The following is a 57,671-nucleotide window of genomic DNA, read 5'->3' as shown; positions in this document are numbered from 1 at the left end:
GCTATTTGGTAACTGGTATGTTAGTGCCATTGATTGTGCCAATTGACATTCCTTGGTGGATGTTAATCGTGGCTGTAGCTTTTGGTGTTGTTATCGGGAAAGAAGTGTTTGGTGGTACGGGAATGAATATACTCAACCCTGCATTGACCATTAGAGCATTTTTATTCTTCGCTTATCCAACATGGATGAGTGGGGATAAAGTTTGGGTACAAGGTGCAGTTGAAAGAACAAAGGAGATCGCAAATGGGTCTACAGCCGATGCCATCTCAGGAGAAACCATATTGGGGAGTTTGGCGCAATCGCATCCAGTAGATTATTCCGTAATGGATATGTTTTTTGGTTTTATTCCGGGTTCTGTTGGCGAGACATCCACACTTTTAATTCTCTTGGGCGGATTGTTCCTTATTTTTACCAAGGTGGGAAGCTGGAGAATTATGCTTAGCGCCACTCTTGGGGCATTAGTTATGGGCTATATATTTAATGTGGTTGTAGATGCCGGTTGGATAACCGAAACAAGTAAATTCTATGGATTGATGAGCACTGAATTCTGGCATCATTTGATCATAGGTGGAATGGCCTTCGGTATTGTATATATGGCCACAGATCCGGTAACTGGGTCACAAACCAACAAAGGAAAGTGGATTTACGGTTTCTTAATTGGATTTATCTCCATTATGATCCGTGTATTTAACCCAGCGTACCCAGAGGGCGTCATGCTGGCTATATTGTTAATGAATGTATTTGCGCCAACTATTGATCACTATGTAGTTCAGGGCAATGTGAAGAAGAGATTAAAACGAGGAAAATTAAAAACAGCTTAAGTTATGGCGATCGATACAGATAAAAATAGTTATACCGTTATTTTTGCCATTGTTATGGTTATTGTGGTTGGTTCTATCCTTGCAGGACTGGCACAAGGCTTAAAACCTTTGGTAAAAGCGAATGAGCGATTTGAAATTCAGCAAAATATTTTGTACGCCATGGGCATCAATGCCAATGAAGGCCCAAGTGATGTTGAGTTCATACCTGCAGATAAAGTAGAGGACGTGTTTAATAGCACCATTACAAAACAGTATGTCATTGAAGGTGATAAGGTAACTGAAGATCCTCAAGCCTATATGATAGATATCAAAAAGGAGGAAGCTAAGGCCAAAGATCCAAATTACACACGAAAACTACCGTTGTTTGAAGGTGAAAGGGATGGGAATCCAATATATGTTATTCCAATTAGAGGAAAAGGTCTATGGGATGCCATTTGGGGGTTTGTGGCGGTGAACAATGAGATGGTTGTTCAAGGTGTCTTTTTTGATCACGCTGGAGAAACGCCAGGTTTAGGTAGTGAAATTAAACAACGCTATTTTATGGATGATTTTGAAGGGGAGCACCTTCTCAATGAATCTGGAGTTTTTAAAGGAATAACGGTGGCCAAAGGCAACGCCGATCCTAGAAATGATAGGAAGACCGATAATGCCGTAGATGCTATTGCAGGAGCCACCATAACAGGGGACGGAGTTACCGCGATGATTAAAAAGGATTTAAGAATGTATGTGCCTTATTTCAAGTCATTAAAATAAAATTGTATGAGACTTTTATCAAAAAAAGATAGTAAACTAATAATGGATCCATTGGCGGATAACAACCCTATTACCATTCAGGTTCTAGGAATTTGTTCTGCCTTGGCAATTACTGCACAGTTAAAACCATCAATTGTAATGGCTATTTCTGTGATATTTGTATTAGGAGCTGGTAACGTGGTCATTTCGTTAATGCGAAATATCATTCCTTCAAAAATCAGGATTATAGTTCAGCTCGTCGTCGTAGCAACCTTGGTAATTATTGTTGATCAGGTGTTGAAAGCTTATGCTTATAGTTTGAGTAAGGAACTTTCTGTTTTCATCGGACTCATTATTACCAACTGTATCATCATGGGACGTTTTGAAGCCTTTGCTTTGGCAAACGGACCTTGGAGATCCTTTTTGGATGGGGTTGGGAACGCCTTAGGTTACGGTGTCATCCTTGTTATTGTTGGTTTCTTTAGAGAACTCTTGGGTTCAGGAACCTTGTTGGGGTATAAAGTTCTGGGTGACTCGGTTGAGAAAACAGGCCTGTACGCCATTGGTTATGAAAACAACGGCTTTATGGTATTGCCTCCAATGGCATTGATTGTTATTGGAATCATTATTTGGGTGCAACGTAGTAAAAACAAAGAATTAATAGAAGATTAATTTAAATAGTCTGCAGTAAGTAGTTATCAGTAAGCATTCAAGCGCTACTGAAGGCTGTGGACTGAAGACTGAAGACTATAAAAAATGGAACATATAGAATTATTTTTCAAATCGATATTTGTAGACAACATGATTTTCGCATACTTCTTGGGTATGTGTTCTTACTTGGCGGTGTCTAAAAAAGTAGCCACTGCTGTTGGTCTTGGTGCGGCAGTAATCTTTGTTTTGGCAATTACAGTACCTTTAAACTGGTTGTTGGATCAATATTTATTGCAAGAAGGTGCCTTGATTTGGTTAGGACCAGAATATGCGGATTTTGATCTCAGCTTTTTATCCTTCATTATGTTTATTGCTACCATTGCAACAATGGTACAACTGGTTGAAATTGTGGTCGAGAAATTTTCACCGGGATTGTATAATTCATTGGGGATATTTTTACCATTGATTGCCGTAAACTGTGCTATTTTGGGAGGTTCATTGTTCATGCAATCTCGTGAGATAGAAACTTTAGGTTTAGCACTTAATTATGGTATAGGCTCTGGAATAGGTTGGTTTTTAGCCATTGTTGCCATTGCTGCCATTAGAGAGAAAATCAGATATAGTAATGTACCGGCACCATTAAGAGGATTAGGAATAACCTTTATCATTACAGGTCTTATGGCCATCGGATTTATGAGTTTTGGTGGTATGTTGACCGGAGGTGATGACGAAGGCGCACAGGATGAAATGGAAACTGTAGATGGAATGGTTACTGTTCAGAAAGATCATAAAGCATCTGATCTTGTGATAGAATCAAAAAACGATACAGATAATAAATATTAAAGATTATGATATTAGCAGCAAGCACATTAGGGACAGTCATTGTTACGGTTATCGCATTTTTGGTGGTTACCTTATTACTGGTAACGCTATTACTTGTAGTGAAACAGAAACTGTCTCCATCAGGTCCAGTAACAATCACTATAAATGGAGAACGTAAATTGGAAGTAAGTTCTGGAGGTACCTTATTGAACACTTTATCGGCCCAGAAGATATTCTTGCCGTCCGCTTGTGGTGGTGGAGGAACGTGTATTCAGTGTGAGTGTCACGTACTTTCTGGTGGAGGAGAAGCTTTGCCTACAGAAACTCCTCACTTTAGCAGAAGGGAAATTCAAGAAGGTATTCGATTATCTTGTCAAGTAAGAGTAAAACAGGATATGGAAATTACCATTCCTGAAGAAATATTTGGGGTTAAAAAATGGGAAGCAACTGTTGTTAGAAACTATAATGTGGCGTCCTTTATTAAGGAATTTGTTGTTGAAATTCCTGAAGATATGGGCTATAAGGCCGGTGGATATATTCAAATCGAAATTCCGGAGTGCGAAATTAAATTTTCGGATATGGATATCACTGCACATCCTGAAGAGCATGATACTCCAGACAAGTTCCAGGAGGAATGGGACAAATTTAAACTATGGCCTTTGGTGATGAAAAACGACGAAATCGTAGAACGTGCGTATTCAATGGCATCCTATCCTGCCGAAGGACGTGAAATTATGCTGAACGTACGTATCGCAACACCTCCTTTTGACCGAGCTAAGAACACTTGGATGGATGTCAATCCAGGTATTGCATCTTCATATATATTTGCCCAAAAACCGGGAGATAAGGTCACAATATCGGGACCTTTCGGGGAGTTTTTTATTAACGAATCAGATAGCGAAATGCTATATGTAGGTGGTGGAGCAGGAATGGCACCTATGCGTTCTCATTTATATCAGCTCTTTAAAACCCTAAAAACAGGTCGTAAAGTGACTTATTGGTATGGTGGTCGTTCTAAACGTGAGCTGTTCTATATAGAACATTTCCGTGAATTGGAGCGTGAGTTCCCTAACTTTAAGTTCTATATGGCATTATCTGAACCATTGGAAGAAGATAATTGGAAAGTAAAAGAAAATATTGATGCTCCAGGTGATGGTTTTGTAGGGTTTATCCACAATTGTGTCATCGATCACTACTTAAATCATCATGAAGCACCAGAAGATATAGAGCTATATTTCTGTGGTCCACCACTGATGAACCAAGCGGTTCAGAAGATGGGAGAGGATTTCGGAATCCCTGATGAAAACATCAGATTTGACGACTTTGGAGGATAACCATTTCCTGCGCAAGCAGGAATCCTTTAAGTGCATCGAAAGTTAATCTTAAAACATAAAATAAGTTTATACTTCGGTAGAAAACTAAAACCCAATACTTATGTGTTGGGTTTTTTATTGATCTGAAACGATCAAAATGAAATAGGTTTTGATCCAATACATTCAGTACTGTCGAGGTCAATTCTTGATTCCTGAATCTAAAAGCGAAGCGGTCCTGGTTCCTGTTTTTGGACCGTCTTGATTCCTAATTTATAAATCTATTTATTTTCATTCCAATAATAGCTATCCGGATGCTCACGTTTTCCAAAAATAGCCGTTCCAACCCTGACTATGGTTGCGCCTTCTTCAATGGCAATTTCCAAATCTCCGCTCATTCCCATTGACAATTCATTGACCGGAATGCCTTTGCCTAGCAGTTGCTGTTGGATGCTTTTTAATAATTTAAAACATTTCCGAACTTTTTCATGTTCTCCTGAAAATAAACCGATGGTCATTAGCCCTTTGATGCGGATTCGATCAAACTGCTGGACCTCTAAGGCAAATTTTACGGCATGGTCAGGATGCATCCCAAATTTGCTTTCTTCAAAAGAGGTATTAAATTGCAGATAGGCATCCATGGTCCTATCTTCATATTCGAGTCGATGTTGTAATTTCTCCGCCAATCTGAGCCGGTCTAAAGACTGAATACAATCCACATCATATCTTATCAGTTCCTTCACTTTATTGGTTTGGAGATGACCTATAAAGTGTTTTTGATGAGGGAAGGGTTTCAAGCTCTCGTATTTTGCTTTGACCTCCTGAATCTTATTTTCGCCAATTAAGGTTTGATGATGGTTAAAGGCAATCTTTATGTTTTCTGCTGATACGGTTTTAGTGGCTAATAACAGCTTAACTTCCGAAGGATTTCGATTGACTTTCCTGCAAGCGCTTTCAATTCTCCCAAGAATTTTTGCGATATTTTCCTGAATCATATGTTCCTTCATTATTGAATTAATTTGCAATATAAACCCAAACTTCTACTCCTGAGTCGGTGGTTGCCAGAACTCTTTTGGAATTCGGGTCTGACAGTTGATCCGTCCGTACAAGTTCTTCTCCTGTAACTTCATACACCATTCCTGTGATTTTATCACTGGATTCTTTCGATTTTATAGCCATATAACTCATGGTGCTTTCACCGTTTTCAGTCATTGAGAAGCCATTAATCATGGAATTGTTCAGTGCATATCCCGACAAAGTATCTTGAGTCCCCGAGAGCTTTCTGCCATAATGTTGAAGTTGTAGACCAGGTGATTTAAAACGGTCATAAAAAAATATTAAATGTTTTTTACGTTTTTCAAAATCTATGACATTAGCTTTAATTTGTTGATGAATACTGTCTTTAGCTTCCGCATAAGATATACCATAGCTTCTTTTTATTATGTTGAGGTGTTTTGGAAATCCTGACAAAATACTATCGTAATAGTTATTGAGATCTTCCTCGGTTGGTAATGTATACCCCAGTCTGATCTGAAATCTTCTCAATAGCGCCGAGTCAATAATCCCTAAATGGTTCGTAGCACAAATCAACAAAGTGTTATCAGGTAAATTATCTATGAGCTGTAGCAAAGTATTCACCAATCGCTTCATTTCACCGGAATCTTTTTCATCATAATCTCTTAATTTACCAATAAAGTCAAATTCATCAATAAATAAAATGGCGTCATCGTTTATGGCTTTTTTGAATAGATCAGATAGGTTCTTCGCCGTCTCTCCTAATTTTGAGGATACAAATCCGCTCAAATTAATGGCAATGACCTTCTTGTTTAAGGCGTGTCCGATGGCGTAAGCAGTGGCTGTTTTTCCACATCCTGTATGGCCATGTAGTAATATTTTATTATCAACTGGAATATTGAGGTTGTTTAGTGCATTGATATAGACAAACTCTTCCAACAATTGATTGATGCGCTCCCTGATATCATCATTGAGGTGAAGTTGATCAAGTGGGATGACCTTGTGTTTTGGGTTCAAATAGGTGCTGTGATGTGCCATGGGTTAAATCTTCTGAAGATTATATTTTCTGTTTTATATTGATTTTATGCCATCCTATAATAATATAAATGCCAATTGATAAACCAATGCCAACAGTTTTATTAAGGAGTCCAAATTTACTAAAATAGCACCACTTTCCATGTTGAAAACTCTTGCATTTTAGATCTGTTCAGTCGGACGTAATAAGATATGGATGTAGGGAGGCGTCTAAAATAATGTTATTCAACAGGCCTTCTTGGAACAGCACATCTTTTCAAATCTATAGGCCTACCAAGATTTCTTGTTTTATATGAACGACAAGGAATTTGACAAAATACACTAAACTTTTCCAAATAGGGGGTAACAATTTTGAAGCCATCTTTATATAAGGGTGAGTAACATAATTTAAAACACTTTTTACGATGAAGAATTTAATGAAATTATTGGGAATTTTAGTTGTGTTTGCGAGCACATTCTCAGCTATGGCACAAGACGAGCCTTTAGATCGAAACTATCTCCAACTCACCCCAAGAGTTGGTTATGATTTTCCTACTTATAACAACAATACGCCTTATATAGATTATAAGGGCGGACTTGACTTAGGTCTTTCTTTAGATTATTACTGGAATTGGTTTGGAGTAGGTGTAGATGTGGACTACATAAAAAACAAACCAAAAAGTACCTATCCTACTGCAGATCTTTATGAAGCCGATTGGATGACACCAATCACTTCATTTAATTTAAGCGAGGATAAGATTACACGATTTTTCTACGGAATTGGTCCAAATTTCCAGTATAGAAACAGAATGGGAACGTTTACGGCCGAGCTCAATACACGCTTTGGACTCGCTTCTATAAAAGGAGGCCGGACCTATTTGGAAGGCAGTTCAGCCACTCCCAATACCTATCCATTAAACTTCCATGCGGGCTATGACGATTCACAAGTGCTCACCGCTAAGGGACAATTGCGCTTTACCTATCTCTTGAATAAGAACTGGGGCATCAATGCCGGCGCTTATTATATGAGACATTTCAATGTTGAAGAATTGAATGAATCTGGAGTATCTGCAATGTATCAGCCTTTTACTTCATATACCGAAAATATTGATAGACCAATGACCTTATTGGATAGAGAACCTATGTTCCGTGAAGAGCCTTGCGATTGTGATATATCTTCAGTGGGTTTATTTGCTGGTATCACCTATAAGTTCACAAAAAGCAAAAAAGAAAATACCTGTCCTGTTTGTCAAGAAGATCATTTCCCACATTGTTGTGCAACTTGTGGTTGTGGCGTAACCGTGACCGCGAGAGATAAATTTACAGGAGAGACACTGCCTAATACTGATGTTGTCCTAACCGATCTTAACGGAAACATCGTACAAAGTGGGACTACAAACTCCTATGGAGTGGTAGTTTTTAATGAGGTGGTTGAAGGAGACTATATCATAAAAGGAAAACTCTATAATGTCAGTTTAGAAGAAGAGAGCATAACCAAAGCTGAGTTTAAAAACTGCCAAAAGGAAAGTTCAGGAATACAAAAAGTTATTGTCTATGGCGATAAAAACTTTATACTAAAAGGAAATGTCGTAGAGTGTAATAGTGCTGAAGGGATACAAAGCGTCGATATTTTGCTTAAAGACAATATCAATCCAGGACAGAAACATACCCTGTCTGATGCTAAAGGCGACTTTATGTTCCATCTCAAGCAGGCTTCCAATTACACCTTAAACGGTAAGAAGGAGGGGTACTATTCTAATGACGTAGAGATTTCTACAAGTTCATATAATAGAGACAATACTTTGTTTATAGATTTTGAAATGTGTGTGGACCCTTGCGGAAAGGCCATAAAATTGGACAATATTAATTTTGATTTGGACAAGGCTGACATTTTGCCGGAGGCCATTGCCGATCTCGAGCGTATTGTGAAGTTAATGAGAGATAATCCGAATATCCAAGTGGAAATGTCATCTCATACAGATAGTCAAGGTTCGGATGAATATAACAGAAAATTATCTCAACGTCGTGCAGATGCAACAGTCGAATATATTGCGAGCCAAGGGATATCCAAAAGTCGTTTGATTGCTAGAGGAGCAGGAGAAACTGAACTTAAGAATACGAAGTGTGCCAATAATGTGCCCTGTACCGATGATGAACACCGCATCAACCGTAGAACAGAGTTTAAAGTTGTCTGCTTTTAACACCATTTGATTTAGTTTGCTATTAATCAATTTTCAAATCAGGGCAGTCGTTAGTTGCTGCCTTGATTTATTCCCCACCAGTGGGTTTAATACTCCGAGGCTTACCTCGATCAAAAAGACAATTTCTTATTCATACCTCATGGGCTTTTTTGAAGGTTCTTGATTTTAAAATGAAAAACATGAAAACAAAATATATATTAAACCAAAACCAAACACATAAGATGAGTTCCAACCTTTTAAAGTTGCTGTGCTTAGTCTTCGTTTTGCTGCAATTTTCTTGTAGTGATGATGATCTATGTGAATACAACCAAATTCTGGATTGCCAAGACCTACAACTTAACATTGGCGATGCCTGCGATTCTAATGGCGATGGTGATGCTGATGGCACTGTAAATGACGCGTGTGAGTGTGTCCCAAAATTTCCAATCATTACTTCCTGTCCTGGATTTATACAAAATGGCGATTTTGAAATAATAACCGGAGACCCAAATGCTTCAATTGATCAGGATATTGACTTAGCGACACATTGGAAACCGTTATGGCAGTCTGGTAGTCTTGCCGATTTGTTCAACGATACAACGACCAATTATGGAGCGGGTTGTTTTGTTGGCCCTACACCAACATCTGGCGTTTTTGCCGGCATGTGGATTGAAAATACAACCAATCCTGCAGGTAATGCCACCTATAGAGAGGGTATGTTCAATGAACTGACAACTTCCATACATCAAAATACAGGGATCTATAATTTGTCTTTTGATTATGCCAATATGAGCCAAAATTGCGCAAGTTCCCGAGATGTGAAAATTGGGATTTATGGCGTTTACCATCCAGGGTCAGATCCGTTGCCAGCAAACCCCACAGGAATCGCCACGCCAACCAATATCGACTTGTTTGGTGCTGCCAATACCGTGTTTTTGGGAGAGATCATTGTGACGTCAAGTACGTCAAATACATGGATTACCACAAGTATCTCTATTGATACAAGCACATTGACATTTCCTGCCAATGGCATCAATCACATTATGGTAACAAACTCCCATCTGCCATTTGCCGATTATGGCAAAATGTTTTTAGGCTTTGACAATTTTTGCTTAATTAATTGATTGATCACTAAACCTTTCAGTCCCGATGGCCATCGGGACTGAAAGGTTTTAATAATCTATAATTCCCAACTTCCAATCAAATTATGGTTGCGTTCAGTTGGTAACGTGGCTGATCGTTTTCAAATTCAAAAAGTCTTGAATAATCCATCACATTATCCACACCATCCAGTGCGCATAAAAAAGCCACGGTTTCACATAGACCGTTGAAAAGTACGTTCTTATCTTCTGGGTTTTTAGGTTTTTTTCCGTTGTGATTTAAAGGTAAGGAATAGCCACATCCTTTAAGAAATCTGGCTTCTATTTGTAATAATTCGAGTGGGGAATAGCCGCTAAACTTTCTGCCTAAATTCTGATGGACCAATCCCACATAATTCAACTGTAAAGAGCCATGACTATCGGAAAGGTGTTTCCAAGCATCGGTGTTGTCTAAAATATTTCCGACGGCACATTGCTGACAGCATTCTGGATGAAGTTCATTATTATGAAATGCTGAATATAATTTCTGAATGGCCTGATCCAATCGATGTGAAGTCTTCATAAGATGGTATTTATGACTATTAAGATACTAAAATTGATACTTCGAATGAAGAAATTTAAAGGTTTTAACATAACATAAACCTTGAGACTTTTGACGTTATGGTATTTTCTGAATTTTAAAGACGGTGGTATGGCTCGTAATTTTGTTTACTCCAAATATTTTTCATTTTTCTTAAGAGCCTGATCATTGGTAATATTGTATTTTTGTAATATGAGAAAAGCACTTACAGAACAAGAAATGCACAACCTTGGCATGAATCATGTCGGAAAGGATCTGGAAGCTCGGGGATTTGAATTTATAGCAATCAATAGTAAGCTTAAAAGACATCCACAGTTTGTGTGCATTGATAAAACGAAACAGTATTTCTTTGTCATTGTTAGGACGGTGATCCTTCCTGAGAATCCAAATAATTATGATGTCATTTGGATGGAAACCTTTAAAAAACACGCCCGAGAAAATGATGCGAAGGTATTATACGCTGGTGTGGGGATTGGTAACCCGGACGGTGAGGATTTGCCAGTGTATTTGAATGAAGAATATTTGATTGAGTACAATGGTATTCAGGTGATAGAAACCAATTTGAATTAGAAAAGCCCTATGACACAGAGTTACGAGGAGAACCACGAAGGTTCACAGAGATTCACTTGTGTTTTTTCCAAAAATAGTCGTGTATTCGCTGCAGCAGTAATAGGTGTTCTCTTGGTGTTTTTTGTGTTTTCATGCAAACAGGCGCCTACAAACACTAAAATATCTGGTGAAGTTTTCGGAACTTCCTACGGCGTGCAATATTATTCGGAACAGCATAAAAGCTTCCAACAACAGTTTGATAGTTTATTCGATATCATCAATACTTCCATGTCAACTTATCAAACGGACTCTGATATTTCTAAGATTAACCGAAATGAGGCTTTTGTGGTTGATGAACATTTTATACATGTATTTAAGGCTTCAAAAGCAATTTATGAAGCTACCGATGGTGTTTTTGATCCGACCATAGGTGTTTTGGTCAATGCATGGGATTTTGGTCCAGAAGGTAAAGTGGTTGCTTTAGACAGTCTTAAAATTGATAGCTTGATGTTGTCTGTAGGCTTGGATAAAGTGCACTTGGATAACGCAAATATTATCAAAGAGCATCCAAGTACCTTCATAGATTTCAATGCTATTGCCAAGGGCTATGGCGTGGATGTCATTGCCAATTTTTTGGAAAGTCAGAACATCAAGGATTATCTGGTTGAGATTGGTGGAGAAATACGATGTAAGGGGCAAAATCTTGAAAAACAAAAGCCGTGGAAAGTAGGTGTGGAGTTACCTCATTTTGATGAAGAGCAGTCTATTTTAAAAACCATTGCACTTCACGACGAAGCTATGGCAACGTCTGGGACCTATAGAAAGTTCAAAGTTGATAGTTTAGGAAATCGTTATTCACATATTCTGGATCCAAAAACTGGTTATCCGAGTAAAACCAATTTATTGAGTATTTCAGTTATTGCTAAGGATTGCATGACGGCTGATGCCTATGCGACGGCATTTAAAGCTATGGGACTTGAGAAGGTAAAGACCTTTTTAGTCAGTCATCCGGAATTAAAAGTATTTCTGATTTTTGAAAATGACGATAGAGGATTGGAAACATTGGCTTTAAATGGATTTCCTGAAGATTGAATATTTCTAGAAAGCCAGAAAACCTTTAGGTTCAGCGAAGCCAATCTCAGGTTGAACCAACGGGGGATAACTCCCTATTCTAAAACCACTCCACGCAACGGTTAGGAGGCCTCTATTTTATAGGTATTTTGCTTACTAATTGCGCTGACAGAAAGGTTCCACAAAGAGAATTTAGCTGCATTTTTTTTAAGTCCCAAAAAACCCCTTGCAACTCCTTGAAATAACCTCTCACTTCCGCACTAAGGGAATAATCTCTCCTTTGGCCAAACAAAAACGCGTCACCTCCACATCTGAGAGCTGAGCAGTATAATCTACTTCTGCCACACTAAACCCAATAGAACGAAGCTTATCAAAATAATCAAGACCATAAATCCGAACATGATCATATTGTCCAAAGATTTTAGCGCGTTCCTTTCTATCGGTTATGCTGTCATCTTCAAAAGTTTTTGCTCTTGAAAGATCCTGCGGAATCTGAAAAATGCCATAGCCTCCTGGTTTCATAATTCGATATAATTCTTGCATCGCTTTGGTATCATCCGGTATATGCTCTAATACGTGATTACAAAAGATGATATCAAACTCATTATCCTTAAAAGGCAAATTGCAAATATCAGCTTTCACGTCAGCCAATGGCGAATTCAAATCGGTAGTAACATAGTCCAAATTCTTCATTTTACGGAAGCGTTTATAGAACGCTTGTTCCGGAGCAAAATGCAAGACTTTTTTGGGAGCTGTAAAGAAATCGGTTTCATTTTTGAGATACAACCAGAGCAATCTGTGGCGTTCCAAACTCAAGGTTGAGGGGGATAATACGTTGTTGCGCTGGTTGCCATATCCATAAGGTAAAAAGGATTTGAAGCTTTTACCATCAATTGGATCCGTGAATGCGTTGCCTTTTAAAAAGAAAGCCAAAACAGGGCGTGCCACGTAGCTCAGCCTGATAAGGATTGGCCTTGGGATGGTGTTGAGGATGTATTTAAAGAGTTTTTTCAAGTTGTATCACAGAGATTCGCAGAGAAAACGCAGAGTTACACAGAGATTTATTGAGGTGTGTTGATAAAGCGTTTAATGCCTGATGTTAGTGGTTTTGAGTGAAAATTAATTAGTAATCCTATCGGGAATTGACCTAATTTTAAATAGGTCAATATTTGGGCGGTATGGACTCTGTAAATTTCTCTACAGTTTTTATTTCAATGACGACTTCGTTTTCGACCAGAAAATCAATCCGATAACCATGGTCTAAGACGATATCTTTATAGGTTATGGGTAAAGGAATTTCTTGCTTCACATCAAAACCTTGAGATTCTAGTTCATAAAATAAACACTTTTGATAAGCAGATTCCAATAAACCTGGTCCCAAGGCCTTGTGAACTTCAATCGCTGCTCCAATAATTCGTTCAGTCAATTTATCATCCATACTTTTTTGTGAAATCTCTGTGAAATCTCCGTGTAACTCTGTGAAATAGTTAAAGCACCAAAGTTTTTTGTCTAAACTCATCCTCCTCATCAGAAACAATCCCCAGAGCCTCATAAATATACCCAAAGGTTGACAATATTTCAGGTTTGCCATCCACGAGAGCTACATCGTGTTCAAAGTGCGCACTTGGTTTTCCATCTAAAGTCACAATAGTCCAGCCATCATCCAGTTGTTTGATTCGGTGTGTTCCTAAATTGATCATAGGTTCGATGGCCACAACCATGCCTTCAATAAATTTCTTTCCGCGTCCGCGTTTGCCGTAGTTCGGCATTTCAGGATCTTCGTGCATTTTTTTGCCTAAGCCATGTCCAACCAATTCGCGCACAACACCATATCCTTCGGCTTCGCAATAATTCTGAATGGCATAACCCACATCACCCACGCGATTGCCAATTTTAAATTCCCTTATCCCAACGTATAATGACTCCTTGGTAATTTGGAGGAGTTTTTTCACCTCCGGAGCCACTTCACCAATTTCAAAGGTATAAGCATGGTCACCGTAAAATTCGTTCTTTAAGGCGCCACAATCAACCGCCACCACATCGCCCTCTTTTAAGGGAACGTTTGTTGGCAACCCATGAACAACAGCTTCGTTGGTGCTGCAAAGTAGGGTGGATGGACAGTCATAAAGTCCTAAAAATCCTGGAACTGCACCTTGCTCACGGATAAACTCTTCCGCCATTTTGTCCAATTGCATGGTGGTCACGCCTGGTTTTATTTCTTTGGCCAACATGCCCAAAGTTTTGGAAACTATTAAGGCGCTTTCGCGCATTAATTCAATTTCTTCTCTTGTTTTTGGTATAATCATCGTAAAAAAAATATGGTGCAAAGATAATTAAAATAAATGGGGAGGACATTGTTCACGAACATGATATATAACAGTTTTTAAATGGATTTTGTTATATAGTTTTGTAATTAAATAGAAGAACTATGTACAAAGCAATTTCTGCAGAAGATGCCGTAAAGGCAGTAAAATCAAATGATCGTGTTTATCTACAAGCGGCGGCGGCTGCTCCACAAGTATTGATAAAAGCCTTGGCCAATAGACATGAAGAACTGAGACATGTCGAAATATGCCAATTACATACTGAAGGTGTAGCGCCTTATGCGAATCCTGAATTGAAAGATAGTTTCCATGTCAATTGTTTTTTTATTGGTCAAAACGTAAGACATACTATAAGAGTAGGAAATGGATCATATACTCCGGTTTTTTTAAGTGAGCTACCTTTGCTTTTTAAGCGCCGCATCATCCCATTGGATGTTGCCTTAATCCATGTCTCAGTTCCGGATAGACATGGATATTGTTCTCTTGGAGTTTCTGTTGAAGCGACGTTGGCGGCTATCGACAATGCTAAATATGTGATTGCCCAGGTTAATAAGCAAATGCCACGAACGCACGGTGCAGGGATTATTCATATAGCTGAGATCGATGCATTTGTAGATTGTGATGAACCCTTGCCAATTCATGAAATGGCAGAGCCAACTATTATAGAAGGAAAGATTGGCGATTTTGTTGCGGGTTTAATTGAAGATAGAAGCACTTTGCAAATGGGAATAGGGAGTATACCAAACGCGGTATTGACCCGATTGACCAACCATAAGGATTTAGGGTTGCACACTGAAATGTTCAGTGATGGTGTAATTGATCTTATTTTGAGCAACGTGATCAATGGCAATTACAAAAGCATTAATAGGGGCAGAGCATTGGCCACTTTTTTGATGGGCTCAAAACGCTTGTATGATTATGTTGATGACAATCCGTTTATTGAGATGCGCGCTTCAAATTACACCAATGATGTGTCCATCATCAAACAAAATCCACGAATGGTCGCTATCAACTCTGCAATAGAAGTTGATCTTACTGGACAGGTTTGTGCCGATTCTATTGGGTCTAAAATCTATTCAGGTGTAGGCGGACAAATGGATTTTATCAGAGGCGCTTCATTAAGTGATGGAGGAAAGGCGATTATAGCTTTACCATCCCAAACGAAAGCGGGTATCAGTCGTATTGTTCCAAGTTTAAAACCGGGAGCAGGAGTGGTGACTACAAGAGCGCATGTAAATTATGTGGTCACTGAATATGGAATTGCAGAATTGTATGGCAAAACGATTAAAAACCGGGTCAAGGCCTTAGTGAATATTGCACATCCTAATCATAGAGAATCTATTGATAGGCAGTATTTTGATTTGATCAATACCTGATTATCTGAAAAATGAAAAGAACCCCCTTTTTTTCTCTGGGATCTTGGGCTCTTCCTTGGTGATGATTTGATACACTTCGCCCCAGCCAAGAACACCGCCAATATTTCGGTCATCAATAAAAAGATCGGCGTTTATTTTGCGACTTTTGGTGTTGTCAAACTCTTCTTCTGGAAAACTTTTATTGACGGCATAAAACGTGATGCCGTTCTGTTTACAGAATTCTACGGCCTCATCGAGGCTTTTACCATATCTGTAAGTCCATAAAATCAACCGATGCCCATCTTCCTGGAGACGCTTTAATGTTTCGAATGCAAAAATGCGCGCTTTTCCAATTCCTGGATAACGGTCTTCTACAATAGTGCCATCAAAATCCACAGCTATAATGAGTCTGTTCTGAAAATTCATGAGTCAAGGCTTTGGAGCAAAAATACAATAAATAAACTGCTTGTCTATATTCATTAGATCAACGAATGTTGAGTCATGATTTTTGGTTGTGGAATGCCCATTAATTTTAAAATTGTTGGTGCCAAATCGCCCAAAATACCATCGTTAATGTGTTTCAGGTCGTTATCAATTAAAATGATAGGCACTGGATTGGTCGTATGTGCGGTGTTTGGAGAACCATCCGGATTGATCATGGTTTCGCAGTTGCCATGATCGGCAATCAGTAAGGTGGTGTATCCGTGTTCCAAAGCGGTGGTCACCACATCTTTTACGGCAATATCAACCGCTTCGCAGGCCTTGATTGCGGCTGCCATAACCCCTGTATGGCCCACCATATCGCCATTGGCAAAATTGAGGCAAACAAAATCGACCTCCTCGCTTTTTAGTTCTGGTATTAAAGCATCCCGCAATTCAAAAGCACTCATTTCTGGTTTCAGATCGTAAGTGGCAACTTTTGGTGAATTGCGTAAAATACGTTTTTCCCCATCAAAAGGAACTTCTCGGCCTCCGGAAAAGAAAAATGTGACATGTGGATACTTTTCAGTCTCAGCGATGCGGATCTGCTTTTTATGGTGTTTCTCCAAAACTTCTCCTAAAGTTTCGGTTAGGTTGTCTTTTTCAAAAACGACTTTAATTCCCTTAAAGACATCATCATAATTGGTCAAGGTCACATAATACAAATCGAGTTTGTGCATGTTCTGTTCATGAAAATCATATTGTGATAAGGCTTGAGTCAACTGTCTCCCACGGTCAGTTCGGAAATTGAAGAAAATAACCACATCACCATCCTTAATTTTAGCTTTGGGATGTCCATTTTGGTCAGTCATCACAATTGGTTTTATAAATTCGTCCGTCACCTCGTGGTCATAACTTTTTTGTACGGACTGAATGGCATCTGTAGAAGTTTCTCCAATGCCATTCACTATAGCATCGTAAGCAAATTTGACACGTTCCCAACGTTTATCCCTGTCCATCGCATAATAACGACCTGTAACCGTTGCCAATTCGGCAGAACTATTTTTAATATGGTCTAGAAGTTGTGCTATAAATCCTATGCCTGATTTCGGATCGACATCACGTCCGTCGGTAAAGGCATGGACAAAAACCTGATCAAGATCATATGCTTTTGCAGCATCCAACAATCCGAATAAGTGATTGATGTGCGAATGCACGCCACCATCACTGAGCAGACCTAAAAAGTGAACTGGTTTCTGATTTTCTTTGGCGTATTTAAAAGCATCTACCAACACCTGCTCTTGTGCTAATGTATTGTTTTGAACCGCCAAATTTATTTTAGCCAAATCCTGATATACAATTCTGCCAGCACCTAAATTCATATGCCCAACTTCGCTATTGCCCATCTGGCCTTCAGGCAAGCCCACATGGAGACCATCAGTTCGTAAAGAAGCATTGGGATATTTAGTATATAAGGAATCAATAAATGGAGTATGGGCGTTATCTATGGCTGATACTTTTGGGTCTGGAGATTTTCCCCATCCATCAAGAATCATAAGAATGACTTTTTTGTTCATGGTGCTTTATTTAGAGTCCCAAAGATAAAAGTTTAAAGAATCAAAGCATATGATTAAGGCTTAAAATACTTATAAATTTAATTCGCAGAAGTCAGATGGGCTATGTGTTTTATGTCATTGCGATATTCTTAAAAGTATCGTCCAAATGTTTATAAAATGTTAAAATTTAGAGGTTTTTATATAAATAATGTAACACATCCGATTTAGAATCGTCTTTCTTATACAATCAAAAAATAATCATTAACTCGTCCGTACCGAAAAGTTAGGTTAGGGCGGATCAAAAATCATTCATCATGAAAAAAACAATCATTATTTCGGCAATCGCATTAGGTTTTGCTTTTCACATCTCCAATGCAGCTCCAACAACTGAAACCTCACAACTTACAAGTGTTGTAAAAACAAAAATTTCGGTCAGCCCTTTTTGCATGTCTATTGTCAAAGGCGATCTCGAAACGGTCAAAAAGTTAATTGATTTGGGTGCTGATGTCAATGCATCTTCAAATGGCATGACGCCCGTCATGTACGCTGCCAAGTATAACAGGGTAGAGATTTTGGACTTACTAATCAAAGAAGGTGCTGAATTAAAAACGAGATCAGAAAAGGGCTTGAACGCTATGGACTATGCCAAACGATCCAAGGCTAATGATGTTTTGGCCTATTTGAAAAATCTTTCATAGAACGAAAGTTGGGTTAGTATTTGAGAAAGCTTCTTATTTTTAAGAGGCTTTTTTAATACCCTCCAGTGAATTTTAACACTCTGAGGCTTGGCTCGATCGAAAAGGCAATTTCTTATTCATACTTCGTGGGCTTGTCCGTCCGTGCCGGTCGGACGGGCTTCGAGGTTCTTGATTTTAGACTGAACCTACAACAGCTCCGGATTGATGTCCAAAATATTTTCAGCGTAATAAGTGTCCAAAAAAGAATTGGTCAGATGTTCTTGGCCCATCAGCGATTCCCTGTTGAGAATTTCTTTTAAATTTAATTTCCTGTAGGCCTTGAGATAGTTGCATGAAAGCGGTTTGTAACTATAATGCCAGGGTTCATATTTAAATCCTTTCCTCCCAGGTTTATTGGTGTAAACCAAATGAAACCCATAGTCTTTAGAATACGAATCCATCCATTGTTTGAGATTGACATAACAGCCTTGCCCTTCAAAATGACCCGGGCTCAAGACGTCTTTGGGTTGGGCCACATTGGCATCAATAATATCCATGTCCGTGCCCCAATGATGTCGAGAGGTTCCTGGAATGGTAGAATATTCGATGATTTTTTGAATTGCTTGTTCTGGAGTTAAACCTTGTTGAGTGAAATTTTTGTATTTGCGTTCCCAGATCCGATTTTGATGTGCAAAATTCCGATAACTCGACACGACTTGAATCGATATCTTGTCCCGAAGAGCGGCATTTTTCATCTTAGTGAAGGCATCAAAAGCTTCCTTTCTTATTTGAAAGCCGTTGCCATAAAGTGTTGGACTCCCTTTTCCTATGAGTTCCTCATAGCTTAATTCAGAATGGTGAAATGCGAATTGAGGAAGTATGCCCACAGCAACAGTGCCGAATGTGATGGTCTTTATAAAATCTTTTCTATTCATATTTTAAAATAATCAATCAAACTTAACCAATTTAGTTTTGAAGTAATTTATTTATTTTTACTTAAAAATTATAGTATGCCCATATCGTTCAAAATACTTGACCCTTCTCAGATCAATACGATCATTCCATTGATGCTAAAATTGAACAATCATAAAATTTCCGAAGCGGTGCTCAAGCAGCGTTTTGCTGAAATGGTCACTCAAAACTATGAGTGTGCTGCTCTTCATGATGGCGATAAGCTTATCGGGATTGCCGGCATGTGGTTTTGTACCCGTCATTATTCGGGGAGAAGTGTAGAATTGGACCATGTGATTATTGATGATGCTTATAGAAAGAAAGGTTTGGGCAAGCAGTTTATGAAATGTATCTATGATTATGTGGCCCAAAAGGGTTACCAATCAATAGAACTGAATACTTATGTGCAAAATCATCCATCGCATAAGTTTTATATGAATGAAGGCTTTGAGATTTTGGGCTATCATTTTTTGAAAAAACTTTAGCAAGCAGTTACGGATTTTTTTTTAGACACGTTCCGATAGCTATCAGAATCACGAATTAACTTTGCTCTAAACTATTGATAATGACACTGATACTGCGAATTAGGCTGTCGACAGAACTACTTCAGCCCACTCAAATCCGTGCCTGTTTCCACTTCATAAGGCGCCTTATTATATTCAAAAATACGCGCATCCAATTCGCCTTTCAATACAATATTCTCACCGTTCACTTTAAGCCAACTGCCTTCTCTAAGTCCGACAACGGGCTGTGAATTAAAAGCATGAAACTCTTGAATCCGTGTTTCTCTCGTTTCGCCCATGTGTTTGCTGCTGGGATCAGGATCTAAATAATGCGGATTGATATTAAAAGGTACTAGGGCCAAGGTCTTAAAACTTGGTGGGTACACAATCGGCATGTCATTGGTCGTATTAATAGTGAGTCCGCAAATATTACTGCCTGCACTTGTGCCCAAATAAGGTGTTCCTTTAAAAATCACTTCTTGCAGCGTGCTGATCAAATTGTTTTTATAAAGCTGATTGACCAACACAAAGGTATTGCCACCCCCAACAAAAATGCCTTGTGCGGTATTTAAAGCTTCTTTAGGATTGGTAAACTCGTGGATACCTTTCACTTTTTTTCCTATTTCTGAAAATGCTTCTTGGGCCTTTTTTGTGTATGCGTCATGACTTATGCCCCCTGGTCGTGCGTACGGGATAAATAAAATTGTATCGACATCTTTGAAAAAGAAAGTCAATTCCTCTAAAAGATAGTTTAAATAACCGCTTCCATGTATGGTTGAGGTACTGGCAATAATCATCTGTTTCATAGATAGGTATTTCGTCTTATGGATTTACTAGGTGGTTTGTTGTAGGAAACCTCCTGAAATTTGTTCGCAATAGCTGTATTCTCAAATATTTTGTTGTAAATTTAAGTAATCTACCAATTTAACAAAAGTTTAATCAGGCTTTAGAATTTAATTAAGAGAGTTCATACGTTCTTTATCAGCCTAACTAATATTCCATCTTATGAAAACAGCTTTACTTTATCTATTTCTCATTACACCTTTCTTCTTATTGACTGCGCAAAATATACAACGCGTGGAGGTTTCAGGAAAAATTGTGGTGAACAGTGATGATTTAGAAGGGATCACAGTCTATAATACATCCGCTAAAAAAGGTGTGCTCACTGACGAAAATGGATTGTTTACGGTTAGTGTTGCATTAAATGATATTATTGAGTTTAGAGCTTTGCAATTTCAAGAATTTACCGTGACCATTGATGAAAACATCATTAAGACAAAGAAAATGACCGTGTTTTTGGTAGAGAAAATCAATAAACTGGATGAAGTGGTCATTTTGCCTTATGATCTCTCCGGAAATCTACTGGTAGATATCGAAAGTGTCAAAACTTTTAATCCCGATTTGGATGCCATCTATTTCGGTTTGGCAAATATGAATGAGTATGACTTTCCTGATGACTATAAATCAAAGGTGGTCAACGTTGCCATGCCCGGAACTGGAAATAATATACAATATGGATTTGATGCCATCGGGATTGTTGATTTATTCTTAAGACCAATTTTTAAATCCAAGAAGAAGAGAGACAGTAAAGACATGGCATCTACAATTTCATATGATGATTTTGCAAATCTATACAGCACGAAGTTCTTAGTTGAGAATTTTAATATCCCTGAGGACAAGGTTGGTGATTTTATCAGTTATGTTGAAGCCCAGGATGTTGATGATTCACTTTTGAATTCAGGAAATGAGTTTCAGTTTTTAGAATTTATCAGTGTTAAAAGTAAAGAATTCTTAGCCAAAGAAGGTGGTAAAAAGTAACTACATTGTTCCTTTTTTCTTAGTTGTTGGATTTCACCTTATGATGGGACAAACGGTCGATGTCAAAGGCCAGGTCGTAGCTAATGACGATGTGGATGGCATTCATGTTTTAAATAACACCTCGAATACTTTTACCATTACGAACAGCAGAGGCGAATTTTCCATCCCCGCAAAACTGAATGATACCTTAGCATTTTCAGGAGTTTCGTATCTGTTAAAAAAAGTAGTTGTGGGTCAAGATATGATCAATTCAAAAGCAATGACTGTTTACCTTACTGAAAAAATAAATGCTTTGGATGAAGTTGTTGTGGGTAAAATATTGACCGGCGATTTGAGTTCAGATCTACTCAATTCAGGAGTGGAGCGTGAAATTAATTTTTTTGACTTGGGAATTCCCGGCTATGTTGGCAAGCCCAAAACACAAAATGAACGTAGGTTGTACGATGCTGACCACGGAAAGTATTTTTATTTCTATGGCCTTTCAGCCGCCGTAAATGTCAATAAAATATTGAACAGATTAAGCGGAAGAACCAAAAAGCTAGAGCATAGGGTGTATCTCGAAACTAAAGACAAATGCTTAAGTATAGCCAGATCCAATCTTTCAGAAATCCTGTTTAAGGCACATTTTTTGGAAAAAACACATAGAAATGAGTTTTTCTATTTCTGTGCCGATGATTCTAAATTTGACACGCTTTGTACCATTAACGACGATTTTAAAATGCTTGAGTTTCTGAAAGAAAAACTGATAAGTTTTAAATCCAATCTCCAACTTAAATCCGAAAAGTGAGAAATGGCTTAATTTTTAGTTTGGTCGTATTGTACGGTGTGATGAACGTCTACGGACAATCTGATTATATCATCGGAACAATTAGTGCACCTCACGAAGTGGATGGCATCCATATTATCAACAAAACGGCGAGCAGATTTACAATTTCCAATAGCAGTGGCGAATTTGTTATCCAGGCAAAATTAAACGATACTATTCTTTTTTCTGGAATTTCCTATCAGCCCAAGGAAATTGTCGTTACCAAATTCATTATCGCATCTAAGGAATTTACCGTGCATTTGGAGGAGTTGGTCAATGTTTTGGATGAGGTCGTGGTAGGCAGGATACTTACGGGCGATTTGTATTCAGATATTACGAATGCTGAACTTGAACGTGACCTCGATTTTTATGACTTGGGCATTCCAGGTTATACGGGGAAATTAAAGACCCAAACAGAAAGGCGCCTGTATGAAGCGACCTCAGGAGGTGGTTTAATACCACTTTTTCCAATTATTAATGCCATCACCGGACGTACAAAACGACTTAAGGCGCACGTGAAATTTGAGAAATTGGATGGTTGTCTCGAAAAAATGAAATCTGATTTTTCTGATGATTTATTTATCAATTCCAACTTGGAAGATGGCGCTAAAGCAGAGTTTTTCTACTATTGCCAAGATGATCCCGCGTTTGAAAAGTACTGTAAACTAAAGAATGACATGGCGACTTTCGAATTCTTGAAGGCTAAATTGGAAACTTTTAAAACCATTCTTCAAACACAAAAAGAGTAAAAATATCTTTTTGATTGTTTTTTGCAATTGACAAAACTGTATTTTTGCAGTTCAAATTCACTATGAACATCATTAAAATTTTTGTTTTAGTTCTTGTTTTTCCGCTGTTGCTTTCAGTAAATGCGCATAAGTTTTATGTGAGCGTTACTGAAGTTGCGTATGTGAACGAGAAAAAGTCCGTACAGATAATCACCAGAATTTTCATTGACGATTTGGAGAACGCTTTGCGCCAACGCTATAGCAAACACCTGACTTTTGCTCCGGAAAATGAAGCCGAGGAAGTAGAATTCTATTTGGAACGCTACTTAAAAGATAAAATTTCCATCCAGATCAATGATAAAATCGTTGCTTTCAAATATGTCGGAAGAGAATATGACAATGATATTGTATTTTGCTATTTAGAAATTACGGATGTCAAGGAAATCAAGAGTTTTCAAATTTCAAATAAAGTGTTGTTTGAAAGTTTTGATGACCAGCAGAATATTGTAAAACTTAAAATAAATGATCAAAATAAGAGTGTTATTTTGATCAATCAGTCGGACAATGTGCTTTTGAAATTTTAATTTTCTCTTGTTGATTCACCCGATTGAATTAGTACTAACCTCTTGAACTATTAATTATCTGTTTCCAATGAAAATATTCAAACTATTATGCCTCGCGTTGCTGTTTACCTCAGTGAGTACCTATGCACAGATTGACACGAAGCCGGACCGTAAACCTGGCCATGTCAATACCAATAAATTCAGACAGTTGTACAATGAATTTTCAACGCCCAATATGTATCGATCGGCTTCTGGTGCCCCTGGTGTTGCTTATTATCAACAGCAGGCCGACTATAAGATGAACATCGAATTGGATGATCTGAACGCCAAAATTTCTGGCGATGAGGTCATAACCTATACCAACAATTCTCCAGACGTGTTGACTTACCTTTGGTTGCAACTCGACCAGAATATGCGCGCAAAAGATTCCAAGTCACCTTTAATTGAGAGTAGGGGTGTAGCAAAAGCAACATCAACCTCCCAGTTTGCCTCCGATTATTTAACTCAAGAGTTTGATGGCGGATTTAATATTTTAGAAGTAAAAGATGTAAGCGGAAAACCCTTGCCATACACCATCAATCAGACTATGATGCGTGTGGAACTTCCACAACCTTTAAAATCAGGGGAGAAGTTTTCTTTCAGCATTAAATGGTGGTACAATATCAATAATCATATTAAGGATGGCGGACGCTCTGGATACGAATACTTTCCTGAAGATGGAAACAGGGCTTATGTCATTGCACAGTTTCATCCCCGAATGGCAGTTTATAACGATGTTGAAGGTTGGCAGAACTCGCAGTTTTGGGGACGTGATGAATTTGCTTTGCCTTTTGGAAATTATGAAGTGAACATTACCGTGCCTGCCGACCATATTTTGGATGCCACAGGCAAACTGATGAACCGAAAGGAAGTGTTTTCGAAAAAGATGTTGCAACGCTATGAAAAAGCCAAGAAATCGTTTGATGAGCCTGTCTTGATTGTGACCCAGGAAGAAGCCGAAAAAGCAGAGAGGGGCTTTTCAAAAGCGAAGAAAACTTGGAAATTATACGCAGAGAATGTGCGCGATTTCGCCTTTGCAACTTCTCGTAAATTTATCTGGGATATGATGGCCGTGAAAGTGGGTGATAGAGAGGTCATGGCGGTGTCATTGTATCCCAAAGAAGGAAATCCACTTTGGGAGGAATGGTCTACAAAAGTTGTGGCAAGTACCTTAAAATCCTATTCAAAGATGACTTTTGATTACCCGTATCACAAGGCTATTTCTGTGCATGCGGACCGACAAGGAATGGAATATCCAATGATTTGCTGGAATTATGGACGTCCCGAAAAGGATGGGACTTACAGTGACCGCGTTAAATATGGCATGATGGGGGTGATCATTCATGAGGTTGGACATAACTTTTTTCCGATGATTGTCAATAGTGATGAACGCCAATGGACATGGATGGACGAAGGGCTAAATACGTTTCTTCAATATGTTGCCGAACAGGATTTTGGCGAAGCCTATCCAGAAGCCCTATCGCCAAATGATAAAAAATTTCCATCCCGTCGCGGACCTGCGGAAAACATCATTCCTTATATGGAAGGCAATCAAGATTATATTGCGCCAATCATGAGCAAAGGCTTGAACACCTATCAATTTGGAAATAACGCCTACGGCAAACCTGCCACGGCACTCAATATTTTAAGAGAAACCGTTATGGGCCGGGAGTTGTTTGATTATGCCTTTAAAGAATATGCACGCCGTTGGATGTTTAAGCATCCTACACCGGAAGATTTTTTCAGAACCATGGAAGACGCCTCAGCCTTCGATTTGGATTGGTTTTGGAGAGGTTGGTTTTATACTACAGATTGGGTAGATATTGGCATTAAAGAGGTCACCAAGTTTTATGTGTCTTCAGAGCCAAACCAATATATGAAAGATGTTGCAGCACGAAGAGGCTTGGATATCAATAATCTTTCGCCAATGGTGTTTATGGTTGAAGAGGGTGCTGATGAACTTACGGAAACGATAAAAAGCGGGATTCAGGCAGAGGATATTCCAACGCTCCAAGAATATCTCATGGACAACTTTACAAAGGAGGAACGTCAAAATATAATCACGCCAAAATATTTTTATAATGTCATTTTTGAAAAACCAGGGGGCTTGGTCATGCCAATAATTGTCCAATATAATTATGTGGATGGTACTTCTAAAACTGAAACTTATCCCGCAGAAATATGGAGATTGAATGACCGACAAGTCAGCAAGGCGATCCCTTCCCAAAAAGAGATTAGCTCTATAGTCGTCGATCCAAACAATGACACTGCAGATATTGATACCTCAAACAACGCTTGGCCTAAAAGGATTGAACAAAGCCAATTTGATAGTTTTAAGAGCAAAGTTCAAGAGTAAATAACTTTAACACAAAGAGCCGATTAATTTAACAGTCGGCTTTTTTATTGGATTCAAAACATCTCACTATATTTGCATTGTGATACTACATTCTACATTTTTGTTTATAGGCACCACTGAGGTCATGTTCATACTATTTATAGTCGTGATGGTTTTTGGTGCAGATAAAATACCTGACATTGCTCGAGGTATGGGCAAGGGCATGCGTACGCTTAGAGATGCCACCAATGACCTCAAGTCTGAGATTACAAAAACTGCAGAAAAGAACGGCATCAATACTACTGAGCATACCAAAACTTTTACCGATGAAGTACAAAAGGTGAAAGATGAGTTGGAAGAGACTATTGGTTCAGTGAAACGCAAGTTGTGATTCGATTCGGATAATAATTAGCCTCTTATATTTGGTTCTCTTAATGGAAATCTTTTTCTTGGAGGTATAAGTTTTAGTTGAACCGTTAAGAACTGACTCTCATTTTAGATTTATTTTTAATCGTCCTTATCTAAATAATGTTGGACAATATTTATGATTTCTTGACTTTCTGCAAGTTTTAATAAGGTCCGATTGACATCATAAATCAGTTTTGAATCTGTGGGAAAAGCGAATCCGTAACCTTGTTTAAAATATTCCGCTTTGGCAATAAACAAGTCTTCATCTTTATGGTTCTTCATATAATATAATAGTTGTGGCCGGTCGTACACCACGGCATCCACCTCTTTGTTTTTCAATTTTGACATCGCCTCGATGAGGTTATCCACACCTGTAATCTTGGCTTGATGTTCATTTAGGAATTCCTCTGAAGGGGAAGCAGAAACTGTTGCCACTTTTCGACCGGATAACTGTTCGATATTGGAGAATGTTGAGCTGCCCAGCGATGACAAAGTGAGTGTGCTTGCAATACCGGCGACCATTGAAGTTGCGAAAATAATGGAAATGATCATCCAACTGCCTGCAATAATCCGTCCCCATAAAGTAATAGGTGCTTTATCTCCATACCCAGTGGTACTCATGGTTACAATAGCAAGCCACATGCCTGTGCCAATACCGTCGGCAATTTTTGACGGAAATTGTTCTGGTGATCTTTTTCTCTCAGCTAACCACAACAAAGTACCCACAATTGCTAAAATAATCAAGAAAACACCAATAGCGAATACTAGTTTAATACTAAACAGAGGCTCGAGTTTTTGCCAAAGCGTAAGGTCGTCAATGCGAGAGACAATTGCCAAGCTTGAATTATAGAAGGGTTGCGAAAAACGCATATACTCAAGACGTTGTGAGGTAATACTTATTGGACCAGCAACGACATCAAGTTCTCCTTTGTTTAATGCGTATAAGGCATCTTCTACGGTATCAAAGGTTTTGTAGCTGTAATCCCAGGATTTAGCTTTGGCGATATCTTCCCATATTTCTATGGCAATTCCTTTGGTTGAAGAGTTTTTTGAGAAGACAAAGGGCTCGTTGCCGGCAACGCCAACGATTAACTTCTTAGTTAGGGACCGATCTACTTTGGTCTCTTGGGATTGAAGTGAATTGGTAAATAATGGGGAAATAAGGAATAAAAGAAATAATGATGTCGCAACGGTTTTTAATCTCATAAAATGTGTTTTGGAGAGCGTTTTACTTGTGGATTATATAATACTACAAATATCGTTTTCATACAAGTTTTTTTAAGCGATACTTAAGAAATTTGTGATTTATTTCTCAGTTATGCCACATAACTTTAGAAGCAAATATAAATTAGGGAGAAAACTGATATGAAGACCCAAAGTGAAATCGCGAGCGCAATGGGTTTAAAACCAGTCTGCTTTAAATCTTTAATTGAAATTGCTGACCCTACCAAAAACAAAGTAACAACCAGTAAACGTTTGGAAATGAATACGATGTTGCCGGTAATAGCAGTAGGAAGAACACCATAACTGTTGATCCCAATAGCTAAAATAAACAGACCAATAAAATAGGGGATTTTAATTTTTTCACCTTTGGTTTTAAAAAGAAACATAGAACATATTGACAAGGGAACTATCCATAAGGTTCTGGATAGTTTAACGGTGGTTGCAATCCTTAGGGCCTCATCACCATATCCCATTGCGGCTCCTACCACAGAGCTGGTGTCATGTATGGCAATGGCGCACCACAAACCAAATTGACCTTGGTTTAAATTGAACCAATGGCCAATTGGAGGAAATACAAAAAGAGCAATGGAGTTGAGCAAAAATACAATTCCCAAAGCCAAGCTGATCGTTTTTCCGTTCGCTTTGATGACGGGTGAAATAGCGGCAATGGCACTCCCGCCACAGATGGAAGTGCCTGAAGTAATGAGGTGCCCCAACTCACGATCCAATTTTAATAGTTTGGTCAGAATTAACCCTATGCTTACGGTCAAAATAATCGAGTAGAAGGTTAGGCCAAGGCCTTCTTTGCTGGTTTCAAAAGTCTCTTTTATAAACATCCCAAATCCCAAACCTACAACGGCAATCTTTAGCAAAAGATGAATGGCTTTTTGGCTGTGCTTTATAAATGGATTAGTGAAAATAAGAGTAAATAAAAAACCTAAAAGTAGTGCTGCTTGACTATTGACAACCCCCGAAAGCAAAATCAAAATAAGGAGTATGTAAAGGGATTTTGATAAATATAATTTCATGCCGTATGAATTGTTGACACAAAATTATAGTTTAGACATTACTAATAAGCAAATTAATATTTGGTTCTTGATAACTAATAGTTATAATTGGAGCGAACAAAATTTTCGAAGTAATCCATGATTTTGGAGTTGAAACCTGTTCTTGAGACAAAATAAAACCAACGTTCCATGCTCATGTCTTTAATATCAATCACTTTTAACTTGTTGTTCATCAAGTCGTCGGTGAGTGCATTGATGGATAGCAAAGCATAACTGTCAGAATGGTAGAGATAATTTTTAATAGCCTCTGTACTATTGAGATGCAAGGAGATATTGAGCTTTGGGATGTTGTTTTTTTTCAAAATACTATAAATCACATCCTTGGTTCCTGAACCCAATTCTCTTTCCACCATCGGTAGTTGCTGTAAGGCGGATTTATCAATGGTATTATTTTTAACGGATTTGTTCTGTGCGTTTGTAACAAGCACAATTTCATCTTTGATGAACTTTTTAAAATGAAGTTGTTGGTTGTGGTGTTTTCCTTCGGTAATGCCAAAATGGAGATGTTCGTTAAGAATTAGGCTTTCAATTTCTTCCGAATTGCCACTCGTAATCTCAAAATGGACTTGAGGGTATTGTGCTCTGAATTTTGCTATAATTTTCGGAATGATGTACGTAGCTACTGTTGTGCTTGCTCCAAATTCAATCTGCTCGGGCATGGTGGTTTTTAAATTCAAAAACCGATTGTTCATTTCGTCATAAATCTTCAGAATCCGATTTACATAAATTAAAAAAGCTTTCCCGTCATCAGTGAGTTCAATCGAATTTCTTCTTCTGATAAAGAAATGGCTTTTATAGGCTTCTTCTAAATTTTTTATGGTTTTTGAAACTGCTGGCTGGGATATAAAAAGAAGCTCAGAGGCCTTTGTAAAACTCAATTGCTCGGCCACAACTTTGAAAATGTGCAATTTGGTTTTCATCTTACTTTTTTCTACTTATCGTCAAGCCATCACGAATAGGTAGCAGAATGGTTTCAACACGATCATCGTCTTTAAGTAGTTTATTGTAGGCCATTATAGCTTCAGTTGAAAGATCATCTTTCTTCAGTGGTTCAAGCACTTTTCCACTCCAAAGAACATTGTCTGAAAGAATGACACCTCCAGGATTTAGTTTGTCCATGATGAGATGAAAGTAATTGCTATAGTTTACTTTATCGGCATCTATAAAGACGATATCAAAATTGGGCTTTAGCTTGGGAATGATGTCCAAAGCATTCCCTAAATGCTGATGGATTTGATTTCCAAAACTTGATTTATTAAAATATCTGCGTTGAAAATCTACCAATTCCTCATTGTTGTCAATAGTATGAAGTTCACCTTCTTTTTGGAGCCCTTCAGCTAAACATAAAGCAGAATAGCCTGTGTAGGTTCCAATTTCCAATATGTATTTGGGATTGACCAATTTCGATATTAAACTCAATACCCGACCTTGATAATGGCCACTGAGCATGCGTGGTTGTAATATTTTTTGATGCGTTTCCCTGGAAAGTTGTTGTAATAATTCTGGTTCGTTTTCAGAATGACTTTCAATATAATTCTCTAATTGATCTGATATAAAATGCATGATTTTCTCTTTAATTGGTTTGTGGTCGTTTATTTTTAAATTACCTCATTCAATTTAAATTAACTAACGAATTGGATTTACGGAAACTTCCACGATAATGCTGGCTAGCTAAACATTATTTAGCCTAAAATTCTATTGAGTAGTCTTTGCTTGGCCTCCTCATCTTCACCACATAACCATGTTATCACGTTGTCTTCCCAAATGGCGTCACGCTCTTCTTCCGTAATAATTTCGCGCTTTATGGCCAGATCCAAGATTTTTCCAGGATATGAAGATTGTTGTGCGCTTTCCATTTCTCCCAATGGATAAGGATCATCCAAGCCCATAATGACTTGTTTTGAACCTTGGTTTTTGATCAATAATTGCAAACCTCCAGTGTCGTGTACCAAGGTGTCAAAGAAAATATTTTTGTGACCAACCGCTTTTCTTGGATGGGTTTTTCCTTTGAATAAATCTGGTCGACCATCAAACCCTTGGATCCTTCGTCCTAAATTGATTTGTGCCAATTGTCCCCCATGGGCAAAACAGGTACGCATATTGGGATATTTTTCTTGATAGCCATTTAGAGTTAAAAAGTGATAGGCATCAGCACATTGTGCCAACATCCAAATCAAGTGGAATCGCCAGGAGGTATTTTCTAATTTGATGAATTTCTCGCCATCATAAGGATGAATTTCAACGGCTAAATTGTATTTATTGGCCATTTCAAAAATGGGCTCATTTTCTTCGTCAAAAATACATCGCCAGGTACCAATAGTGTCCATATAATGGGTGGGTAAGCACAATAATTGCATGCCCAATTCTTCAACACAACGCTCAATTTCCCAACAGGCACCACGTACAAATCCGGGATGGACAACAAATCCGCAAGTAAATTTGCTCGGGTTCTCCCGTTGTATTTTGGCATTAAAATCGTTTTGAAATCGCAAAGCCTGTTTCATTTCTTCAACACGCAATCCATTGCCGTACAATTGAGACAGATTTAAAACAACCGCATGATCAATGTTAAACCGCTCCATCCACAGCAACTTGTCATCCAAAAAAAAACTCGAATCCGTTACTGGTCGACTCCAATCTTTTTGAAGCATAAATTTCCGGTCTTTATCCACCCAAAAAATTTCTTTATCCTTCATGAATTGAGGAATCTCCTCCGGATAAGGCAGGAGATGTGAATGGCCATTGATACGAAGTTTACGTTTTGTCATGATTAGTTCCCAACAAAATGGGTATAGTTTTTTAAAGTAGTTTATAATTGAAAATTAAACCCTGATTTCATCTCAGTTATTGTCGATGAAACGGGGTTTCTTTTAACAAAGAAGAGGAACTTTGTCAATCTATTTGTACCTTTTTGGGTGGTTCCATCAATTCACCACAATTGGGACATTTTCTTTTGTCTTTATCGTTGTAATATTTATCGAAAATTTTAGGCATATCTGTTTCTATATTTTCAACGGTAAAATCTTCTTCATATAATTTCGTGGTACAGTTTTCACAAAACCACAGCAGTGCATCACGCATCCCTTCTGGGCGCTTGTATTCTATGACCAAACCGACGGTATTTGCGCCACGTTGCGGGGAGTGCGGTACTTTTGGAGGTAACAGATAAATATCACCTTCCTTGATGTGTACATCCTTTGGTGTGCCGTTGTCGATGATTTTCAAGACGATGTCCCCTTCCACCTGATAGAAAAACTCAGGGGTTTCGTTGTAATGATAATCTTTCCGATTGTTAGGGCCACCAACCACCATCACGATGAAATCGCCGTCCTTCCAAACCACTTTATTTCCAACAGGAGGTTTTAATAAATGACGATTTTCTTCAATCCATTCCTTGAAATTTATGGGAGATACTAAGTTCATGGTTTCTGTTTTTTTTGCGTTAATTTTCAATACCTGCAAGGTTTTTGAAACCTTGCAGGAGGGATAGGTCAGGCTGTCGGCAGTTGTTCTCTCCGGATACTTTAGTGAGAGGAGCTCCAATCCAGATAGCTATCGGGACCTCCATCCTTAACGCGAGATTTCGCACTTAAAATTAAGTATAAAACTGCAGAACAAAAAGTCTTCCTTTCGGTTCTTATTTACAAATTCATTCTTTACTATAATGATTTTGTTCGTCCGCCATCAACAGGCAGATTGATGCCATTGATATAACTGGCGCATTCACTTGCCAAAAAAGTCACCGCATAAGCCAGCTCTTCTGGTCTTGCAAATCGTTTTGCAGGGACTGAACTTTTCATCGCATTGGCAGCTTCTTCTTCGCTACGGCCAGTTTTAGCTGATTTATCTTTAATTATTTCCGTCAGTCGATCCGTTGCTGTTGCTCCTGGAAGTACATTGTTGACGGTGATCCCATATTGACCGAGTTCATTGGCTAATGTTTTGCTCCAATTGCCAACGGCACCACGAATGGTATTGCTCACGCCAAGCCCATCCAAAGGTTGCTTTACGGATGTGGATATGATATTGATGATGCGGCCATATTCTTCATCCTTCATAAACGGAACAACAGTTTGCGCCAAAATATGATTGCATTTTAAATGTTGGGTAAACGCCTTATCAAATTCGTCGAGCTTTGCCGAAAAAACGGGACCTGCTGCTGGTCCGCCAGTATTGTTGACCAAAATATGGAAGCCATGGTGTGTTTTGATAAACTCAGAAACCTTGTGTTGCAGTTCTTCAGGGTTTGAAAAATCCGCCATAATATAACTGTGATCTTTTGAATTGGGGAGTTCAGCAATTACCTGTTTCAGTTTTTCCTCATTTCTCGCCACCAAAGTGACATGTGCACCTTCCGAAGCTAATGATATGGCCGTTGCCTTTCCTATTCCCGCTGTACTTCCGCAAACCAATGCGTATTTGTTGTTTAGTTTTAAATCCATAATATACTCCCTGCGAAGGCAGGGATCTTTTTAAGGTTAATTTATATTAGAATAAAGAATAAAGAATAAAGAATAAAGAATAAAGAATAAAGAATAAAGAATAAAGAATAAAGAATAAAGAATAAAGAATAAAGAATAAAGACATGGTTATCTATTTTCTCTTCTCTCTTTTCTTTTCTCTTTTCTTTTCTCTTTTCTAATATTTTATACACACATTCTTTGCTTCCGTAAAAAACCGTAGCGCTTCGAAACCGCCCTCACGACCCACGCCAGAAGCTTTTATGCCTCCAAATGGCGTTCGCAAATCGCGCATCATCCAAGTGTTCACCCAAATAATTCCAGCTTGTAATTGGTTGCTCATTCGCATGGTACGCTTTAAATCGTTGGTCCATAGGGTTGCTGACAAACCGTATTTTACGTTGTTGGCCATTTCCAATACTTCATCTTCACTTTCAAAAGGCATGATAGTCACTACAGGACCGAAAATTTCTTCTTGATTCACTCGGCAGTCATTCGATGCAACTTCAATAACCGTCGGCTCTAAATAATAACCATGTTCATAATTTTTGACCACCACTTTATTGCCGCCGCAAAGAATGGTTCCGTTTTCCGTTTTGGCAGTTTCAATATACTCCATCACTTTTTCCAAATGTGTTTTTGAAACCAAAGCACCGATATTGGTTTCTGCTTCTGATGGATGTCCAACTTTAAGTGCTTTTACTTTAACAATAAAATCCTTTTTAAATTTTTCATAAATAGAGGCTTCCACAAATATCCTGCTCCCGCACAAACAAATTTGTCCTTGATTGGAAAATGAAGATCGTACCGTAGTATTAAGCATATCGTCATAATCACAGTCAGCAAAAATGATGTTTGGATTTTTCCCACCCAATTCCAAAGATAGCTTTTTGAAAAGTGGAGCGGCAATTTTTGCGATATGGGCGCCGGTTGCAGTACCTCCAGTAAAACTAATCGCTTTAATTTCTGGATGTTCAATAATGGCCTGTCCTGCGGTTGAGCCCAGTCCGTGAACGATATTAAGAACGCCTCGTGGTAAGCCGGCCTCTGTACAGATATCGCCAAGTAAGTAAGCCGTCATTGGTGTGATTTCACTTGGTTTTGCAACCACACAGTTACCGGAGGCTATGGCAGGGGCGATTTTCCAGGTAAACAGATAGAGTGGAAGGTTCCAAGGTGATATACAGCCAACTACACCGATTGGTTGACGCAACGTAAAGTTAATGGCATCTTGGCCGACACTTTCGTGACTTTCACTGGCAAATTGCGTAATGGCATTTCCGAAAAAGCGAAAATTACTGGCCGCTCTTGGGATATCTACTTGTATTGCCAAAGAAATTGGCTTTCCGTTATCTTTACTTTCTGCTTCAGCAAAACGTTGTAAATTATTTTCTAATAGTTCTGAAATTTTAACGAGAATTCTACTGCGCTCTTCCAAAGTGGTCTGTGACCAAATAAGAAACGCTGATTTTGCGGCAATATAGGCGTTCTCTACATCTTCCTTAGTGGAGTTTGGGATCTGTCCGTATACTTCCCCATTGGCTGGACAATAGTTGTCTAGCCAATTGTCTTGGACTGGATTGATATATTCTCCGTTGATGTAGTTCCTAATTCCTGCGAAGGCAGGAATCTCGTCTTGTATTGCCTTGTTTACCACGAATTCACGATTGTTTTTGAGACCTTTCAGGTTTGGGAAACCTGAAAGGTCTGATTCTAAAATCTTGTTCCTCCTCGTTCAGTGGATGGGTAGACAAGATTTTCGTATTGTTTTTCTTTTTTTGTCACGTTTCAATAATTATCGGGATCACGAGTGTTTTAGGGGCCCTAAAACCTCACAGGTTTTCCTCCTACACTGACGCTTTGGCGGACAAGTAAAAACCTGAGAGGTTTGATTAGTCTTCTATTTCAAAATACCATCTTTAATCATGAGATTCCTGTTTCCGTAGGAATGCTACGACCTTAATCTCTACCACCAAATCTGGATGCGGCAATTGATGCACAGCTACAGTGGTTCTTGTCGGTCCGGTTTCCTGATCAAAAAATTCTGCGTAAGCCTTATTATAGCCCGCAAAATCGTTCATGTTCACCAAAAAGGAGGTGACATCCACCACGTCTTTAAGCGTGGCACCTTCCTTAGCGAGATTTTTTTCAATGTTTTTAATGACCTCACGGGTCTGTACTTCGGCGTTTAAATGTTTAGTACCCATATTGTCAAGAATGTCAACACCAGCAATGGTATTGTCGGCACGACGGGAACTGGTTCCTGAAGCATAAATAAAATCGCCAGCGCGTCTGGTGAGCGGATAGGTGCCTCTTGGTTTTACTCCAGTTCCTGCGAAGGCAGGAACCTCATTGTTATCTTTACTCATAAATTTGTCTTTTATTAAACCTGACAGGTTTTTAAAACCTGTCAGGTTACGGTCTAAACCTACAAGGTTTTTAAAACCTTGCAGGTTGCTATCTAATGTTTAAACTCCTTCGCTACCCGATCCTCATCCAAAATTTCTTCTGTGGCAGCTTTTACTTTTTCCAAATTCGTTTTTAAATCGTCGTTGAGGTCAAGTTCTTTATCTGCCAACATATTCAGAATTGCCTTGTCTTGCGCCCGGCCTCTCAACATGGCTTCATAATAGCTGATTTCCTCATTAAAGGTAACCAATGAATATTTTGAGGAATAGTCATTTGGGAAAGTTTTTTCCAATGCCATTTCCAAGTTACGCTTTTCCCTGAAAATAGCATTGTTTACATGGCCTTTCATTTCATGAAAATTGTCGATGGCTAAATCTGCAATGGCATCGGTGTCTCTTTTACGATTCTTCTCATAAGTTTTGAATATGGTTTCCCAGTCCTGATGACCTTCATCCAGAACCTTGTCAAATACGGTGACATCTTCAAACGAGGCGTTCATCCCTTGTCCGTAAAATGGCACAATGGCGTGTGCGGCATCGCCCATCAATAAGGTATTGCCTTTATAATGCCAAGGGGAACACTTTACGGTTCCTAATGGTGACGTGGGATTGGTGAAAAAGTCTTCAATGAGATTTGGCATTAACTCCAAAGCGTCTTTAAAATATTTTTGGAAAAATTCAACGACCTTTTCTTCAGTGGTTAGATTGCCAAAATTATATTCGCCATCCTCATAACTTAAAAATAGGGTGACTGTAAAACTGCCATCCAAATTTGGTAAGGCAATCAGCATAAAACTATCGCGCCCCCAAATATGCAAGGCGTTTTTATAAGTTTTAAAACCTCCATTTTTTGTGGGTAGAAAACTTAATTCTTTATAGCCATGTGACAACCATTCCTGAGAAAAGCTGAACAAAAACTTTTTGCCTAAAAAGTAGCTTTTACGTAAGGCTGAGCCAGCGCCATCTGTAGCTATTATGACATCGGCATCCTCTACAAATTCGGTATTCGATTCATAATCTTTGAATAGGGCCTTTGTTTTTTCAAAATCGACTGATTTACATTTTCTGTTAAAATGAATTTTGACGTTGTCGTGCTTTTCGGCTTCGTCCAACAACAACCCGTTTAAGAGTCCTCGGGAGATGGAGTTGATATATTCATGTTCTCGTCCGCTGTAAGGCGCCATGACCATATTGCCTTCAATGTCATGCAACATGCGGCCATTCATGGGAATGCATAATTCTCGGACTTTATCTTCAATACCGGCCAGTTTCATAGCCTTAATGCCACGATCGGAAAGGGCTAAATTGATGGAACGTCCTGCGCTAATATTGGCTGTACGTATATCCGGACGCATCTCGTAAAGCGAGACGTTATATCCACGTTGTCCCAAGCGTAAAGCGAGTAAACTTCCACACAGACCTGCACCGATAATGAGTATATTTTGTTGTTTATTCATGCTACTTCCCGCGAAGGGAGAATCTTATTATTAAACTTACAAGTCCCGATGCTTCGGAATGGAAACCTTGCAGGTTAGGTTAGTACTTCTTTTAACTTCTCCACCAATTTATAAACATCCTCATACGAATTATATAATGGTACAGGTGCGCATCGTATGACATCTGGCTCGCGCCAATCACTGATAATTCCAGCTTTGGTTAATTGGTGATGTAAGGTCTTATCGGCATTTTTCACCTGAATGGAGAGTTGGCATCCGCGTTCGTCAGGATTTGAAGGGGTGATGACTTTGATGTCTTTATTATTCAGATCGTTGATTAAAAATTCAAAATAGCTTGTAAGATGTTTTGATTTTTCGGTGAGTTTTTCCATGCCTACTTCGGCAAACATATCTAATGATGCTCTGATTGCTGCCATTGATAAGATCGGAGGATTGCTCAATTGCCAACCTTCAGCGCCCGGGAGTTGGTCAAATTCGTCGCGCATTTTAAAACGTGTTTCTTTATTGTGGCTCCACCAACCTGCAAACCGATTGAGGTTTTTATTGTACGCATGGCGTTCATGTACAAAACAGCCGCCTAAACTACCTGGTCCGGAATTCAAATATTTATAGGTGCACCAAACTGCAAAATCGGCTCCAGAATCGTGAAGATCCAATTTGACATTTCCAGCCCCATGGGCACAGTCGAAACCGACCATACATCCGTATTGATGTCCAAGTTGAGTAATGCGTTTCAGATCAAAAAACTGCCCAGTATAATAGTTGACACCGCCAATCATCACCAAGGCTATTTCGTGTCCTTGCGCTTCTAAAATAGCTTCTAAATCGTCATAATTAACCAATTCCTCACCTTTTCTTGCTTTCCAAAGCACCAATCCGTCCTTCGGATCGAAACCATGATGGCGCAATTGCGATTCCACAGCGTATTTGTCTGATGGAAAAGCATCGGCCTCAATCAGAATTTTGTAGCGTTTTGAAGTCGGTTTATAAAAGGAGACCATCATCAAATGGAGGTTGGCTGTCAGGGTATTCATGACCACCACTTCGATGGGTTTCGCGCCAACAACATTTGCCATATTTTCTGTCAAGAATTCGTGGTAATGAAGCCAAGGATGTTTGGCATTGGTATGGCCTTCAACACCTAAATTGGCCCAGTCTTCCAATTCTTGATGGATATAGTCTTTCGTTGATTTTGGTTGGAGTCCAAGTGAATTTCCAGTCATATAAATTAACTCCTTGCCCTGATTGTCCTTTGGAATATGGAAACGACTTCTATAAGATGCCAAAAGATCATTTTGATCTTGGTGTTTGGCATATTCTAATCCTAATTGATGGTTTGACAAGGTGAATTTATTTTGGGTTTCACACAAAAATAAGAATTAAAAGTTTAGGATTTAATACAGGACAGACTTTTGAAAATTTAGTTTCACCAAAAAAAAAGAGCTTCAACTTTAATTGGTGGAAGCTCTTTGAATATATATAGACGCATACTGCGGAATACTCTATCGGTATATCTTATATACGTCCTATATCACTAGTTTGGATTACGACAACTTTAATTTTAAAGCTTATAACTACTAGTAGGGAATGCCCCGAAGTTCTTGATTTAACAGGATTTTTACTTCACAACTTTAATATTGGTAAAATGAAGTGTCCAATCCTCATTTGGCCTTTTGTGGGTTTTTGCAATTTTAATGCCGTTGAAATCTTCGTAATTTTCCCAAGTGGTCATCATGGAAGGTTCTTTAGAATTCCCTTTTCTATAGATCCATTCTTTAAGCATAAAGTCATCATCATAAAATAGATCATAGGCGTCACCAGGCGTATATCCACCGTCATCAGAATAAGTGATCGTTATTTTATTTAGTTGCGTTTTGCTGATTGGAGCTTCAACTACGGAAGTGTCTGAAATACTGGCAGAAGTGTCCCATACCAATTGAAATGGTGCCAAAAGCCAATACTTATCGTTGATAAAGGCCTTGTCCGCATTCATGGAGGTGCTATCTACAGATTTACGATTGTAAACTATAGTGTCTTTGCCCAAAACCATCATGACCTCATCTGTTTTCGGATGCCAGGTCCACGAACGTTCAAAATGGGTGGTATCTCTATCAACGTTGAACGTAAACTGCAATTCGGATACCTTCTTCCAGTTTTCAAAACCGTTGGCGTTCGCTATTTTTTCGGCAGTGGACCATTCTTTTTCGATGGTTTTTGTTTCTTCTTTTTGTTTACAAGAAAAAACAAAGACGAATACAGTGACAATAATTAGAGTTTTTTTCATTTTAAATCTTTTTATAAAGATACGGAAGAATGTTTCAGAAGCTTTAATTTTAGATTCTAAATCAGAAATTATGGCTCGAAATGATCAATATTTTAAAGTAAATAAAGCGACATGGAACAACAAGGTTAAGGTTCATGCTGAAAGTAAAATGTATGATATGCACGCTTTCAGGAATGGAAAATCATCTTTAATGCCTTATGAATTGCAGGCTCTTGGCGATGTGAATAGGAAAAGTTTATTGCATTTGCAATGTCATTTTGGACAGGACACCTTGAGTTGGAGCAGGATGGGAGCGCAATGTGTGGGAGTTGATATCAGTGATGAAGGGATTGCGTTAGCGCAACAATTGAATGAGGAATTAGGTCTGAACGCTCAATTTGTTTGTTGTAATGTGCTTGACACCTCTGAAAAGGTTTCGGATACTTTTGATATTGTTTTCACCAGTTATGGCGTGATCGGTTGGTTGCCCGATTTAAAACCTTGGGGACAGATGATAGCAGAACGTTTGAAAAAAGATGGCACTTTTTTTATGGCAGAATTTCATCCTATGGTTTGGATGTTTGATTATTTGGAAGGCAAGCCCAAAATGAAATATGGCTATATGTTGGACGAGGTTATTTATGAAGAATATAAAGGAACTTACGCCAATACCAATTCGAATATGATAAGCAAGGAATATGGTTGGAACCATGGTTTGGGCGAAGTGGTTTCTGCATTATCCGAAGCAGGATTGCATATTGAGTATTTAAAGGAACATGATGAAAGTCCGTACAACGTGCTTCCGGACTTGGTGGAAACGGATTCGGGAATGTACGTTACTAAAGATAGACTTTATCCGCTGATTTTTACATTGAAAGCGACTAAAATCAACAGATAAAACCTGACAGGTTTCAAAAACCTGTCAGGTTTGGTTGCAGTTTTTCAATCTTTGATCAACTCTGGAAACTTTGCTTTGAAGCGTTCATATCGTGGGATGGATACATTCTGGATATAGGGATTATTAGGATTCTTTTTCTCATAATCTTGATGGTAGTCTTCTGCAATCCAGAATTTTTGAAATGGATAAACTTCCGCTGCTATGGTTGCATTTAGTTTTTTTGCCAAGGCTGATTTTTTCTCTTCAATAATCTCTTTCTGCTCATTATTTTGATAAAAAATGATGGATCGGTATTGTGAACCCCGGTCGCCACCTTGACCATTGACTTGAGTGGGGTTCTGTGATCCAAAATAAACATCTACCAAAGTGGCAAAACTCACAACATTTGGGTCATATATAACCTCTACGGCTTCAGCATGGCCTGTTTTACCAGTATTGCTCGATTCGTAAGTGGGGTTTTTGGTGTGACCACCGGAATAGCCACTGATGACTTCTTCAACGCCTTTAACATGCTCATAAATGTTTTCGACACACCAGAAACAGCCACTCGCAAAATAAGCTTTTGCTTTTCCATCTTTCATTGGAACTTCAATAGGCTCTGACATCTTAACCGCTTCTTGTTTGGGATTATTTTGTGCTTTATTTTGACAGCTGAATAAAACAATAAGGGATAAGGATAAAATAAGAGATTTCATACGTTTTGTTTTGTGAGTAGTCGTTCGATCGTTTTAAAACTTAATATGTAAATATAAAAGTTATGTTAAAATAAAAAGCCTTCACAAAATTGCAAAGGCTTTATAACTGTTTATGAGGGTTTGTTTAACCTAATTTAGCAAACATTTTCTCCATTTTTGCTTTTTCTTCTTCGGCTAATTCTGCATCAACCAAAATACGTCCACTGTGTTCGTCCGTAATGATTTTTTTACGTGAGGCAATTTCTACCTGTACTTGTGGTGGAATGGTGAAGAAAGACCCGCCAGACGCTCCTCTTTCAATAGCAACAACCGCTAGTCCGTTTTTAACGTTGGCTCTTATTCTTTGATAAGCATTCACCAAACGTTGATCAATAGTTTCTTTATATTCTTGTGACTTTTTGATCAGTGCCGTTTCTTCTTTTTCAGTTTCGGCCAAAATAGCATTTAACTCACTTTTTTTGTGTTTTAAATGTGTTTGACGCTCTTTCAAACGCTCCTTGGTTTCAGCAATAATTTCTTTTTTCTGCTCAATTTGGGCTCTAAATTCTTTAATGTGCTTTTCTGCCAATTCAATTTCTAAATCTTGATATTCGATTTCTTTGGTAATTGAATTGAACTCTCTGTTATTTCTAACATTCTTTTGCTGTTCAGCGTATTTTTTGATCAGAGCTTTAGCCTCTTCGATCAAATTCTTTTTTGATTTGATGTCATCATCAATCAGTGAAAGTCCGACGTTTAATTTTTCAAGTCTCGTATTAAGTCCCTCAACTTCATCTTCTAAATCTCTTACTTCCAAAGGAAGTTCACCTCTAATATTTCTGATCTCATCAACTCTTGAATCAATAAGTTGTAAATCGTACAACGCTCTTAATCGGTCTTCAACAGAAAGTTCAGCTTTTTTTGCCATAATTATAAATACTTTACAGGATTGGTGTTTATCTTTGATAAAACGACTGCAAAATTAGTAATTTTTTTTGAGAGATAGTTAGCTAAAAAGGTTTTTGTGAACTGTTCGCTTTCATAATGACCAATATCTGCTAAAATAATTTGATCTTCTGCCGAAAAAAAATCGTGATATTTTAGATCTGCAGTTACAAAAACATCAGCTTTTGTCGACTTCGCAGCGGTAATTGCGAAACTACCCGAACCACCAAGTACTGCAATACGCTTCACTTTATCTTTGTTTAAATTGGAATGCCTTAGGCATGAAACATTCATTTTTTGTTTTAGATACTGTAGAAAATCTTCTGTTTTCATTTCATTTGGAAGCTCACCAACCATTCCCATTCCAATATGCTGGTTATAATTGTCTAAGGTAGTTACTTCAAAAGCAACTTCTTCATAGGGATGATTTTTAAATAACGCATCGAGAATTTGACCTTCCAAATGTTTCTGAAAAGTAATGGAAATTTGGGTTTCTTCCTCTTGGCGATATTCTCCCCGTTTTCCAACTTTCGGGTCGGAAGCTTCATTTCCCTTAAAAGTGCCTGTGCCCTTGGTGTTAAAACTACAATTTTCATAATTGCCGATAGTGCCGGCTCCAGAATTGAATAAAGCAAGGCGTAAGACGTCGGCATCCTTTTGTGGAACGTAAGTGGTCAGTTTTTTTATGGTGCCCTGCTGCGGCAATAATATTTTTTTATTTTCTAAACTTAGTGTGTTGCATATAATATCATTGACGCCTTGTAAACTGTTGTCTAAAGCCGTATGAATGGCATAAATGGCAATATCATGCTTAATGGCTTTAAGAACGACGCGCTCAACATAGTTAGAGCCATTTATTTTTTTTAAGCCCTTAAAAATGATGGGATGAAAACTGACAATCAAGTTGCAGTTGTTGTCGATGGCCTCATCCACAATACTTTCTAAGGTGTCTAAAGTTACCAGAACCCCTGTAAGTGGCTTATTTCTATCACCAACCAATAGGCCTACATTATCAAATTCCTCAGCATAAGCTAAAGGTGCCAATTCTTCGAGATGAGTGATGACATTGTGGATTAACATATGATTTTTAGGTTTTAGGTTACTTGCAAAGATAAAATATTATATTTTCGTTGTAAACATGTCCTTTGATAATTATGAAATACATCCTTGCCCTCGTTTTTACTCTAAGTTTATTGGCCTGTCAATCTGAAAAAAGGAACCTGTCTGAAGGGGTAGCTATTGAACTTCCAAATACTGATTTATACGAGCCCTTAGAAAGTGAAGCTACTTCTGATGACGAGAACTATCAAGCGGCACTCGATTTTATCAACTCCTATGTTGAAAGTATCGATAAAGTTGAAATTCTTGAATTTGTTAAGAACTCACCTCTTGCTAGTGAAAAATTAAAATCGGAATTAGAAAATATGGTCATTTTGGCCTGGGAAGAGAATCCGAGAATTGGGTTATTGGCAAATCCTTTGTTTGATGCGCAAGATTATCCACCAAATGGTTTTGAGCTCCATGAGTTCAATGCCCCAACAGGTTACGTCATTGTCAAAGGAATAGATTGGGACGATTTTAAAGTAGCATTGCAATTGGTCAAAGAGGACGGTCATATATTAGTGGACGGTTGCGGAATTGTGAACATACCTGAAAACATGCGTATTGAACGGTAGGTGCGGGAAGTACATATTTTTTTGAAGAAAATTGTTGCTCGTATTTTCCTTGACGACCATATAGTTAGCCAATGATGAAAATATTAAGATATCTTCTTTTTCCGATTGTTCCTGTTTACTATTTGGTAACCTGGTTCAGAAATAAATTGTATGATTTGGGGATCAAAACATCCACATCCTATAATTTCCCTGTGATCTGTGTCGGAAATTTGAGTGTAGGAGGTACTGGTAAGTCGCCAATGATTGAATATCTAATCCGATTGTTGAAATCTGAGCACCATCTGGCAACACTCAGTAGAGGCTATGGGAGACAGACCGAAGGTTTTGTGATTGCGGATGATACTGCTACAGCGAGCTCAATTGGTGATGAGCCTTTCCAGTTTTATCAAAAATTTGATGATATTATAGTGAGTGTTGACGCCAACCGGGTTCACGGCATTTCACAGTTATCGACTTTAGCTAAGCCTCCTGAAATCATTTTGCTTGATGATGCTTTCCAGCATCGAAGGGTCAAGGCAGGTTTTAATATTTTATTGACTGCTTTTGATGATCTTTATACAAAGGATATCTTATTGCCTACTGGAAATTTAAGGGAGCCAAGACGAGGAGCCAAGCGCGCCGACATTATTGTGGTGACCAAATGTCCGGAAGATTTATCGGAAGAAAAGAAACAACAAATCAAGAATGATATAAATCCTTTACCGCATCAAGATGTTTTTTTCGGAAGTATTGCGTATTCTAAATCCGTTAGAAATAACCAAGATCGCTTGGATTTGGAAAGGTTAAAAGACACACCATTTACCCTGGTCACTGGAATTGCAAATCCGAAGCCTTTAATTGCCCATTTAAAATTATTGGGATTAAAGTTTGAGCATTTAAGATTTAAGGATCATCATGATTTTAATGCAAGTGAAATTGCCATTTTAAAGCAAAAATCATTAATAATCACCACCGAAAAAGACATGGTGCGCTTGCAAACTCACTTTAGTGAAAGTGGCTTATTATATTATTTGCCTATTGAAATAAGAATTGATAGACAAGTAGAGTTTGATACGTTGATAAGTAATTTTGTTAAATAGACGTTGCAGGTTTTTGATTAGACTTTAAGACGTTGTAAAGTTTCTTTTCGAAGTCTTCCTGCTTAAATGGTTTTGAGATAATATCATCAAATCCAGCTTCGTCAAATTCTTGCATTTTATCTTCTATAGTAACGGCTGTAAGCGCAAAAATAGTGAGTTCCTTATCAAAGGTTCTAATGATTTTTGTGGCTTCAATTCCGCTTATACCAGGCATGTGGATGTCCATCAAAACAACGTCATATTGTTCTTGTTGGACGCGATCCACCGCATCTTCACCATTATCGACAACATCACAATAAAGGTTCATCTTGTTTAAAATCTTTCGGGTTATCATTTGGTTGATCTTGTTGTCTTCAACAACCAAAATTTTGATATTTGTCAAGTCCAATGTGTTAAATTCGTTAAGGGTTTTAGGTTTTGCAGTAATTACTGGTTCAGGCGCATAGAGTAGAGGGATTTCAAAAATGAATATGGATCCTTTTCCGAGCTCACTTTTTAAATAAATTTTTCCTTTTAAAATTTCAATAAGTCCTTTTACAATGGAAAGCCCAAGTCCTGTCCCTCCATATTTTCTGTTGATCTGAATAGAACCTTGAGAGAAGCTTTCAAACATATTTTCCTGCTTTTCTTTAGTGATACCAATACCATTATCTTCTATCTCAAATCGTATTATATAATCGTCATTGGTTTGGATGTGTTTCTTTACTCGCACCCATATATCTCCGTCCTTGGTAAACTTAATCGCATTTCCGATGAGGTTGATCAGAATTTGCGAAATCTTTAATTGATCGGCAATAAAGGTTGATGGAAGGCTATCGTCGTATTCATAATGCAATTTGACATTATTGTCCAAAGCTGAATTGCTCAATGCCGAAACCACGTTTTCTACTTTTTTCTGCAAATTGAAAACCTCAGGGTCCAAGTCCACTTTATTGGCTTCAATTTTATTGATCTGTAGAATATCATTGATAAATGTCAATAAATAATCTCCAGAAAATTTTAGAGATTTCAAATGAGGTAGTTGTTCTGGCTTTGGCTCCTCATCCAATAGCATATTGGTCAAACCTGTAACGGCATAAAGCGGTGTACGAAGTTCGTGGGTTACCGTTGATAGAAAGTTAGCTTTTGTTTTGGACGCCAATTCGGCTTTTTCTTTTGCAATAATAAGCTCATCATTTTTCTTATGGAGCATATTATTGGTTTTAAGCCTAATGTTATTGTTTTTGTATAGCGATAATGTCAATAGAGATAAAATCGTAATTAAGGCGATACTCAAGATGGTGGTAATTCTGGTTAGATTATTTGAAGCATCAGCTTCTTCAAGCTTTACCTCCATTTGTTTACGTTCAGAATCCTTGTATTCAGATATGAATTGTGCTTTTTTTTCTGGCGATAAATTTTCGCGTTTAATGTCAAGTAATGAATCTGATAACTGAATGTGCTTCCTTAAGTATTGATTGGAGAGCTTATATTCTTCACTTGCCTGATATATATCGCTCAAAGTCAGATATCCATCATTAATATATTCCGGAATTTTATTTTCTTTGGCAAGTTCCAATCCTTTTTTAGCCATAGAAAGCGCTAAATCGTCGTTTCCAAGCTTATGAAGCACTTTTCCGCTATTAATGTAGGCGCTGCTTAAAACTCCTATCTGGTTATGTTTTTTGGCTAAAATTATTGTTTTTTCCAGCTTTGCCTTGGCTGTTTTATAATCTTCTAATTCTATATATACCTTGGCTTCATTTAAATTGACATCTGCAATGAGGCGCTCTAAACCTTCTTCTTCAAACTTGGTTTTTGCAGAATTAAAGTAATCCAAAGCAATTGGATATTCTTTTTTGCTTGTATGCAAAATGCCCCGTATATTATAGGTAATGGCCAAATTTGCATAATCATTGGTTTCTCTCTGCAACTCAGCTGCCTTTGTTAAAGACACTAGAGCACTCTCGGGATCCTCAACAATAAATTGAACCTTTGCGATTTTTGTATGGATACTGCCTTCAGATTTCTTATCGCCGATCTGCTTGGCGATAATTAATGCTTTTTCGAGATTCTCTTTAGCGTTATAATAATCACCGCGCTCTGATTCAAAACCAGATTGGGTGATATAATTTTGAATACGCATCTTGAGAATGTCAATATCTTCACTGGCATTATTCTGTGCAAATAATGTCATGGAAAAAAAGACTAGAAAAGTAACTATATAGTATTTAGGTTGGGACATTTTTGGTCACTTTATAAAAACAAATATAATTATTTATTCGACAAAAGTGGTTATTTCTTCGGTAAATTGCAAATTAAATCTAATATTCTACTTGAATATCCAGTTTCATTATCATACCAACCCACAATTTTGATCATATTCCCGATAACTGAAGTCATTTGGGAATCAAAGATACAAGAGTGCGGATTGCCAACTATATCGATAGAAACAATAGGGTCTTCCGTGTATTCTAAAATGCCCTTTAGGTGGGTTTCTGAAGCTCTCTTAAAGGCTTGGTTTATATCGTCAATGGATACGGTATTTATGACGTTTAAAGTAACGTCAGTCAAGGAGCCATTGGGAACAGGAACGCGAATACCACAACCGCCAATGACATCTTTCAGTTTAGGGAAAATTTTGGTCAGTGCTTTTGCTGCGCCAGTGGTTGTTGGAACTATAGATTGACCTGCAGCTCGAGCGCGTCGTAAATCCTTATGTGGTTGATCATGTAAACTTTGATCAGTGGTGTATGAATGAACTGTAGTAATGTACGCTTGTTTTATACCACAAAGATCGTTGATTACGGCAAGCATGGGCGCTGCATTATTGGTGGTACAGGAAGCATTGGAAATGATGGTTTCTGTTCCAGTCAGGATGTCGTCGTTAACCCCTAACACGATGGTTTTTATGGAATCATCAATAGGAGGGACCGATAAGATGACTTTTTTGGCACCATTATTAATATGGTTTTCTAAATCTTCTGTAGTTTTGAATTTTCCTGTAGATTCAATGACAACGTCAACGTCGTAAGGTGTCCAATCAATATCTTCAATTTGCTTGTGGTTCAGTAAGGGCACCAGCTGCTGGTCAAATATGATATGGTTATCATCAAATGTAACTTGGTTTTTTAAGACCCCATGGATACTGTCGTATTTCAACAAGTGACTTAAGGTGCGGGCATCAGCCAAATCATTAATGGCCACCACCTGGATACCTTCTCGTTCTTGAATCAGTCTGAATACGCGTCGGCCAATTCGTCCGAAACCGTTAATAGCAACCCTGATCATTAGTGGATGTGTTTTTGAGCTTTGTAAGAGGATCTTACCAAGGCACTACTTTCCACGTGTCTGAAACCAAGATCCAAACCTATTGTTTCGTATTCTTTGAACTGGTCAGGAAGAATGAACTGCCTTACCGGCAAATGCCTTTTACTTGGTTGTAAGTATTGTCCAATAGTCACCACATCAACGTCATTTGCTCTTAAATCGTGAAGCGTTTCAATAACTTCTTCACGAGTTTCGCCAAGTCCAAGCATGATGCCCGATTTTGTTCGTCGTTGTCCTTGAGCTTTTAAATATTTAAGAACTCCTAAGCTACGGTCATATTTTGCTTGAATCCTTACTTCACGTGTCAATCTTCTGACGGTTTCAATGTTATGGGAAACCACTTCAGGGACAACCTCAATAATCCGATCAATATGTTTTTCTATTCCTTGAAAGTCAGGGATGAGTGTTTCTAAAGTAATTTCAGGATTCATGCGTCGCACCGCCTTTACGGTTTCTGACCACATAATGCTTCCCATATCTTTCAAATCGTCTCTGTCTACACTGGTCAAAACCGCATGCTTAATATTCATGATTTTTATGGAGCGTGCTACTTTTTCAGGTTCGTCCCAATCTAAAGTTTCGGGACGTCCGGTTTTCACACCGCAGAATCCACACGAACGAGTACATATATTTCCTAAAATCATAAATGTAGCTGTTCCTTCCCCCCAGCACTCGCCCATATTTGGACAGCTTCCTGAGGTGCAAATAGTGTTCAAACTATATTTGTCCACTAACCCCCTAAGTTCTGTATATTTTTTACCAGTAGGTAGTTTTACTCTTAGCCATTTTGGTTTTGGTTGGCGTTCTGGGATTATTTTAGAAATGGTATCTGCTTGTGAAATAGTCTCTGCACTCATTTATTAGGAAGTTTACAAACACAAAGGTACAAAGTAAATTTGAAAATATACATTATAGAGTGGTCAGATACCAAAGGCTAAATCCAATTAAAAAGAGAATTCCCAACCAACTTAATACATGTATTTTTCGGGAAGGACGCCATTCAACAGGAGTATGTTTACTACTGATGAGCTTATAATTGATAATGGCATAAAACGGGGCTGTCAAAAAAGATATGATAGTGGCGACTTTTATGAGCAAACCCATTTCCGAACCCAAAAAGAAGTAAATAGAAACAGTTCCGGCAATTAAAATACCGATCCATAACAGGTAATTCCGTTTTGAAGAATGGCCAAAAAGCAATTCAGTTGTTTTGGCCATTGTTCTTGGCGAGGCGTCCAATGTGGTCAATGTGGTGCTAAACATGGTCGTAAATGCGGCAATGCCGATAATAAGATAAGCCCAGTTTCCTAAGCTTTTGGTGTACATTGAGATTAACTGATTGGAAAATTCGCCAGCTTTATCACTAAATGTGGAGCCGCTTTGAAACATTACCAAGGCACCAAGAGCCATAAATCCCAGGCCAATAATAATGGTTGCCAAATAGCCTACATTAAAATCGAAAAGCGAAGATTTGACGTTATAAGTGTTGTTCACTTTACGTTTTTCCAAAGCCCAAAGTGATTGCCATACTGAAACGTCCAAAGGTGCAGGCATCCAACCCATGAATGCAATCAAAAAACTAATTTCCAAAGTGTTCTCTGGTAGTATCTGTTTGAATGAAAGCGCATGTGGGTTTGAGTTTAGAGCAAGAACAACAGCAATTAAGGTGCTTATAGTTAATGTAATGACAATGACTTTCATTATTTGATCAAGAAAGCTGTATTTGCCTTTGATCAAAATAAGAGCACAAATTGAAAGAATAATAACGGCCCATATTTCTGTTGAAATCAGATTTCCAAAAAGAGTGGAAGCAATGCCTGCCGTAACAATGGTTACCGTAGTTTGGATGGTAAACATGGTCGTAAATGTGAGGATGAAATAAGCAAATAAGACTCCCTTGCCCATTTTCTTATAGCCATCCAATAGGCTTTCCCCAGTTGCCAAAGCATATCTTGGAGCAAATTGAAAAAATGGGTATTTAAAAATATGGACCAACAAAAGGGCCCAAATAAGACCATAACCAAAATCGGCACCAGCTCGAGTAGATTGCACTAAATGGGAAACACCAATAGCAGCTCCGGCAAACAATAAACCAGGTCCTAATTTTTTAAAACTGATGTTCACGGTTATTTAATTATTATATCTGCCAGTAATTTTTTTGCTCTTAAAAGCTTGACCTTAACGTTATTTATTGGTTCGTTAAGCTCTTCGGATATTTCCTTATAAGATAATTCCTGAAAGTATCTTAAATTGATCACTTCTTGATAATGTGGTTTGAGTTTTTTAATATCCCGAAGCAACTTGGCTAAATTCTGTTCGGTGATCAGTTTGTCTTCAGGAGAAGGAGACTCATCGATAATATTATGAAAATCTTCATGGTCTTTACGGCTTGATCTATTTTGAATAGAGGACTTTCGTTTCCTTATTAAATCAATATGAATATTTTTAGAGATGGTAAGCAACCAAGTCTTAAATTCGTATTCTTCATTATACGTCCCAATTTTGTCGAATGCCTTAGAAAATGTTTGAATGGCGATATCTTCGGCATCATTTTCATTTTCAGTTCGCTTCAATTGAAAACCGTAGACATCATTCCAAAAAAAATCCAACAAGGCATTAAATGCTGATTGGTCATTTTTTTTTGCCTTTTTAATGATTTCTTTTATTTCCAACGATTTGGTTTTGAGATGAGATTTTTTATAAAGATAGAGAATTGGGACACAATTAAAAATATTTCGAGAATTGGAAATAATGGAATCAAATCTTTCTCTTCTAATTTTTTAGCTGCTAAAGTCAGGGTGATAAATAAAACTATATACCTTAAACTAATTAAACCAACCACAACTTCCCAATAAAACAGAGTGCTGATTAGGGCGATACTTAATGTTAAAAACAAAAACTGCGATAGGTAAAACAAAGTCAGCATTGCCTTGTGCCTTAATTTGTAATGTTTAGCGGTAGTGATATGTCTGCGTTTCTGAATGATCCAATCACTATATGATTTTTTTGAAGGGGATTCAGTAAAGCTGTTTTTCGACAAACAAATGACTGTGTTCTCCGCTGTGGCAATTTGATTTACAAAGAGATCATCATCACCTGATTTGATATGCATATGATCCATAAAACCTCTTGCCTCAAAAAACAACTCTTTGGTATAAGCTAAATTTCTACCAACACCCATAAATGGTTGGCCTAACCTGGAATATGAAAAATATTGTACGGCAGTCATTAAGGTGTCAAAGCGAATCAATTTATTTATAAATGACTTCTTCACTTTTGCATAGGCACCATAGCCCAAAACAATGCGATGATCCTTTGAAAAACATCTGCTCATCTCCGCGATCCACTGATTGGAAACAGGTTTGCAATCGGCATCGGTAAATAAAAGGTGGTTGTGTGTTGCGGCTTTAATGCCTAAAGTAAGTGCGTATTTTTTGTTGCCCCAAAACGCTTCGATGTTTTTGACGTTGACAATTTTTATATTGCTATGCATTGCCTTAAAGCGCTCCATAACTCTCAATGTGCCATCGGTAGAACTGTCGTTGATCAATACCACCTCGAAGTCTGGATAATCTTGATTTAAAATGGAAGGCAGAAATTTCTCTAAATTGTTGGCTTCATTTTTCGCACAGACAATTACGGAAATAAAAGGCCTATCGGTGGAGATATTGCTATGGCTTTTCTGTTTGACCTTAGAGAAAACATAAGCGTAAAAGAACAATTGAACAAGAATGACTACAACAAAGATGTAGAAAAGCACATAAAAAACAATCATTAACCGCTAAGAGTGTTGAGGTTCGTTACAGTTTTCAAATTGATCAGGTGTTTTACCGCAGAAGCCGCACGATTCGCCCTCTTTATTAAGCATGGGATTCTGACTAGCACAAGTTCCAGCAAATTTACCGTCTTTTTTTGCCCATATTTTTATAGCAATACCAGCAACCCCAAGACCTAAAAGGATGAGTGTAATGAATAAAAGTTTCATCAGTTAAATTTTATACAAAGATACAGGTTTTTTGGAATATTTTCAGTTATCTGATGACTACATCTGCGATAACTTTATAAGAAGCTTATTTTTTGATTTAGCTCACATTGTACTGTTCAAAAAACATTGAAAAAGCTGACAGGGAAGTCATTGAATTGGGTTGATTTTGACGAATTGATTGGTGTTCCAATCCAACTACATCTCAATTCTGTTTTTAATTCCACACTATGAAAAAGCAACTGGTACATGATCGCCGTACAATATGTCCTTTATACCTGATTATTATAAAATAACGGAGGCCACCTTTTTAGGCAGCCTCTTTATTATTTTCAATAAAACAATGAGTGATTGTTATTTTGATCTTTAAATAAAACTAATTGTTTTTTAGTGTGATTTCCGCTACAGAGTTTTCAGCATGTGCCTTGTTGATCTTGGAACCCACTTTCTGCTCAATCGTAATGCTCAATCCGAGTGCATCTTCCATATATGGAATGGTCTTGAGCTTACGCTCTGATTCATCTAAAATACCGAGATTGACCATTCTATCTTGCAATTCGGCCCAAATTTGATAAGTCTGATTCTCAGGAAGCTTTGGTAATGAAACCACATCAATCATCGATGTTTTATCTACAGCGTTGATATATGCCACAGTTTTAAGGTCTTTAGCTCTTGAATTTCCTCTTAAAACATACTTTTCCGTTTCCGGGTTGTTCAATTTCATAAATTGAAGCATGACGTTCTCGAGTTTTTTGTTATTGTCTTCAATATCGCTTCTAAGGTCAAAGATCTCTTCAACAACCACTTGGTTTTCGTGATTTAGCGATATATTTTGCTCATAGAGTAAGAAAGCTGTACCAGCAAAAATAAATGCTGCTATACTTGCCGCAATACTATACCATGGAGTACGATGATGTACTGGGGATGCATTCATTTGAATAACCGGAGTCTCCTCTGAAATTTCTTTAATAATAGCGTCTAATATATACTTTGGAGCTTCTACCGTATTTGCCTTCGCTAAGATTTCCAAATTATCTTGAAGCCTCTCGTACTCAGCTTTTACTTCAGGAAATTCAGCAATATAGCTTTCAACTTCTAAATTTTCATCAGGAGTTGTGGTGCCTAAGATATAGCTATCCAATAGGCCCGAATCCATAAAAATTTGTAAATTTTTTTCCATTTTTTCTAAACTTTAAACTGTTCTTTAGTTGAAGAGTTTTCGTAAGTCTCTCAAACCGATTTTCAACCTAGATTTTATAGTACCTAATGGAATATCTAGTTCTTCACTAGCTTCTTGTTGCGTCATGCCCTCAAAAAACAGGGCATTTAATACTATTTGATACTTCTCTTCTAGTTTCGTAACGTGCTCTTTCAAATCAATAACATCTTGATTTAAACTTGAGGTTGGTAGAATATATACGTCTGATTTGTCAATTTGGACTTCTTTACTGAAACGATTATTGAAACTTCTCAGTTTATCAATAGCTGTATTGCGTGCTATTCTGTAGAGCCAGGTAAAGAGTTTTGCTTTTTTTGAATCGTATTTTTTCGAGTTTTTCCAGATCTTCACGAAACTTTCCTGCAATGCGTCTTGTGCGAGCTCCTCATTCTTGGTTATTTTTAAAATAACGCCATAGAGGCTGTCAGAATAATTTTCATAAAGTAAATTAAGGGCAGCTTTGTCTCCTTTTTCAAGAAGTTCGACAATATGTTCTTCTAGTGAATAGCTCAAAAAGTTAAAATTTAATTTAATTTAAGGTTTAAAAAGTCCAAATATGTTTTTTGGACGTATATCATATTAAGGTGGTAAAATTACAAATAAACTACTTTATTATTAAAATATTGTTTGTATATCGGTAGTGTCTAAATTTCTTCTTTTTAAGAAAATTGATTAATAGCTTTTTCATTTGACACTGCAGGAATTATTTTAAGGCTTCAGCTGTTGTGTTGGGGCCTTTTTATATGATGTTCACTTCGGTTTCTATAGAAATTCCAAAAATTCGATCAATTGTCTTTTGAATCAGTGTCGCCAATTTAAGAATATCTGATCCCTTAGCATCTCCATAATTGACTAGTACCAAGGCTTGTTTTTTATGAACCCCGTAATTATTAAAGGTCTTGCCTTTGAACCCTGCTTTTTCAATCAGCCAACCTGCAGGTATTTTTACTTCTTTTGTTGATACTACATAGCTCGGAATGTCTGGAAAATTGATTTTGAGCTTTTCAAATTGGGAGTTGGAAATCACAGGATTCTTAAAAAAACTACCACTATTTCCAATCTCTTTGGGGTTTGGAAGTTTGCTTTCCCTAATCGAGATTACTGCCTTGGAAATGTCTTGAATCGTAGGATCTGTAATACCCATGGCTTCTAATTCATTAGTAATTGCACCATACTCTGTATGCAATTGGTGCTGACGCTTGCTCAATTTCAAAGTGGTGCTTATTATAATGTGACTGTGCTTTTTCTCTTGCTTGAACACCGATTCCCGGTACCCAAATTGACACGCGTCTTTCGAAAACGTTTCAATTTTTTTTGTACTTATGTTCAGCGCATCACAAGACTCGAAAACGTCTTTTAATTCTACGCCATACGCACCAATATTTTGAATGGGAGCGGTACCCACGTTACCCGGAATTAAGGATAGATTTTCTATACCCCCATAATTCTGATCTAGACACCATAACACAAACTGATGCCAATTTTCGCCAGCATATGCCTTGACGAGGACGTTGTCATCGTCTTCGTCAATAACTTCGATGCCCTTTAAGGCCAAATGAACTACCAAACAATCTAAATTTTTAGTGAGAAGCATATTGCTTCCACCACCAAGAATGAATTTTTCGGGATAGTTGTCCAAACTTACGGCCTCCTTTAAGGCTTGAATGCTCTTAACCGTCACAAAATATTTTGCACGGGCATCCAACCCAAAAGTGTTATAGGGCTTTAATGATATGTTTTCTTGAATATTCACTAATTAGGGTAAACTTTCAAGGCTTCTTTTAAAATGGAAACGGCTTTAATCAAACTTTCTTCATTGAGCACGTAGGCTATCCTAATTTGATTTAATCCTACATTAGGTGTTGAATAAAATCCTGCCGCCGGTGCAACCATGACAGTTTCCTTATGATGTTCATAACTTTCCAAAAGCCATTGTGCAAAATGATCAGCGCTTTTAACTGGCAATTCCACAATGCAATAAAAGGCACCTTTTGGTTCTGCAACCTTGAGGCCATCAATTTTTTTCAACTCCCTGATGAGGATGTTTCTTCGTTTACTATATTCTTTAATAACGTCATCAAAATAACTTTGGGGTGTATCCAATGCAGCTTCACTTGCAATTTGTGCCAACGTAGGAGGGCTCAATCGCGCCTGTGCGAACTTTAACGCTGTTGAAATGACTTCTTTGTTCTTAGAGACCAAGTAGCCAATTCGTGCGCCACACATACTATAGCGTTTTGATACAGAATCAATTATAATGGCATGATCCTCGAGCCCCTCTTCCTGCATAATGGAATAAAATTCGTTGCCGTCGTAAACAAACTCTCTGTACACTTCATCAGCAATAAGAAACAGATCATGCTTCTTTATAATTGCTGCCAGTTGTTTGATTTCTTCTTTGGAATAGAGATATCCAGTAGGGTTTCCAGGGTTGCAAATTAAAATAGCCTTGGTTTTATCTGTTATCAACCTTTCAAATTCTTCAATGGGTGGCAGAGCAAAATTATCGTCTATTTTAGAAATAACCGGGACCACTTTAACATCAGAGGCTGTTGAAAATCCGTTGTAATTGGCATAAAATGGTTCTGGGATTATGATTTCATCGTCAGAATCCATCACGCTTCCAAAAGCAAACAACAAGGCTTCACTGCCGCCTGTGGTTACAATGATATCACTGTGGTCCACATTGATATTGTTTTTGGCGTAGTATTGCGCTATCTTTTTTCTATATTCCTCTGATCCTTCAGATCGGGTGTAGGCTAGAATATCCAAAGAATGCACTCTAACCGCGTCGAGGGCGATTTCAGGAGTTTTGATATCAGGTTGTCCAATATTTAAATGATAGACTGTTTTTCCATCCTTATAGGCTTGTTCGGCATAAGGGACTAACTTTCTTATTGGAGATGAGGGCATCATCTGACCTTTTTTTGAAATTTTCGGCATGAACTGAATGTTTAAGAGGGTAAAGTTCTGAAAATTATCTCAAAGATTTTTGAAAATCGTCATGTAAAAAATGAATTTGGGCCTAAAGATTTGTAAATTGGTATTACTCTAGCTTCGATTAGGATGATTAAGAGATATTTTACCATTTTTTGTATCGTTTTGTTTTGCGGACAATCTTTTTCGCAGAATGGTTTTCGTTTGACCCGGTCCGAACGTACAAAGGTCAAGTTTCAACTTATTGACAATCTCATTATTATTCCTGTAGAAATAAATAAGGTAAAGTTATCATTCATTTTTGATTCTGGAGTTAGCAAGCCCATACTGTTCAATATTATCAACTCATCAGATTCTTTAAAATTGAAAGACGTAGAAAGCATCTACTTGAGAGGTTTGGGAGATGGGGAATCTACAGTAGCGTTAAAATCGAGAAATAATATCTTTAAAATTGGTGAGGCCATAAACGTCAATCAGGATGTGTTTATAATTTCTGATGAAACCATAAATTTCACACCTCGATTGGGCATTCCAGTCCATGGAATTATTGGGTATGATATATTTAAGGATTTTATTGTTGAAATCAATTATGGTTCCAAGTTTATTAGGTTGAATAATCCTGATACCTACAAGTATAAAACCTGTAGAAACTGTGAAACTTTAAATCTGACTTTGTTTAATAACAAGCCATTTATTGACGCCATAGTTGAAGTAAAAGGAGAAGAAGTTCCCGTAAAATTGCTGATGGATTCTGGTGGGAGTGATGCGCTGTGGCTGTTTGAAAATGAATCCTTGGGATTGATCCCTGAAAATGGTAATTTTTTTATAGATTTTTTAGGAAAAGGATTAAGCGGAAGCGTTCACGGTAAACGATCAAAATTAAAACGTTTTAGCATAAATGGTTTTCATGTCCACAACCTAAATGTTGCTTATCCGGACTCTGCAGCTGTTAGTTTTGCTAGAAAATTTAAAGCGAGAAGTGGTAGCATGGCAGGAGAATTGTTAAAGCGGTTCAATATTGTTATGGATTTTAAGAACTCGAAAGTTACTTTTAAGAAGAACAGATATTTCAATGATCCGTTTGAATACAATAAAAGTGGCATTGTATTGGAGCAGGATGGAGTTAGAGTGGTTAAGGAGAGAGATCAGGGTTCTCAATTCAAAAATGACCAGTCCAATGAAGAGCTGTCGAGACTTTCCGTAATAGAAGCTTATAAGTTTACCCTTAAACCCGCTTTCAGAATTGTTGAATTGAGAGCCAATTCGCCGGCTGAAAGAGCAGGCTTAATGTTGGGAGATGTTATTTTGACCATTAATAATAAGGAGGTCCATAATTATAAACTGCAAGAGGTCAATTCGTTCTTTCGGGCACAACAAGGTAAGCTTATTAAACTCAAGATAGATAGGGATGGTGTAATTATGACCTTTCATTTTAAATTGGAAAGTTTATTGTAAAAAAAAAGCCCTCAAAAAATGGAGGCCACTGAAAAAGCATCTCATTTTTAGTGATTACTTTAAAGAAGCGATAAAATAAACCAAAATTTATTTTATCGCTTCTTTTTTTGGATCTGTTTTGACGAAGCTGATTAGGCTTTACCACAACCTTAAAAGGCATTATTTCACCGTATCCAGCTATTATTGCACGATTCTCCTTTTTATACGGCCAATCTAAGGATTCTTTTCAGGTTCACCGTAAATATTGCAATTGCCCCTTGCATTTGCATGTTTTCAATACCATATGCACAGG

The 57,671-nt window shown here is 37.9% G+C and carries 57 protein-coding genes and 1 pseudogene (1 of these 58 running past the window's edge); 22 read left to right on the top strand and 36 right to left on the bottom strand.

What is annotated here, in order from left to right; all coding sequences use genetic code 11:
* The 5 genes from G6N06_RS00290 to nqrF all read left to right on the top strand — a co-directional run.
* Positions 1-821, top strand: partial view of an NADH:ubiquinone reductase (Na(+)-transporting) subunit B gene (locus tag G6N06_RS00290; RefSeq protein WP_163514057.1) — the 3' portion only. The gene continues 406 nt to the left of window position 1, outside the view; only the last 821 of its 1,227 coding nucleotides appear in the window; the start codon falls outside the window, past its left edge; its stop codon occupies positions 819-821.
* Between the two features lie 3 nt (positions 822-824).
* Positions 825-1,574, top strand: a complete 750-nt coding sequence (locus tag G6N06_RS00285; RefSeq protein WP_163514056.1) for a Na(+)-translocating NADH-quinone reductase subunit C — start codon at positions 825-827, stop codon at positions 1,572-1,574.
* 6 nt (positions 1,575-1,580) lie between these two features.
* Positions 1,581-2,225 (top strand): NADH:ubiquinone reductase (Na(+)-transporting) subunit D, encoded by a 645-nt coding sequence (locus G6N06_RS00280; protein ID WP_163514055.1) that lies wholly within the window; start codon positions 1,581-1,583, stop codon positions 2,223-2,225.
* A gap of 84 nt (positions 2,226-2,309) precedes the next feature.
* Positions 2,310-3,047: an NADH:ubiquinone reductase (Na(+)-transporting) subunit E gene (gene nqrE / locus G6N06_RS00275; protein ID WP_163514054.1), complete on the top strand. Its 738-nt coding sequence runs from the start codon at positions 2,310-2,312 to the stop codon at positions 3,045-3,047.
* Positions 3,048-3,052: 5 nt separating this feature from the next.
* Positions 3,053-4,360, top strand: a complete 1,308-nt coding sequence (gene nqrF / locus G6N06_RS00270; protein WP_163514053.1) for an NADH:ubiquinone reductase (Na(+)-transporting) subunit F — start codon at positions 3,053-3,055, stop codon at positions 4,358-4,360.
* A 257-nt stretch (positions 4,361-4,617) separates the two neighbouring features.
* On the opposite strand, the gene G6N06_RS00265 is transcribed toward nqrF, so the two are convergent.
* Positions 4,618-5,343 carry a YggS family pyridoxal phosphate-dependent enzyme gene (locus G6N06_RS00265; protein WP_163514052.1) on the bottom strand — a complete coding sequence of 242 codons (726 nt, stop codon included), beginning with the start codon at positions 5,341-5,343 and terminating at the stop codon, positions 4,618-4,620.
* Between the two features lie 7 nt (positions 5,344-5,350).
* On the bottom strand, positions 5,351-6,388 hold the full coding sequence (locus G6N06_RS00260; RefSeq protein WP_163514051.1) for an AAA family ATPase: 1,038 nt from the start codon (positions 6,386-6,388) through the stop codon (positions 5,351-5,353).
* Between the two features lie 401 nt (positions 6,389-6,789).
* Between G6N06_RS00260 and G6N06_RS00255 the strand changes: the two genes are divergently transcribed.
* The gene (locus G6N06_RS00255; protein WP_163514050.1) at positions 6,790-8,565 is read left to right on the top strand and encodes an OmpA family protein; all 1,776 of its coding nucleotides are present in this window, start codon (positions 6,790-6,792) and stop codon (positions 8,563-8,565) included.
* A 179-nt stretch (positions 8,566-8,744) separates the two neighbouring features.
* A complete protein-coding gene (locus G6N06_RS00250) occupies positions 8,745-9,668 on the top strand; it encodes a hypothetical protein (protein WP_163514049.1) in 924 nt (307 codons plus the stop codon).
* A gap of 76 nt (positions 9,669-9,744) precedes the next feature.
* Here G6N06_RS00250 and G6N06_RS00245 read toward each other — a convergent pair whose 3' ends face one another.
* Positions 9,745-10,206, bottom strand: a complete 462-nt coding sequence (locus G6N06_RS00245) for a Na(+)-translocating NADH-quinone reductase subunit F (protein ID WP_163514048.1) — start codon at positions 10,204-10,206, stop codon at positions 9,745-9,747.
* Between the two features lie 210 nt (positions 10,207-10,416).
* On the opposite strand from G6N06_RS00245, the gene G6N06_RS00240 reads away from it, so the two are divergent.
* Both G6N06_RS00240 and G6N06_RS00235 read left to right on the top strand, forming a co-directional pair.
* Complete coding sequence (locus G6N06_RS00240) at positions 10,417-10,794, top strand: DUF8840 domain-containing protein (protein ID WP_163514047.1); 378 nt, start codon at positions 10,417-10,419, stop codon at positions 10,792-10,794.
* Positions 10,795-10,803: 9 nt separating this feature from the next.
* Positions 10,804-11,865, top strand: coding sequence for an FAD:protein FMN transferase (locus G6N06_RS00235; RefSeq protein WP_163514046.1), 1,062 nt, complete (start codon positions 10,804-10,806; stop codon positions 11,863-11,865).
* A 228-nt stretch (positions 11,866-12,093) separates the two neighbouring features.
* Here the strand turns inward: G6N06_RS00235 and G6N06_RS00230 are convergent, their stop codons facing one another.
* From G6N06_RS00230 to map, 3 genes and pseudogenes are all read right to left on the bottom strand, one after another.
* Positions 12,094-12,858: a class I SAM-dependent methyltransferase gene (locus G6N06_RS00230; protein ID WP_163514045.1), complete on the bottom strand. Its 765-nt coding sequence runs from the start codon at positions 12,856-12,858 to the stop codon at positions 12,094-12,096.
* 47 nt (positions 12,859-12,905) lie between these two features.
* Positions 12,906-13,282: pseudogene (locus G6N06_RS00225) on the bottom strand (GxxExxY protein).
* A gap of 49 nt (positions 13,283-13,331) precedes the next feature.
* On the bottom strand, positions 13,332-14,150 hold the full coding sequence (gene map, locus G6N06_RS00220) for a type I methionyl aminopeptidase (RefSeq protein WP_163514044.1): 819 nt from the start codon (positions 14,148-14,150) through the stop codon (positions 13,332-13,334).
* Positions 14,151-14,272: 122 nt separating this feature from the next.
* Between map and G6N06_RS00215 the strand changes: the two genes are divergently transcribed.
* Positions 14,273-15,544, top strand: coding sequence for an acetyl-CoA hydrolase/transferase family protein (locus G6N06_RS00215; RefSeq protein WP_163514043.1), 1,272 nt, complete (start codon positions 14,273-14,275; stop codon positions 15,542-15,544).
* Here G6N06_RS00215 and G6N06_RS00210 read toward each other — a convergent pair whose 3' ends face one another.
* Positions 15,545-15,949 (bottom strand): BT0820 family HAD-type phosphatase, encoded by a 405-nt coding sequence (locus G6N06_RS00210; RefSeq protein ID WP_163514042.1) that lies wholly within the window; start codon positions 15,947-15,949, stop codon positions 15,545-15,547.
* 53 nt (positions 15,950-16,002) lie between these two features.
* On the bottom strand, positions 16,003-17,520 hold the full coding sequence (gpmI, locus tag G6N06_RS00205; RefSeq protein WP_163514041.1) for a 2,3-bisphosphoglycerate-independent phosphoglycerate mutase: 1,518 nt from the start codon (positions 17,518-17,520) through the stop codon (positions 16,003-16,005).
* 293 nt (positions 17,521-17,813) lie between these two features.
* Here gpmI and G6N06_RS00200 point away from each other — a divergent pair, with 293 nt between their 5' ends.
* Positions 17,814-18,197, top strand: a complete 384-nt coding sequence (locus G6N06_RS00200; protein ID WP_163514040.1) for an ankyrin repeat domain-containing protein — start codon at positions 17,814-17,816, stop codon at positions 18,195-18,197.
* A gap of 185 nt (positions 18,198-18,382) precedes the next feature.
* Here the strand turns inward: G6N06_RS00200 and G6N06_RS00195 are convergent, their stop codons facing one another.
* Positions 18,383-19,111 (bottom strand): M15 family metallopeptidase, encoded by a 729-nt coding sequence (locus tag G6N06_RS00195; RefSeq protein ID WP_163514039.1) that lies wholly within the window; start codon positions 19,109-19,111, stop codon positions 18,383-18,385.
* A gap of 75 nt (positions 19,112-19,186) precedes the next feature.
* Here G6N06_RS00195 and G6N06_RS00190 point away from each other — a divergent pair, with 75 nt between their 5' ends.
* Positions 19,187-19,612 carry a GNAT family N-acetyltransferase gene (locus G6N06_RS00190; RefSeq protein WP_163514038.1) on the top strand — a complete coding sequence of 142 codons (426 nt, stop codon included), beginning with the start codon at positions 19,187-19,189 and terminating at the stop codon, positions 19,610-19,612.
* 116 nt (positions 19,613-19,728) lie between these two features.
* Here the strand turns inward: G6N06_RS00190 and pepE are convergent, their stop codons facing one another.
* A complete protein-coding gene (gene pepE, locus G6N06_RS00185; RefSeq protein ID WP_163514037.1) occupies positions 19,729-20,436 on the bottom strand; it encodes a dipeptidase PepE in 708 nt (235 codons plus the stop codon).
* A 199-nt stretch (positions 20,437-20,635) separates the two neighbouring features.
* On the opposite strand from pepE, the gene G6N06_RS00180 reads away from it, so the two are divergent.
* The 6 genes from G6N06_RS00180 to G6N06_RS00155 all read left to right on the top strand — a co-directional run bounded on the left by G6N06_RS00180 (position 20,636) and on the right by G6N06_RS00155 (position 26,309).
* Positions 20,636-21,448, top strand: coding sequence for a BamP family beta-assembly machinery protein (locus tag G6N06_RS00180; protein ID WP_163514036.1), 813 nt, complete (start codon positions 20,636-20,638; stop codon positions 21,446-21,448).
* Between the two features lie 40 nt (positions 21,449-21,488).
* Positions 21,489-22,235, top strand: coding sequence for a carboxypeptidase-like regulatory domain-containing protein (locus G6N06_RS00175; RefSeq protein WP_163514035.1), 747 nt, complete (start codon positions 21,489-21,491; stop codon positions 22,233-22,235).
* On the top strand, positions 22,232-23,002 hold the full coding sequence (locus G6N06_RS00170; RefSeq protein WP_163514034.1) for a hypothetical protein: 771 nt from the start codon (positions 22,232-22,234) through the stop codon (positions 23,000-23,002). The genes G6N06_RS00175 and G6N06_RS00170 overlap by 4 nt, the downstream gene beginning before the upstream one ends.
* Positions 23,003-23,064: 62 nt before the next feature.
* Positions 23,065-23,565: a DUF6702 family protein gene (locus tag G6N06_RS00165; protein WP_163514033.1), complete on the top strand. Its 501-nt coding sequence runs from the start codon at positions 23,065-23,067 to the stop codon at positions 23,563-23,565.
* 67 nt (positions 23,566-23,632) lie between these two features.
* The gene (locus G6N06_RS00160) at positions 23,633-25,939 is read left to right on the top strand and encodes a M1 family metallopeptidase (RefSeq protein WP_163514032.1); all 2,307 of its coding nucleotides are present in this window, start codon (positions 23,633-23,635) and stop codon (positions 25,937-25,939) included.
* Between the two features lie 79 nt (positions 25,940-26,018).
* On the top strand, positions 26,019-26,309 hold the full coding sequence (locus G6N06_RS00155) for a Sec-independent protein translocase subunit TatA/TatB (protein ID WP_163514031.1): 291 nt from the start codon (positions 26,019-26,021) through the stop codon (positions 26,307-26,309).
* 116 nt (positions 26,310-26,425) lie between these two features.
* Here the strand turns inward: G6N06_RS00155 and G6N06_RS00150 are convergent, their stop codons facing one another.
* The 12 genes from G6N06_RS00150 to G6N06_RS00095 all read right to left on the bottom strand — a co-directional run bounded on the left by G6N06_RS00150 (position 26,426) and on the right by G6N06_RS00095 (position 39,226).
* Positions 26,426-27,532 carry a transporter substrate-binding domain-containing protein gene (locus G6N06_RS00150; RefSeq protein WP_163514030.1) on the bottom strand — a complete coding sequence of 369 codons (1,107 nt, stop codon included), beginning with the start codon at positions 27,530-27,532 and terminating at the stop codon, positions 26,426-26,428.
* 125 nt (positions 27,533-27,657) lie between these two features.
* A complete protein-coding gene (locus tag G6N06_RS00145) occupies positions 27,658-28,578 on the bottom strand; it encodes a YeiH family protein (protein ID WP_163514029.1) in 921 nt (306 codons plus the stop codon).
* Between the two features lie 74 nt (positions 28,579-28,652).
* Positions 28,653-29,537 carry a LysR substrate-binding domain-containing protein gene (locus G6N06_RS00140; RefSeq protein ID WP_163514028.1) on the bottom strand — a complete coding sequence of 295 codons (885 nt, stop codon included), beginning with the start codon at positions 29,535-29,537 and terminating at the stop codon, positions 28,653-28,655.
* 1 nt (position 29,538) lies between these two features.
* Positions 29,539-30,180 (bottom strand): O-methyltransferase, encoded by a 642-nt coding sequence (locus G6N06_RS00135; RefSeq protein ID WP_163514027.1) that lies wholly within the window; start codon positions 30,178-30,180, stop codon positions 29,539-29,541.
* Between the two features lie 119 nt (positions 30,181-30,299).
* Entirely contained in the window at positions 30,300-31,385 is a 1,086-nt protein-coding gene (locus G6N06_RS00130; protein ID WP_163514026.1) for an amidohydrolase family protein, read from the bottom strand.
* A 124-nt stretch (positions 31,386-31,509) separates the two neighbouring features.
* Positions 31,510-32,040: a 3-hydroxyanthranilate 3,4-dioxygenase gene (locus G6N06_RS00125; RefSeq protein ID WP_163514025.1), complete on the bottom strand. Its 531-nt coding sequence runs from the start codon at positions 32,038-32,040 to the stop codon at positions 31,510-31,512.
* Positions 32,041-32,276: 236 nt separating this feature from the next.
* The gene (locus G6N06_RS00120) at positions 32,277-33,059 is read right to left on the bottom strand and encodes an SDR family oxidoreductase (RefSeq protein WP_163514024.1); all 783 of its coding nucleotides are present in this window, start codon (positions 33,057-33,059) and stop codon (positions 32,277-32,279) included.
* A gap of 196 nt (positions 33,060-33,255) precedes the next feature.
* Positions 33,256-34,734, bottom strand: a complete 1,479-nt coding sequence (locus tag G6N06_RS00115) for an aldehyde dehydrogenase (RefSeq protein WP_240337918.1) — start codon at positions 34,732-34,734, stop codon at positions 33,256-33,258.
* Positions 34,735-34,996: 262 nt separating this feature from the next.
* Positions 34,997-35,446, bottom strand: coding sequence for a RidA family protein (locus tag G6N06_RS00110; protein WP_163514023.1), 450 nt, complete (start codon positions 35,444-35,446; stop codon positions 34,997-34,999).
* Positions 35,447-35,538: 92 nt separating this feature from the next.
* Complete coding sequence (locus tag G6N06_RS00105) at positions 35,539-36,942, bottom strand: FAD-dependent oxidoreductase (protein WP_163514022.1); 1,404 nt, start codon at positions 36,940-36,942, stop codon at positions 35,539-35,541.
* Between the two features lie 74 nt (positions 36,943-37,016).
* Positions 37,017-38,285 carry a kynureninase gene (gene kynU, locus G6N06_RS00100; protein ID WP_163514021.1) on the bottom strand — a complete coding sequence of 423 codons (1,269 nt, stop codon included), beginning with the start codon at positions 38,283-38,285 and terminating at the stop codon, positions 37,017-37,019.
* A gap of 275 nt (positions 38,286-38,560) precedes the next feature.
* Positions 38,561-39,226 (bottom strand): hypothetical protein, encoded by a 666-nt coding sequence (locus G6N06_RS00095; protein ID WP_163514020.1) that lies wholly within the window; start codon positions 39,224-39,226, stop codon positions 38,561-38,563.
* A 70-nt stretch (positions 39,227-39,296) separates the two neighbouring features.
* On the opposite strand from G6N06_RS00095, the gene G6N06_RS00090 reads away from it, so the two are divergent.
* Positions 39,297-40,103, top strand: coding sequence for a class I SAM-dependent methyltransferase (locus G6N06_RS00090; protein ID WP_163514019.1), 807 nt, complete (start codon positions 39,297-39,299; stop codon positions 40,101-40,103).
* Positions 40,104-40,147: 44 nt separating this feature from the next.
* Here G6N06_RS00090 and msrA read toward each other — a convergent pair whose 3' ends face one another.
* From msrA to G6N06_RS00075, 3 genes are all read right to left on the bottom strand, one after another.
* On the bottom strand, positions 40,148-40,798 hold the full coding sequence (msrA, locus tag G6N06_RS00085) for a peptide-methionine (S)-S-oxide reductase MsrA (RefSeq protein ID WP_163514018.1): 651 nt from the start codon (positions 40,796-40,798) through the stop codon (positions 40,148-40,150).
* A 124-nt stretch (positions 40,799-40,922) separates the two neighbouring features.
* Positions 40,923-41,705 (bottom strand): zinc ribbon domain-containing protein, encoded by a 783-nt coding sequence (locus G6N06_RS00080; RefSeq protein ID WP_163514017.1) that lies wholly within the window; start codon positions 41,703-41,705, stop codon positions 40,923-40,925.
* A gap of 2 nt (positions 41,706-41,707) precedes the next feature.
* Positions 41,708-42,802 (bottom strand): Nif3-like dinuclear metal center hexameric protein, encoded by a 1,095-nt coding sequence (locus G6N06_RS00075; protein WP_163514016.1) that lies wholly within the window; start codon positions 42,800-42,802, stop codon positions 41,708-41,710.
* A 74-nt stretch (positions 42,803-42,876) separates the two neighbouring features.
* On the opposite strand from G6N06_RS00075, the gene G6N06_RS00070 reads away from it, so the two are divergent.
* Both G6N06_RS00070 and lpxK read left to right on the top strand, forming a co-directional pair.
* A complete protein-coding gene (locus G6N06_RS00070; protein WP_163514015.1) occupies positions 42,877-43,398 on the top strand; it encodes a hypothetical protein in 522 nt (173 codons plus the stop codon).
* Positions 43,399-43,469: 71 nt separating this feature from the next.
* Complete coding sequence (gene lpxK, locus G6N06_RS00065) at positions 43,470-44,477, top strand: tetraacyldisaccharide 4'-kinase (RefSeq protein ID WP_308469739.1); 1,008 nt, start codon at positions 43,470-43,472, stop codon at positions 44,475-44,477.
* On the opposite strand, the gene G6N06_RS00060 is transcribed toward lpxK, so the two are convergent.
* The 11 genes from G6N06_RS00060 to G6N06_RS00010 all read right to left on the bottom strand — a co-directional run bounded on the left by G6N06_RS00060 (position 44,470) and on the right by G6N06_RS00010 (position 55,930).
* A complete protein-coding gene (locus G6N06_RS00060) occupies positions 44,470-46,653 on the bottom strand; it encodes an ATP-binding protein (RefSeq protein WP_240337917.1) in 2,184 nt (727 codons plus the stop codon). The genes lpxK and G6N06_RS00060 overlap by 8 nt on opposite strands.
* Positions 46,654-46,751: 98 nt before the next feature.
* Positions 46,752-47,747 carry a type I glyceraldehyde-3-phosphate dehydrogenase gene (gap, locus tag G6N06_RS00055; protein WP_163514013.1) on the bottom strand — a complete coding sequence of 332 codons (996 nt, stop codon included), beginning with the start codon at positions 47,745-47,747 and terminating at the stop codon, positions 46,752-46,754.
* Positions 47,747-48,643, bottom strand: coding sequence for a lipoyl synthase (gene lipA, locus G6N06_RS00050; protein ID WP_163514012.1), 897 nt, complete (start codon positions 48,641-48,643; stop codon positions 47,747-47,749). Before lipA ends, gap begins: the two co-directional genes overlap by 1 nt.
* A 52-nt stretch (positions 48,644-48,695) precedes the next feature.
* Positions 48,696-49,910, bottom strand: a complete 1,215-nt coding sequence (locus G6N06_RS00045; protein ID WP_163514011.1) for an Nramp family divalent metal transporter — start codon at positions 49,908-49,910, stop codon at positions 48,696-48,698.
* Positions 49,911-49,912: 2 nt separating this feature from the next.
* Positions 49,913-50,458 (bottom strand): RNA polymerase sigma factor, encoded by a 546-nt coding sequence (locus tag G6N06_RS00040; RefSeq protein WP_163514010.1) that lies wholly within the window; start codon positions 50,456-50,458, stop codon positions 49,913-49,915.
* Positions 50,449-51,561: a glycosyltransferase gene (locus G6N06_RS00035; RefSeq protein WP_163514009.1), complete on the bottom strand. Its 1,113-nt coding sequence runs from the start codon at positions 51,559-51,561 to the stop codon at positions 50,449-50,451. Before G6N06_RS00035 ends, G6N06_RS00040 begins: the two co-directional genes overlap by 10 nt.
* A 6-nt stretch (positions 51,562-51,567) precedes the next feature.
* Positions 51,568-51,771 carry a membrane or secreted protein gene (locus G6N06_RS00030; RefSeq protein WP_163514008.1) on the bottom strand — a complete coding sequence of 68 codons (204 nt, stop codon included), beginning with the start codon at positions 51,769-51,771 and terminating at the stop codon, positions 51,568-51,570.
* Positions 51,772-52,144: 373 nt separating this feature from the next.
* Positions 52,145-52,948, bottom strand: a complete 804-nt coding sequence (locus G6N06_RS00025; RefSeq protein WP_163514007.1) for an anti-sigma factor — start codon at positions 52,946-52,948, stop codon at positions 52,145-52,147.
* A 24-nt stretch (positions 52,949-52,972) separates the two neighbouring features.
* Positions 52,973-53,500 carry an RNA polymerase sigma factor gene (locus G6N06_RS00020; protein WP_163514006.1) on the bottom strand — a complete coding sequence of 176 codons (528 nt, stop codon included), beginning with the start codon at positions 53,498-53,500 and terminating at the stop codon, positions 52,973-52,975.
* Between the two features lie 226 nt (positions 53,501-53,726).
* Positions 53,727-54,740, bottom strand: coding sequence for a UDP-N-acetylmuramate dehydrogenase (gene murB / locus G6N06_RS00015; protein ID WP_163514005.1), 1,014 nt, complete (start codon positions 54,738-54,740; stop codon positions 53,727-53,729).
* A complete protein-coding gene (locus tag G6N06_RS00010; protein ID WP_163514004.1) occupies positions 54,740-55,930 on the bottom strand; it encodes a pyridoxal phosphate-dependent aminotransferase in 1,191 nt (396 codons plus the stop codon). Before G6N06_RS00010 ends, murB begins: the two co-directional genes overlap by 1 nt.
* 123 nt (positions 55,931-56,053) lie before the next feature.
* On the opposite strand from G6N06_RS00010, the gene G6N06_RS00005 reads away from it, so the two are divergent.
* A complete protein-coding gene (locus tag G6N06_RS00005) occupies positions 56,054-57,379 on the top strand; it encodes a PDZ domain-containing protein (protein ID WP_163514003.1) in 1,326 nt (441 codons plus the stop codon).
* Positions 57,380-57,671 lie beyond the last annotated feature (292 nt).

The organism is Gelidibacter japonicus, assembly GCF_010725055.1.
In the GTDB taxonomy this organism is placed as follows: Bacteria; Bacteroidota; Bacteroidia; order Flavobacteriales; family Flavobacteriaceae; genus Gelidibacter; species Gelidibacter japonicus.
The sequence above is the reverse complement of the archived record's forward strand: the minus strand, read 5'-3'. Positions and strand labels throughout refer to the sequence as shown.

Bases quoted from the DNA above. Each gene is read 5' to 3' on its own strand.
- G6N06_RS00285 (WP_163514056.1), top strand. From the start codon at position 825: ATGGCGATCGATACAGATAAAAATAGTTATACCGTTATTTTTGCCATT.
- G6N06_RS00280 (WP_163514055.1), top strand. From the start codon at position 1,581: ATGAGACTTTTATCAAAAAAAGATAGTAAACTAATAATGGATCCATTG.
- nqrE (WP_163514054.1), top strand. From the start codon at position 2,310: ATGGAACATATAGAATTATTTTTCAAATCGATATTTGTAGACAACATG.
- nqrF (WP_163514053.1), top strand. From the start codon at position 3,053: ATGATATTAGCAGCAAGCACATTAGGGACAGTCATTGTTACGGTTATC.
- G6N06_RS00265 (WP_163514052.1), bottom strand. From the start codon at position 5,343: ATGAAGGAACATATGATTCAGGAAAATATCGCAAAAATTCTTGGGAGA.
- G6N06_RS00260 (WP_163514051.1), bottom strand. From the start codon at position 6,388: ATGGCACATCACAGCACCTATTTGAACCCAAAACACAAGGTCATCCCA.
- G6N06_RS00255 (WP_163514050.1), top strand. From the start codon at position 6,790: ATGAAGAATTTAATGAAATTATTGGGAATTTTAGTTGTGTTTGCGAGC.
- G6N06_RS00250 (WP_163514049.1), top strand. From the start codon at position 8,745: ATGAAAACAAAATATATATTAAACCAAAACCAAACACATAAGATGAGT.
- G6N06_RS00245 (WP_163514048.1), bottom strand. From the start codon at position 10,206: ATGAAGACTTCACATCGATTGGATCAGGCCATTCAGAAATTATATTCA.
- G6N06_RS00240 (WP_163514047.1), top strand. From the start codon at position 10,417: ATGAGAAAAGCACTTACAGAACAAGAAATGCACAACCTTGGCATGAAT.
- G6N06_RS00235 (WP_163514046.1), top strand. From the start codon at position 10,804: ATGACACAGAGTTACGAGGAGAACCACGAAGGTTCACAGAGATTCACT.
- map (WP_163514044.1), bottom strand. From the start codon at position 14,150: ATGATTATACCAAAAACAAGAGAAGAAATTGAATTAATGCGCGAAAGC.
- G6N06_RS00215 (WP_163514043.1), top strand. From the start codon at position 14,273: ATGTACAAAGCAATTTCTGCAGAAGATGCCGTAAAGGCAGTAAAATCA.
- G6N06_RS00210 (WP_163514042.1), bottom strand. From the start codon at position 15,949: ATGAATTTTCAGAACAGACTCATTATAGCTGTGGATTTTGATGGCACT.
- gpmI (WP_163514041.1), bottom strand. From the start codon at position 17,520: ATGAACAAAAAAGTCATTCTTATGATTCTTGATGGATGGGGAAAATCT.
- G6N06_RS00200 (WP_163514040.1), top strand. From the start codon at position 17,814: ATGAAAAAAACAATCATTATTTCGGCAATCGCATTAGGTTTTGCTTTT.
- G6N06_RS00195 (WP_163514039.1), bottom strand. From the start codon at position 19,111: ATGAATAGAAAAGATTTTATAAAGACCATCACATTCGGCACTGTTGCT.
- G6N06_RS00190 (WP_163514038.1), top strand. From the start codon at position 19,187: ATGCCCATATCGTTCAAAATACTTGACCCTTCTCAGATCAATACGATC.
- pepE (WP_163514037.1), bottom strand. From the start codon at position 20,436: ATGAAACAGATGATTATTGCCAGTACCTCAACCATACATGGAAGCGGT.
- G6N06_RS00180 (WP_163514036.1), top strand. From the start codon at position 20,636: ATGAAAACAGCTTTACTTTATCTATTTCTCATTACACCTTTCTTCTTA.
- G6N06_RS00175 (WP_163514035.1), top strand. From the start codon at position 21,489: ATGATGGGACAAACGGTCGATGTCAAAGGCCAGGTCGTAGCTAATGAC.
- G6N06_RS00165 (WP_163514033.1), top strand. From the start codon at position 23,065: ATGAACATCATTAAAATTTTTGTTTTAGTTCTTGTTTTTCCGCTGTTG.
- G6N06_RS00160 (WP_163514032.1), top strand. From the start codon at position 23,633: ATGAAAATATTCAAACTATTATGCCTCGCGTTGCTGTTTACCTCAGTG.
- G6N06_RS00150 (WP_163514030.1), bottom strand. From the start codon at position 27,532: ATGAGATTAAAAACCGTTGCGACATCATTATTTCTTTTATTCCTTATT.
- G6N06_RS00145 (WP_163514029.1), bottom strand. From the start codon at position 28,578: ATGAAATTATATTTATCAAAATCCCTTTACATACTCCTTATTTTGATT.
- G6N06_RS00140 (WP_163514028.1), bottom strand. From the start codon at position 29,537: ATGAAAACCAAATTGCACATTTTCAAAGTTGTGGCCGAGCAATTGAGT.
- G6N06_RS00135 (WP_163514027.1), bottom strand. From the start codon at position 30,180: ATGCATTTTATATCAGATCAATTAGAGAATTATATTGAAAGTCATTCT.
- G6N06_RS00130 (WP_163514026.1), bottom strand. From the start codon at position 31,385: ATGACAAAACGTAAACTTCGTATCAATGGCCATTCACATCTCCTGCCT.
- G6N06_RS00125 (WP_163514025.1), bottom strand. From the start codon at position 32,040: ATGAACTTAGTATCTCCCATAAATTTCAAGGAATGGATTGAAGAAAAT.
- G6N06_RS00120 (WP_163514024.1), bottom strand. From the start codon at position 33,059: ATGGATTTAAAACTAAACAACAAATACGCATTGGTTTGCGGAAGTACA.
- G6N06_RS00110 (WP_163514023.1), bottom strand. From the start codon at position 35,446: ATGAGTAAAGATAACAATGAGGTTCCTGCCTTCGCAGGAACTGGAGTA.
- G6N06_RS00105 (WP_163514022.1), bottom strand. From the start codon at position 36,942: ATGAATAAACAACAAAATATACTCATTATCGGTGCAGGTCTGTGTGGA.
- G6N06_RS00095 (WP_163514020.1), bottom strand. From the start codon at position 39,226: ATGAAAAAAACTCTAATTATTGTCACTGTATTCGTCTTTGTTTTTTCT.
- G6N06_RS00090 (WP_163514019.1), top strand. From the start codon at position 39,297: ATGGCTCGAAATGATCAATATTTTAAAGTAAATAAAGCGACATGGAAC.
- msrA (WP_163514018.1), bottom strand. From the start codon at position 40,798: ATGAAATCTCTTATTTTATCCTTATCCCTTATTGTTTTATTCAGCTGT.
- G6N06_RS00080 (WP_163514017.1), bottom strand. From the start codon at position 41,705: ATGGCAAAAAAAGCTGAACTTTCTGTTGAAGACCGATTAAGAGCGTTG.
- G6N06_RS00075 (WP_163514016.1), bottom strand. From the start codon at position 42,802: ATGTTAATCCACAATGTCATCACTCATCTCGAAGAATTGGCACCTTTA.
- G6N06_RS00070 (WP_163514015.1), top strand. From the start codon at position 42,877: ATGAAATACATCCTTGCCCTCGTTTTTACTCTAAGTTTATTGGCCTGT.
- lpxK (WP_308469739.1), top strand. From the start codon at position 43,470: ATGATGAAAATATTAAGATATCTTCTTTTTCCGATTGTTCCTGTTTAC.
- G6N06_RS00060 (WP_240337917.1), bottom strand. From the start codon at position 46,653: ATGACATTATTTGCACAGAATAATGCCAGTGAAGATATTGACATTCTC.
- gap (WP_163514013.1), bottom strand. From the start codon at position 47,747: ATGATCAGGGTTGCTATTAACGGTTTCGGACGAATTGGCCGACGCGTA.
- lipA (WP_163514012.1), bottom strand. From the start codon at position 48,643: ATGAGTGCAGAGACTATTTCACAAGCAGATACCATTTCTAAAATAATC.
- G6N06_RS00035 (WP_163514009.1), bottom strand. From the start codon at position 51,561: ATGATTGTTTTTTATGTGCTTTTCTACATCTTTGTTGTAGTCATTCTT.
- G6N06_RS00030 (WP_163514008.1), bottom strand. From the start codon at position 51,771: ATGAAACTTTTATTCATTACACTCATCCTTTTAGGTCTTGGGGTTGCT.
- G6N06_RS00025 (WP_163514007.1), bottom strand. From the start codon at position 52,948: ATGGAAAAAAATTTACAAATTTTTATGGATTCGGGCCTATTGGATAGC.
- G6N06_RS00010 (WP_163514004.1), bottom strand. From the start codon at position 55,930: ATGCCGAAAATTTCAAAAAAAGGTCAGATGATGCCCTCATCTCCAATA.
- G6N06_RS00005 (WP_163514003.1), top strand. From the start codon at position 56,054: ATGATTAAGAGATATTTTACCATTTTTTGTATCGTTTTGTTTTGCGGA.